Source organism: Streptomyces cyanogenus, assembly GCF_017526105.1.
GTDB lineage: Bacteria > Actinomycetota > Actinomycetes > Streptomycetales > Streptomycetaceae > Streptomyces > Streptomyces cyanogenus.
In genome coordinates this window covers 805,455-861,573 of record NZ_CP071839.1, presented here as the reverse complement: position 1 = coordinate 861,573, position 56,119 = coordinate 805,455, and the positions used below count along the sequence as shown (strand labels likewise).

Annotated in this window: 53 protein-coding genes (2 of these 53 only partly in view); 32 read left to right on the top strand and 21 right to left on the bottom strand. The window is 74.0% G+C overall.

All coding sequences use genetic code 11. The features are described from left to right. Positions 1–281 carry the 5' portion of a fibronectin type III domain-containing protein gene (locus S1361_RS03825; RefSeq protein WP_208030432.1) on the bottom strand. Its footprint begins 691 nt before the window's first position, so 281 of the gene's 972 nt are visible here — the first part of the coding sequence; its start codon is at positions 279–281; its stop codon lies off the left edge, out of view. Between the two features lie 446 nt (positions 282–727). Here S1361_RS03825 and S1361_RS03820 point away from each other — a divergent pair, with 446 nt between their 5' ends. After that, complete coding sequence (locus S1361_RS03820) at positions 728–1,429, top strand: glycoside hydrolase family 75 protein (protein WP_208030431.1); 702 nt, start codon at positions 728–730, stop codon at positions 1,427–1,429. 24 nt (positions 1,430–1,453) lie between these two features. On the opposite strand, the gene S1361_RS03815 is transcribed toward S1361_RS03820, so the two are convergent. The 3 genes from S1361_RS03815 to dhaK form a co-directional block, all read right to left on the bottom strand. Next, the gene (locus S1361_RS03815) at positions 1,454–1,864 is read right to left on the bottom strand and encodes a PTS sugar transporter subunit IIA domain-containing protein (protein ID WP_208030430.1); all 411 of its coding nucleotides are present in this window, start codon (positions 1,862–1,864) and stop codon (positions 1,454–1,456) included. Further along, entirely contained in the window at positions 1,857–2,465 is a 609-nt protein-coding gene (gene dhaL / locus S1361_RS03810) for a dihydroxyacetone kinase subunit DhaL (protein WP_208030429.1), read from the bottom strand. Before dhaL ends, S1361_RS03815 begins: the two co-directional genes overlap by 8 nt. Before the next feature lie 66 nt (positions 2,466–2,531). Next, complete coding sequence (gene dhaK / locus S1361_RS03805; protein ID WP_208030428.1) at positions 2,532–3,524, bottom strand: dihydroxyacetone kinase subunit DhaK; 993 nt, start codon at positions 3,522–3,524, stop codon at positions 2,532–2,534. Positions 3,525–4,051: 527 nt separating this feature from the next. Here dhaK and S1361_RS03800 point away from each other — a divergent pair. Beyond that, positions 4,052–4,366 (top strand): DUF3040 domain-containing protein, encoded by a 315-nt coding sequence (locus S1361_RS03800; protein WP_243769061.1) that lies wholly within the window; start codon positions 4,052–4,054, stop codon positions 4,364–4,366. A gap of 122 nt (positions 4,367–4,488) precedes the next feature. On the opposite strand, the gene S1361_RS03795 is transcribed toward S1361_RS03800, so the two are convergent. Further along, entirely contained in the window at positions 4,489–5,052 is a 564-nt protein-coding gene (locus S1361_RS03795) for a hemerythrin domain-containing protein (RefSeq protein ID WP_208030426.1), read from the bottom strand. Between the two features lie 316 nt (positions 5,053–5,368). Further along, a complete protein-coding gene (locus tag S1361_RS03785; protein ID WP_208030425.1) occupies positions 5,369–6,262 on the bottom strand; it encodes a polysaccharide pyruvyl transferase family protein in 894 nt (297 codons plus the stop codon). Positions 6,263–6,575: 313 nt separating this feature from the next. On the opposite strand from S1361_RS03785, the gene S1361_RS03780 reads away from it, so the two are divergent. From S1361_RS03780 to S1361_RS03705, 16 genes are all read left to right on the top strand, one after another. Continuing rightward, positions 6,576–7,583 carry an NAD-dependent epimerase/dehydratase family protein gene (locus S1361_RS03780; protein ID WP_208030424.1) on the top strand — a complete coding sequence of 336 codons (1,008 nt, stop codon included), beginning with the start codon at positions 6,576–6,578 and terminating at the stop codon, positions 7,581–7,583. A 32-nt stretch (positions 7,584–7,615) separates the two neighbouring features. Continuing rightward, the gene (locus S1361_RS03775) at positions 7,616–9,250 is read left to right on the top strand and encodes a carbamoyltransferase family protein (RefSeq protein WP_208030423.1); all 1,635 of its coding nucleotides are present in this window, start codon (positions 7,616–7,618) and stop codon (positions 9,248–9,250) included. Beyond that, entirely contained in the window at positions 9,247–10,242 is a 996-nt protein-coding gene (locus S1361_RS03770; protein WP_208030422.1) for a glycosyltransferase family 2 protein, read from the top strand. The genes S1361_RS03775 and S1361_RS03770 overlap by 4 nt, the downstream gene beginning before the upstream one ends. Continuing rightward, the gene (locus S1361_RS03765) at positions 10,239–10,964 is read left to right on the top strand and encodes a D-glycero-alpha-D-manno-heptose-1,7-bisphosphate 7-phosphatase (protein WP_208030421.1); all 726 of its coding nucleotides are present in this window, start codon (positions 10,239–10,241) and stop codon (positions 10,962–10,964) included. The genes S1361_RS03770 and S1361_RS03765 overlap by 4 nt, the downstream gene beginning before the upstream one ends. Then, on the top strand, positions 10,961–11,971 hold the full coding sequence (locus tag S1361_RS03760) for a glycosyltransferase family 9 protein (protein WP_208030420.1): 1,011 nt from the start codon (positions 10,961–10,963) through the stop codon (positions 11,969–11,971). The genes S1361_RS03765 and S1361_RS03760 overlap by 4 nt, the downstream gene beginning before the upstream one ends. Beyond that, positions 11,968–12,930 (top strand): glycosyltransferase, encoded by a 963-nt coding sequence (locus tag S1361_RS03755; RefSeq protein ID WP_208030419.1) that lies wholly within the window; start codon positions 11,968–11,970, stop codon positions 12,928–12,930. Before S1361_RS03760 ends, S1361_RS03755 begins: the two co-directional genes overlap by 4 nt. Further along, the gene (locus S1361_RS03750) at positions 12,927–14,159 is read left to right on the top strand and encodes a glycosyltransferase (protein WP_208030418.1); all 1,233 of its coding nucleotides are present in this window, start codon (positions 12,927–12,929) and stop codon (positions 14,157–14,159) included. Before S1361_RS03755 ends, S1361_RS03750 begins: the two co-directional genes overlap by 4 nt. Next, complete coding sequence (locus tag S1361_RS03745; protein ID WP_208030417.1) at positions 14,156–14,869, top strand: D-sedoheptulose-7-phosphate isomerase; 714 nt, start codon at positions 14,156–14,158, stop codon at positions 14,867–14,869. Before S1361_RS03750 ends, S1361_RS03745 begins: the two co-directional genes overlap by 4 nt. Beyond that, positions 14,866–16,287, top strand: a complete 1,422-nt coding sequence (locus S1361_RS03740; RefSeq protein ID WP_208030416.1) for a PfkB family carbohydrate kinase — start codon at positions 14,866–14,868, stop codon at positions 16,285–16,287. Before S1361_RS03745 ends, S1361_RS03740 begins: the two co-directional genes overlap by 4 nt. 206 nt (positions 16,288–16,493) lie before the next feature. Next, positions 16,494–17,498 (top strand): glycosyltransferase family 9 protein, encoded by a 1,005-nt coding sequence (locus S1361_RS03735; protein WP_208036430.1) that lies wholly within the window; start codon positions 16,494–16,496, stop codon positions 17,496–17,498. Then, on the top strand, positions 17,488–18,429 hold the full coding sequence (locus tag S1361_RS03730) for a glycosyltransferase family 2 protein (protein WP_208030415.1): 942 nt from the start codon (positions 17,488–17,490) through the stop codon (positions 18,427–18,429). The genes S1361_RS03735 and S1361_RS03730 overlap by 11 nt, the downstream gene beginning before the upstream one ends. Continuing rightward, entirely contained in the window at positions 18,426–19,358 is a 933-nt protein-coding gene (locus S1361_RS03725; protein WP_208030414.1) for a glycosyltransferase family 2 protein, read from the top strand. Before S1361_RS03730 ends, S1361_RS03725 begins: the two co-directional genes overlap by 4 nt. 218 nt (positions 19,359–19,576) lie before the next feature. Next, positions 19,577–20,065 (top strand): STAS domain-containing protein, encoded by a 489-nt coding sequence (locus tag S1361_RS03720; protein WP_243769060.1) that lies wholly within the window; start codon positions 19,577–19,579, stop codon positions 20,063–20,065. 85 nt (positions 20,066–20,150) lie between these two features. After that, positions 20,151–21,401 (top strand): ANTAR domain-containing protein, encoded by a 1,251-nt coding sequence (locus tag S1361_RS39825; protein WP_208030413.1) that lies wholly within the window; start codon positions 20,151–20,153, stop codon positions 21,399–21,401. A gap of 87 nt (positions 21,402–21,488) precedes the next feature. After that, the gene (locus S1361_RS03710; RefSeq protein WP_208030412.1) at positions 21,489–21,683 is read left to right on the top strand and encodes a hypothetical protein; all 195 of its coding nucleotides are present in this window, start codon (positions 21,489–21,491) and stop codon (positions 21,681–21,683) included. A gap of 82 nt (positions 21,684–21,765) precedes the next feature. Then, positions 21,766–22,221, top strand: coding sequence for an RpiB/LacA/LacB family sugar-phosphate isomerase (locus S1361_RS03705; RefSeq protein WP_208030411.1), 456 nt, complete (start codon positions 21,766–21,768; stop codon positions 22,219–22,221). 60 nt (positions 22,222–22,281) lie between these two features. Here S1361_RS03705 and S1361_RS03700 read toward each other — a convergent pair whose 3' ends face one another. After that, positions 22,282–22,647: a DUF6479 family protein gene (locus S1361_RS03700; protein WP_243769059.1), complete on the bottom strand. Its 366-nt coding sequence runs from the start codon at positions 22,645–22,647 to the stop codon at positions 22,282–22,284. 115 nt (positions 22,648–22,762) lie between these two features. On the opposite strand from S1361_RS03700, the gene S1361_RS03695 reads away from it, so the two are divergent. Both S1361_RS03695 and S1361_RS03690 read left to right on the top strand, forming a co-directional pair. Beyond that, on the top strand, positions 22,763–23,137 hold the full coding sequence (locus tag S1361_RS03695) for a four-helix bundle copper-binding protein (RefSeq protein WP_208030410.1): 375 nt from the start codon (positions 22,763–22,765) through the stop codon (positions 23,135–23,137). A 102-nt stretch (positions 23,138–23,239) separates the two neighbouring features. Next, a complete protein-coding gene (locus S1361_RS03690; RefSeq protein ID WP_208030409.1) occupies positions 23,240–24,418 on the top strand; it encodes an acyl-CoA dehydrogenase family protein in 1,179 nt (392 codons plus the stop codon). Between the two features lie 128 nt (positions 24,419–24,546). Here S1361_RS03690 and S1361_RS03685 read toward each other — a convergent pair whose 3' ends face one another. The 3 genes from S1361_RS03685 to S1361_RS03675 form a co-directional block, all read right to left on the bottom strand. Beyond that, complete coding sequence (locus S1361_RS03685) at positions 24,547–24,783, bottom strand: hypothetical protein (RefSeq protein ID WP_425086583.1); 237 nt, start codon at positions 24,781–24,783, stop codon at positions 24,547–24,549. A 46-nt stretch (positions 24,784–24,829) separates the two neighbouring features. After that, the gene (locus S1361_RS03680) at positions 24,830–25,702 is read right to left on the bottom strand and encodes a universal stress protein (RefSeq protein ID WP_208036427.1); all 873 of its coding nucleotides are present in this window, start codon (positions 25,700–25,702) and stop codon (positions 24,830–24,832) included. Between the two features lie 240 nt (positions 25,703–25,942). Continuing rightward, complete coding sequence (locus S1361_RS03675) at positions 25,943–26,848, bottom strand: pyridoxamine 5'-phosphate oxidase family protein (protein WP_208030408.1); 906 nt, start codon at positions 26,846–26,848, stop codon at positions 25,943–25,945. 515 nt (positions 26,849–27,363) lie between these two features. Between S1361_RS03675 and S1361_RS03670 the strand changes: the two genes are divergently transcribed. Next, entirely contained in the window at positions 27,364–28,392 is a 1,029-nt protein-coding gene (locus S1361_RS03670; RefSeq protein ID WP_208036426.1) for an alcohol dehydrogenase catalytic domain-containing protein, read from the top strand. 244 nt (positions 28,393–28,636) lie between these two features. Then, on the top strand, positions 28,637–29,080 hold the full coding sequence (locus tag S1361_RS03665) for a universal stress protein (protein WP_208030407.1): 444 nt from the start codon (positions 28,637–28,639) through the stop codon (positions 29,078–29,080). 106 nt (positions 29,081–29,186) lie between these two features. Here S1361_RS03665 and S1361_RS03660 read toward each other — a convergent pair whose 3' ends face one another. Beyond that, entirely contained in the window at positions 29,187–29,855 is a 669-nt protein-coding gene (locus S1361_RS03660) for a CBS domain-containing protein (RefSeq protein ID WP_208030406.1), read from the bottom strand. A gap of 216 nt (positions 29,856–30,071) precedes the next feature. Between S1361_RS03660 and S1361_RS03655 the strand changes: the two genes are divergently transcribed. Continuing rightward, positions 30,072–30,977, top strand: a complete 906-nt coding sequence (locus S1361_RS03655) for a universal stress protein (protein WP_208030405.1) — start codon at positions 30,072–30,074, stop codon at positions 30,975–30,977. A gap of 25 nt (positions 30,978–31,002) precedes the next feature. Further along, positions 31,003–31,908: a universal stress protein gene (locus S1361_RS03650; protein ID WP_208030404.1), complete on the top strand. Its 906-nt coding sequence runs from the start codon at positions 31,003–31,005 to the stop codon at positions 31,906–31,908. 86 nt (positions 31,909–31,994) lie between these two features. On the opposite strand, the gene S1361_RS03645 is transcribed toward S1361_RS03650, so the two are convergent. Then, entirely contained in the window at positions 31,995–32,567 is a 573-nt protein-coding gene (locus S1361_RS03645; protein ID WP_208030403.1) for an Rv1733c family protein, read from the bottom strand. Between the two features lie 333 nt (positions 32,568–32,900). On the opposite strand from S1361_RS03645, the gene S1361_RS03640 reads away from it, so the two are divergent. Beyond that, a complete protein-coding gene (locus S1361_RS03640) occupies positions 32,901–33,971 on the top strand; it encodes a zinc-dependent alcohol dehydrogenase family protein (RefSeq protein ID WP_208030402.1) in 1,071 nt (356 codons plus the stop codon). A 21-nt stretch (positions 33,972–33,992) separates the two neighbouring features. Continuing rightward, on the top strand, positions 33,993–34,667 hold the full coding sequence (locus S1361_RS03635) for a helix-turn-helix domain-containing protein (protein ID WP_208030401.1): 675 nt from the start codon (positions 33,993–33,995) through the stop codon (positions 34,665–34,667). Positions 34,668–34,700: 33 nt separating this feature from the next. Here the strand turns inward: S1361_RS03635 and S1361_RS03630 are convergent, their stop codons facing one another. Next, positions 34,701–35,159, bottom strand: a complete 459-nt coding sequence (locus tag S1361_RS03630) for a pyridoxamine 5'-phosphate oxidase family protein (protein WP_208030400.1) — start codon at positions 35,157–35,159, stop codon at positions 34,701–34,703. Between the two features lie 350 nt (positions 35,160–35,509). Here S1361_RS03630 and S1361_RS03625 point away from each other — a divergent pair, with 350 nt between their 5' ends. After that, the gene (locus tag S1361_RS03625; protein ID WP_208030399.1) at positions 35,510–37,228 is read left to right on the top strand and encodes a sensor histidine kinase; all 1,719 of its coding nucleotides are present in this window, start codon (positions 35,510–35,512) and stop codon (positions 37,226–37,228) included. Positions 37,229–37,474: 246 nt separating this feature from the next. Here S1361_RS03625 and S1361_RS03620 read toward each other — a convergent pair whose 3' ends face one another. Beyond that, positions 37,475–38,101 (bottom strand): CBS domain-containing protein, encoded by a 627-nt coding sequence (locus S1361_RS03620; RefSeq protein ID WP_208036425.1) that lies wholly within the window; start codon positions 38,099–38,101, stop codon positions 37,475–37,477. A gap of 77 nt (positions 38,102–38,178) precedes the next feature. Next, positions 38,179–38,637: a Crp/Fnr family transcriptional regulator gene (locus S1361_RS03615; protein WP_208030398.1), complete on the bottom strand. Its 459-nt coding sequence runs from the start codon at positions 38,635–38,637 to the stop codon at positions 38,179–38,181. Positions 38,638–38,960: 323 nt separating this feature from the next. Here S1361_RS03615 and S1361_RS03610 point away from each other — a divergent pair, with 323 nt between their 5' ends. Together S1361_RS03610 and S1361_RS03605 are read left to right on the top strand one after the other, a co-directional pair. Then, on the top strand, positions 38,961–39,758 hold the full coding sequence (locus tag S1361_RS03610; protein WP_243769491.1) for an oxygenase MpaB family protein: 798 nt from the start codon (positions 38,961–38,963) through the stop codon (positions 39,756–39,758). A 43-nt stretch (positions 39,759–39,801) separates the two neighbouring features. Further along, on the top strand, positions 39,802–41,364 hold the full coding sequence (locus S1361_RS03605) for a phytoene desaturase family protein (protein WP_208030396.1): 1,563 nt from the start codon (positions 39,802–39,804) through the stop codon (positions 41,362–41,364). Between the two features lie 62 nt (positions 41,365–41,426). Here S1361_RS03605 and S1361_RS03600 read toward each other — a convergent pair whose 3' ends face one another. Continuing rightward, positions 41,427–43,211, bottom strand: coding sequence for a serine hydrolase domain-containing protein (locus tag S1361_RS03600; RefSeq protein ID WP_208030395.1), 1,785 nt, complete (start codon positions 43,209–43,211; stop codon positions 41,427–41,429). Between the two features lie 164 nt (positions 43,212–43,375). Here S1361_RS03600 and S1361_RS03595 point away from each other — a divergent pair, with 164 nt between their 5' ends. Together S1361_RS03595 and S1361_RS03590 are read left to right on the top strand one after the other, a co-directional pair. Continuing rightward, complete coding sequence (locus tag S1361_RS03595; protein WP_208030394.1) at positions 43,376–44,488, top strand: nitronate monooxygenase; 1,113 nt, start codon at positions 43,376–43,378, stop codon at positions 44,486–44,488. Next, on the top strand, positions 44,485–46,047 hold the full coding sequence (locus S1361_RS03590) for an acyl-CoA synthetase (protein ID WP_208030393.1): 1,563 nt from the start codon (positions 44,485–44,487) through the stop codon (positions 46,045–46,047). The genes S1361_RS03595 and S1361_RS03590 overlap by 4 nt, the downstream gene beginning before the upstream one ends. Before the next feature lie 41 nt (positions 46,048–46,088). Here the strand turns inward: S1361_RS03590 and S1361_RS03585 are convergent, their stop codons facing one another. Then, the gene (locus S1361_RS03585; protein ID WP_208030392.1) at positions 46,089–48,506 is read right to left on the bottom strand and encodes a penicillin acylase family protein; all 2,418 of its coding nucleotides are present in this window, start codon (positions 48,504–48,506) and stop codon (positions 46,089–46,091) included. Positions 48,507–48,616: 110 nt separating this feature from the next. Between S1361_RS03585 and S1361_RS03580 the strand changes: the two genes are divergently transcribed. After that, the gene (locus S1361_RS03580; protein WP_208030391.1) at positions 48,617–50,113 is read left to right on the top strand and encodes an acyl-CoA synthetase; all 1,497 of its coding nucleotides are present in this window, start codon (positions 48,617–48,619) and stop codon (positions 50,111–50,113) included. Positions 50,114–50,282: 169 nt separating this feature from the next. Here S1361_RS03580 and S1361_RS40020 read toward each other — a convergent pair whose 3' ends face one another. From S1361_RS40020 to paaK, 4 genes are all read right to left on the bottom strand, one after another. After that, positions 50,283–50,411, bottom strand: coding sequence for a helix-turn-helix domain-containing protein (locus tag S1361_RS40020; protein WP_341829282.1), 129 nt, complete (start codon positions 50,409–50,411; stop codon positions 50,283–50,285). A gap of 166 nt (positions 50,412–50,577) precedes the next feature. Next, a complete protein-coding gene (locus tag S1361_RS39820; RefSeq protein WP_208030390.1) occupies positions 50,578–54,459 on the bottom strand; it encodes a tetratricopeptide repeat protein in 3,882 nt (1,293 codons plus the stop codon). 51 nt (positions 54,460–54,510) lie between these two features. Continuing rightward, on the bottom strand, positions 54,511–54,846 hold the full coding sequence (locus S1361_RS03565; RefSeq protein WP_208030389.1) for a trypco2 family protein: 336 nt from the start codon (positions 54,844–54,846) through the stop codon (positions 54,511–54,513). 421 nt (positions 54,847–55,267) lie between these two features. Then, on the bottom strand, positions 55,268–56,119 hold the 3' portion of the coding sequence (paaK, locus tag S1361_RS03560; RefSeq protein ID WP_208030388.1) for a phenylacetate--CoA ligase PaaK. Its footprint extends 459 nt past the window's final position; 852 of the gene's 1,311 nt are visible here — the last part of the coding sequence; the start codon falls outside the window, past its right edge; it ends in the stop codon at positions 55,268–55,270.

The window sequence follows — 56,119 nt, the reverse complement described above, 5'->3', positions numbered from 1 at the left end:
GACGGCCTGAGCCTGGTGACGTCCACCATGTGCTGCGAACCCGGCACTTCGGCCACCTCTGTGGTGCCGCGATACACCTCGTAGGTGCGGACCCCGGACGTCTCCGGCGCCGCGTTCCACATCACGTGCACGCTGGTGGCGCTGCCCGCCGCCGCGGTGACCCCGGCGGGAGCGCCGGGCACCCGGCCCTCGCCGCCGTCGTCGGCCCGGCTCCAGCCGCAGGACGCCACCAGCAGCAGCGACCCGCACAGCAGCACGAGCGGAACGGGAACGCGTCGCACGGCTCTGCCTCCCCGGACGGCCTCGGCATCACGTAAAGGTACGGACCAATATGGCCCGGCCGGTGCGGCCGCAGCAAGGGGGCCGTGCTGGTGACCGTCCCCGGGCGTTACGTATGCTGAGCCTCCCTACGGCTGAACGACCCCAGAGGGCAGGGGAGTTCATGCCTGTGGCGCGGACACGCTGTCGTCACCGATCCCGCGCCGACGCGGGTGGCCGGGGGGTCCGGGCAGTACGGGCCGGACCCCCCGGCCCCTGTTGCCCCCCTCCGCCCCCGTCTGGCCCCTCTCGCCCACGCTCTTGCCCCTCTCGCCCGCCCTGTCCCCTGACGGGGTGTCAGGACGTGCTCCATCCGGCCCTTTCGCGGCGGCCCCCGTGGCCGCGCGCCCGGACCCGCCGCACAGTGGGCTGGTTCTTCCCCATGCCCCCGACGAGAGGGTCCCCCATCGTGCGTTTCCCGTCGCTGACCCTGGCCGCGGCCGGTGCAGCCCTGCTCGCCCCGGCGGCGCTGCCCGCGCCGGCCGCCGCCGTCCCGCCCCGCGAGCGGCCCGTGGCCCGCGGTGAGGGGACGGTTGCCGCCGCCGACCTGCTGGCCCGGGCAGACACGTGCGCGGAGATCTCCGAGGGCCGCTACCGCACCGACGCCGACGGCCCCGCGACCGTTCCCGTGTGCGGCACCCGCGACGCCGTCTTCTGGAAGGCCGACCTGGACATCGACTGCGACGGCCGGCCCAGCACCCACTGCAACAGCAGCACCGACCCGATGTTCGCCGCCGCGACCGCCTTCCAGCAGTCCGACGGCCGCTACCTGAGCGCCGAGACCCTGCCCTACATCGTGGTCCCGGCGCCGAGCTTCCGCTGGGACTACCGCGCGCACGGCGTACAGGGCGGCTCCGTGGCCGCCGTCGTCCACGGCGACCGGGTGCAGTACGCGGTCGTCGGCGACACCGGCCCGAGCGACATCATCGGCGAGGCCTCCTACGCCACCGCGAGCGGCCTCGGCATCAACCCCGACCCGAGCGTGGGCGGGGTGCCCTCGGACGTGACCTACATCGTCTTCCGCGACTCCCGGATCAGCCCCATCGAGGACCACGCGGCGGCGGTGGCGGAGGGGGAACGGCTGGCCAGGCTCTTCGTCACGGACGACTGACCAGCCCGTCCGGTCCCGGACCCCTCACACCTTCCGGTAGCCGTACGCCTCCGTCGCCGCGGCCTCCACCGCGTCCAGGTCGGCACCCGCCGCGGCGGTGACCACGGCGGCCACCGCACCCTCCAGGAACGGCGCGTCCACCAGGCGCGTGCCGTCCGGCAGTTCGTCGCCCTCTGCGAGCAGCGCCTTCACCGTGAGCACCGCGCTGCCCAGGTCGGTGAGGACCGCCACCCCGGCCCCCCGGTCCACCGAGGCCGCCGCGGCGGAGACCAGCTCGGCGCTGGTGCCGAGTCCGCCGCCCTCCGTGCCGCCCGCCGGGGCCACCGGCACCGCGGCCGCCCCGCCCGCCAGGCCCTTCGCCAGCTCGGCGACCGCGGCGGCCACCCCCGCGCTGTGCGAGACCAGCACGATCCCGACCGGCTTCTCCTCACTCACCGTCCGCCTCCGCCGTGTCGGCCAGCGCGGCGATCAGCAGTGCCGACGAGGTCGCCCCCGGGTCCTGGTGGCCGATGCTGCGCTCGCCCAGGTAGCTGGCGCGGCCCTTGCGGGCCTGCAGCGGCGTGGTGGCCAGCGCGCCCTCCTCGGCGGCGGTCCGCGCGGCGGCGAACCCTGATCCGAGCGCGTCCACGGCCGGCACCAGCGCGTCGATCATGGTCTTGTCGCCGGGTGCCGCCCCGCCGAGCTTCATCACCCCGTCCACGCCTTCGCGCAGCGCCGCGGCCAGCTGCTCCTCGCCGACCTCCGCGGCATCGCCGAGCGCCTTGCCGGTCCGGCGCAGCAGGGTGCCGTACAGCGGTCCGGAGGCACCCCCGACCGTCGAGATCAACTGACGTCCGGCCAGGGTCAGGACGGCCCCCGGGGAGTCCGGCGCCTCCTTCTCCAGGGCGGCCGTCACGGCCGTGAACCCGCGCTGCAGATTGCTGCCGTGGTCGGCGTCCCCGATGGCCGAGTCGAGGGCGGTGAGCCGTTCCGCCTCGCGGTCGACGGACGCGGCGGCCGCCGTCATCCAGCGGCGGAAGAAATCGGCGTCGAGCACTGGAACTCCTTGCGTCATAGGGCTGTTGACCGTGCGGCCGGATCGACGGCCGCCTGCTCCGCCGTATCACATCCCCCAGCGCAGCGCCGGGGTGTTCACCGGCGCGTCCCACAGCCGCAGCAGCTCCTCGTCCGCCTGGCACAGCGTCACCGAGGCGCCCGCCATGTCCAGGGACGTGACGTAGTTGCCGACGAGGGTGCGGGCCACGGGGACACCGCGCTCCCGGAGCACCCGCTGCACCTCGGCGTTGAAGCCGTACAGCTCCAGCAGCGGGGTCGCGCCCATGCCGTTGACCAGGACCAGGACGGGGCTGCGCGGCGGCATGTCCTCCAGTACGGCGTTCACCGCGAAGTCGGCGATCTCCCCGGAGGTCATCATCGGCCGCCGTTCCCGGCCCGGCTCGCCGTGGATGCCGATGCCCAACTCCAGCTCGCCGTCCGGCAGATCGAAGGTCGGGCTGCCCTTCGCCGGGGTCGTGCAGGCGCTCAGGGCCACGCCGAAGCTGCGGGAGTTCTCGTTGACCTGGCGGCCGACGGCCTCCACGCGCTCCAGGGGCTGTCCCTCGGCCGCGGCGGCGCCCGCGATCTTCTCCACGAACAGCGTCGCGCCGGTACCGCGCCGGCCGGCCGTGTACAGGCTGTCGGTGACCGCGACGTCGTCGTTGACGAGCACCTTGGCGACCTGGATGCCCTCGTCCTCGGCCAGCTCGGCCGCCATGTCGAAGTTCAGCACGTCACCTGTGTAGTTCTTCACGATGAACAGCACGCCCGCCCCGCTGTCCACGGCGGCCGCGGCACGCGCCATCTGGTCCGGCACGGGCGAGGTGAAGACCTCCCCGGGACAGGCGGCGGAGAGCATGCCCGGGCCGACGAACCCGCCGTGCAGCGGCTCGTGCCCGGAGCCGCCGCCCGAGATCAGCGCGACCTGCCCGGCCACGGGGGCGTCGCGGCGGACGATCACCCGGTTGTCCACGTCCACGTTCAGCTCGGGATGCGCGTCCGCCAAGCCGCGCAGCGCGTCCGCCACCACGGTCTCCGGCACGTTGATCAGCATCCGCATGGGTGTCTCCTCGTGAGCTAGCACTTGCCCGCGTGGCCCGCTTCGTCACAGGTCACCGGCATGAAGAGCAGTTATTGACCGTGCCGGCGGCCACCTGATGCGGGTGTCCGCCCATTGCGTCTACTTGGAAGTATCGACCTTGCGGCAGGGAAGGACACCTGTAACCGCACGACCTCACGGTCCGTACTGGATCTCATGCGGAGGGTGGCAGCTGGCAGCGGTCGAGGGGCCTCCGGTCGTCGGCGTTCACGGTGGCGACCAGCGAGGGCAGCGCCGGGGCGCGCCGCCTGGGTGCAGTGCAGCACGGGGGTCCGGAGGCGCTCGACTCCTGGGCGGTGAACGGCTCTTGTACCCGCCGAAGGCTTCGGGCGGCTGTCTCCCCGGGCACCGGCCGGCCCGGCTCGTGCCGGCCGCCACGGCTCCGCATCGGCCGGGCCGACCGGGGAACTCGGTGGTGCGGGACTGACCTGGGGCCGCCGGTCGGCGGAGGAGGTGCCGTTGCCGTGGACGACTGGGAGAGGTGGGACATGCACGACGAGGTAGGGCTGTCATCGCGCGAGCGGCTCGCGCTGTTGCAGATCGAGGCGAACCTCCGGCAGGACCGGCGGTTCGCGCGCCGCATGGGCGCTGTCCGGGACCGGACGTGGCTGCCGGTGTCGGTACTGCTGCTGGCGGGCGCTTCGGCATTCGTCGCCGTCATGGGGATCCGCACCTCGCAGCCCGCCCTGCTGTGGTGCTTCGCGGTGCTCTGGCCGCTGACCCTCTTCCAGGCGTTCCGGCTGCTGTGCCGGGCGTCCCGCCCCCGGGCCCGCTCCGGTACCCGGCCCACCCCGTGGCTGTGAAGCGCGCGGCTGTGAGGCCCTTGGCTGTGGAACTCTCCGCCGTGCGCCGCCCCGGCCGGCACTGAACGGCCGCACGGAACGGGGGCCGGGCGCGCGCCCGGCCCCCGTGGGGGAGCACCCCGTCAGCTCTCCTTGCCACGCCCCGACAGCGCGTCGCGCAACCGGTCGACCAGACCGGCTCCCGGCGCCAGCAACTTGTTGGCCGGGGGAGTGTCCGGTGCCGAGGGGTGCGGACGGGTGGGGGCCATCTTCTTCGCCCGGCGGACCTTGTCGCCGAGGTCCATCAGCGCGTCCGGCGGACAGGCCGCCTCCAGACGCGGGAAGAGGTTCTGCTCCTCGTCCGCCACATGCGACCGGATCTCGGTCATCAGCTCGGTCATGAGCGTGTCGAAGCGGGGATCGTCCGCCTTGCAACGCTCCAGGTCCTTCATGAGCTGCTCGGCCTTGGCGTGGTCCTGGAGTTCCTTGTCGGCCAGGGAGTCCCCGTTGGCCACGTGCTCGCGCACCGCCGGGTACAGGTAGGACTCCTCCGCGACGGAGTGCCGGACCAGCTCCATCGTGGCCTGGTCGCAGAGGGTCTTGCGTTCCGCGGAGCCGGGCGGCAGCGCTTCGATGCGGCCGAAGATCTCCTCGACCTCGCGGTGGTCGGTGGTCAGCTCCTGGATGACGTTTCCGCCGTGACCCATGGTCGTTACCTCCTGCGTCAGACGCGGCGGCCCGTGAGCGGCCGGCCGTCGCCGCGCCGAGTGCCCCGGTCACGGCGCGCTACACGGCCGGCCGGACCCGGTCAGCGCATCGAGTGGCAGGCGGCGGCCGTCCGGCCCGCTCCGGACAGCGCCCACTGCCACCAGTGGTCCAGGGTGTCCGGGGTCAGCGCGTCCGCCGCCACCAGTGCCGGCCAGCTCAGGGCGCGGGCCTGGGCACTCGGCGCCGCCCGCGACCGGGTCGACGGCGGCGTCGAGTGCCCCGGTCACGGCGCGCTACACGGCCGGCCGGACCCGGTCAGCGCATCGAGTGGCAGGCGGCGGCCGTCCGGCCCGCTCCGGACAGCGCCCACTGCCACCAGTGGTCCAGGGTGTCCGGGGTCAGCGCGTCCGCCGCCACCAGTGCCGGCCAGCCCAGGGCACGGGCCTGGGCACTGACCTTGGCGCCGCCCGCGACCGGGTCGACGGCGATCACCGGGGTGCCGGTGCGCAGCGCCAGCACCAGGCCGTGCAGCCGGGTGGTGACGACCAGGTCGAAGCGGCGGAGGAGGGCGAGGAACTGCTCGGCGGTGGCGCACATCCGCCAGTCGTCGGTGGCCAGCCGGGTGTCGGCGGGCACCCGCGCGCAGTCCTTGCCGGCCAGCCAGCCGGTGATCCGCTCGGTCACCTCCGCGTGCCGCCGGCGCTCCCCGTACTCGCCCTGTCCGTGGGAGAGCACCACCCCGGCCACGGGCGGCAGCGGGCCCGCGGGAGCGTCGGCCGCGAGATCCGGCAGGGCCGGGGCGCCGGTGCCGTCGCGGGGCACGACCGTATGGAAACCGGTGACCGCCGGGTCCGCCGGATCGACCACCGAGACTCCGGCCGCGAGTCGCCTCAAGGTTCCGAACCGTGCATGCAGGGCGGCCACTTGGGGCCCGTGCAGCGGACCGCAGACGAAGAGCAGCGTGTCGTACGCCCGTGGGTCCGCCGTCTCCAGCGACAGCCGGCCGGGCCGGAAACCGGGGCTCCACGCCGTGTCGTGGCGGATGCCCGCTCTGGTCAGGGCCGCGGCCATGTGCTGCTGGGCGAGCACGTCCCCGGCGGTCGCCTCACCGTCCCGGAAGCTGAACCAGCCGGTGAGCAGCAGCCGCTGCACGGGACGGCCGGGACCGTGCAGCGCACGCAGCACCGCCGTCGTGACGTCGTGGTGCATGAGCGTCTCCCCTGTGGTAATCGGGGCGCCTGAGTCGCGCGAGTACCCCTGGTTCCGGAGAATAAGAATCCAACGTGTGAAACCAACTGGCAGGGGAACCCAGCTGCCAGTGCCGTCCAGCCAGCGGCGGCCGACCAGGGTGGTCCCGCGCGATCGGCGCGACCTGAGCCCTGTCCCATCCCTCCCCAACGGGCGACGACGTCGACCCGGCGACGCGGCACGCGCACAAAGCCCGCGGCGCGCCTTTCGGGGTGCGCGGACGATCCGTCCGGTACGCGGACGCGTGACGCAGGACGACGAAGGAAGAGCCCCCATGACTGGTGACAAACCGTTCTCCTGGCGGCGCGCCCTCGTGACCGGCGGCGCCGGCTTCCTCGGCTCCCACCTGTGCGAACGGCTGCTGGATTCAGGCGTCGAAGTCGACTGTGCCGACAACCTCGCCTGCGGGCGGCGCGAGAACGTCGCCCAGCTGGAGGACCGGCCCGGCTTCCGCTACGTGCACTGCGACGTCTCCGCCGCCGACTGCGCCGAGCGGCTGGCGGGCCCGTACGACGTGGTCCTCCACTTCGCCTGCCCGGCCTCGCCCGCCGACTACCTGCGCATGCCCCTGGAGACCCTGGACGTCGGCAGCCTCGGCACCCGCAACGCCCTCGCGATCGCCCAACGCGACGGCGCCCGTTTCCTGCTCGCCTCCACCTCGGAGGTGTACGGCGACCCGCTGGTGCACCCGCAGCACGAGGGCTACTGGGGCAACGTGAACCCGGTCGGGCCGCGCAGCGTGTACGACGAGTCCAAGCGGTTCGCCGAGGCCCTGGTGACCGCGCACGCCGGCACCCACGGCACGGACGCCGGGATAGTGCGGCTGTTCAACACCTACGGCCCGCGGATGCGGGCCCACGACGGCCGCGCGGTGCCCACTTTCATCTGCCAGGCCCTCGCCGGCGAGCCGCTGACGGTGACCGGCGACGGCAGCCAGACCCGCTCGCTGTGCTACGTCGACGACACGGTCGACGGCATCCTCCGGGTGGCGGCCAGCAGGGCGGTGCGGCCCGTCAACATCGGCGGCAGCGACGAGATCACCATGGCCGACCTGGCCCGCCGGGTGGTCGCCCTGACCGGCTCCCGGTCCCCGATCGCCTTCATAGACCGGCCCGTCGACGACCCCGGCCGGCGCCGCCCCGACACCACCCTCGCACGTGAACTGCTCGGCTGGTCGCCGCAGGTGCCCTGGGAGGAGGGCCTGAAGCAGACCATCGCCTACTTCGCGGCCCAACCCCCCCAGCCGGCGCCGCACCCGGAGGAATCGGCCCCGCAGTCCTGACCCCCGACCCTCCCCGGCCCTGGAGACAGCGCATGCACGTCCTCGGAATCAACGCACTCTTCCACGACCCCGCCGCCGCCCTCCTCACCGACGGCCGGATCGTGGCGGCGGCGGAGGAGGAGCGGTTCTCCCGCCGCAAGCACGGCAAGCGGCCCGTTCCCTTCTCCGCCTGGGAGCTGCCCGAGCAGTCGGCCCGCTGGTGCCTGGAGCAGGCCGGCCTGACCCCGTCCGACCTGGACGCCGTCGCCTACTCCTACGACCCCGCACTCGCCCGCCCCGCCGACGAGATGGGCCTGCACGACCCCTGGGACCACCTGCGCCAGCAGTACGCCCGCCAGGCACCCGACTTCCTCGCCGAGGCCCTGCCCGGACTCGATCCGGCGAAAGTGAGGTTCGTCCCGCACCACGTGGCGCACGCGGCCTCCGCGGGTCCCGTGTCGCCGTACCCGGACTGCGCCGTCCTCGTCCTGGACGGCCGCGGCGAGTGCGGCTCGCACCTGGCCGGCCGCTACACCAACCGCGAACTGACCGTCCTCGGCACCCAGCGGCTGCCCGACTCCCTCGGCCTGTTCTACGAGGACCTCACCCAGCACCTCGGATTCCTGCGCAGCAGCGACGAGTTCAAGGTCATGGCGCTCGCCTCCTACGGCACCCCGCGCTTCGCCGGCCGGCTGCGCGAGTACGTCCACGCCGCCGACGACGGCGGTTTCCGGGCCCGCCCGGTGCCCTGGGCCGAACTCGTCCCGCCCCGCCCGGCCGGCGGCGCCTGGAACCAGGACCACGCCGACCTCGCGGCCAGCGCCCAGCTCTGCCTGGAGGAGGCCATGCTCGGCATCGCCCGGTGGCTGCGCGAGCGCACCGGCGAGGAGGCGCTCACCATGGCCGGCGGGGTGGCCCTCAACTGCGTGGCCAACACCCGGCTGTGGCGGGAGAGCGGCTTCCGGCACGTGTGGGTGCAGCCCGCCGCCGGCGACGCCGGTACCGCCCTCGGCGCGGCGGCGCATGTCGCCGGGCAGAAGGACACCCTGGAGCCGATGCCGACGGCCGCCCTGGGCCGCGGCTGGAGCGACGCCGAACTGCGCGCGTGGCTGGAGCGTGCGGCCGTACCGTACGAGGAGCCCTCCGACATCGCCGAGACAGCGGCTCAGACGCTGGCCGCCGACGGGATCGTGGCGTGGTTCCAGGGGCGCAGCGAGTACGGGCCACGCGCGCTCGGGCACCGGTCGCTGCTCGCCCACCCCGGCAGGGCGGAGAACCTGGAGCGGCTCAACGCGGTCAAGGGACGCGAGGAGTTCCGGCCGGTCGCGCCCATGGTGCTCGCCGAACGCGCCGGGGAGATCTTCGACGGGCCGCTGCCCAGCCCGCACATGCTGTTCGTGCACGGGGTGGCCGCCGACTGGAAGGCCCGCATCCCGGCCGTGGTGCACGTCGACGGCACGGCCCGCATCCAGACCGTCGACCGCGCGCAGGAGCCGCTGGTGGCCCGGATGATCGAGGGCTTCGAACGGCGCACCGGGCTGCCGGTGGTGGTCAACACCAGCCTGAACACCGCCGGGCGGCCCATGGTCGACGACCCCCGGGACGCCCTGGAGTGCTTCGGCTCGGCACCCGTGGACCTGCTGGTGCTCGGCCCGTTCGCGATCCGCCGCGGGAAGGCGTTCGCATGACCGGCGCGCCCGCCTACACCGTCGTCGTCCCGACGATCGGCCGGCCCTGCCTCGCGGAGTGCCTGCGCGCGCTCGCCGCGGCCGACGGCCATGCGCCGCACGAGGTGGTCGTCGTGGACGACCGGCCCGAGCCCGACGGCGACCTGCCCCTGGAAACGGCCGGGCAACTGCTCGACCGGGTGCGCACCCTGCGCACCGGCGGCAGGGGGCCGGCCGCCGCCCGCAACGCCGGCTGGCAGACCGTCCGTACGCCCTGGACGGTGTTCCTGGACGACGACGTCCAGGTGCTGCCGGACTGGTCCCGGCGGCTCGCCGACGACCTGCGGGCGGCCGGTCCCGAGGTCGGTGGCGTCCAGGGGCGGTTGCGTGTCCCGCTGCCCCTGGACCGCCGGCCCACCGACTGGGAACGCACCACCAAGGGCCTGGAGAACGCCGCCTGGGCCACCGCCGACATGGCGTACCGCACCGAGGCGCTCAAGCGGACCGGCGGCTTCGACGAACGCTTCCCGCGCGCCTTCCGCGAGGACGCCGACCTGGCCCTGCGGGTGCAGCGGGCGGGCTGGGAGCTGGTGCGGGGCGCCCGCGTCACCCGGCACCCGGTCCGTCCGGCGCACTGGTGGGCCTCGCTGCCGGCGCAGCGCGGCAACGCCGACGACGCCCTGATGAACCGGCTGCACGGGCGTGACTGGTGGGACCGCGCGCAGGCGCCCCGCGGCCGGCTGCCCCGGCATCTGGCGGTCACCGGCGCGGCCCTCGCCGCAGCCGGCTGCGCGCTGGCCGGGCGGCGCCGGGCCGCGAGCGCCTGCGCGGTCCTGTGGACGCTGGGCACGGCCGAGTTCGCGCTCGCCCGGATCCTGCCCGGCCCGCGCACCGCCCGCGAGATCGCCGGGATGCTCGGCACCAGCGTGCTCATCCCGCCGCTCGCCGTCCGGCACTGGCTGCGCGGTGTCGTCCGCCACCGGCACGCCGAGCCGCTGGGAGGTGCCGAGTGAGCAGGCTGTCCGCCGTTCTGTTCGACCGCGACGGCACCCTCGTGGTGGACGTGCCGTACAACGGCGACCCCGACCGGGTCCGGCTGCTGCCGGGCGCCGCCGCGGCCGTCGCGCTGGCCCGCGCCCACGGCCTGGCCACCGGCGTGGTGAGCAACCAGTCCGGCATCGGCCGCGGGCTGCTTACCACCGAGCAGGTGCTCCGCGTCAACGAACGCGCCGACGAGCTGCTGGGCGGCCTGGACACCTGGGTGTTCTGCCCGCACGCCCCGGACGCCGGCTGCGCCTGCCGCAAGCCCCGCCCCGGCCTCGTCCGCATGGCCGCCGAACGGCTGGGCGTGCCGCCCGCCGAATGCCTGGTGATCGGCGACATCGCCGCCGACGTCCTGGCCGCCCGCGCGGCCGGCGCCCGGGGCGTCCTGGTCCCGAACGCGGCCACCGCCCCGGCGGAGGTGGAACGTTTCGCCACGGAGAGTGCCCCCGATCTCCTCACCGCCGTCCGCGCGGCCCTGACCGAGGCGGGCGTCTCCCCGGCGGGCAGGCGCGCCTCCGGTCCGCGCACGGAGTCTCCCGCCCGGCCACGGCAGACCCCGACGCGATCGGCTCCGGCGGACGCCGGGGCTCCGCATCGGGCGCCGTCCGCCACCCCCGGCGCCGTGGCCCACGAGCGGGCGCCGTGCGCCGTGCCGGACGCCGCCGGACCGGTGGGGAGGTGGCCGGCGTGAAATCACTCGTCGTCCGGCTCGACAGTTTCGGTGACGTGCTGCTCGCCGGTCCCGCCGTGCGTGCCGTCGCCGCGCGTTCCTCGCACGTCACCCTGCTCTGCGGTCCCCGGGGCGCGGACGCCGCCCGCCTGCTGCCGGGGGTCGACGAGGTGCTGGTGTGGGAGGCGCCGTGGGAGGGCTTCGACCCGCCTCCGGTCCGTCCGGCGGACATCGACGGGCTGGTGGGGCGGCTGCGCGCCGGGGCCTACGACACCGCGCTCGTCCTGACGTCGTTCCACCAGAGCCCGCTGCCCACGGCCCTGCTGCTCCGGCTCGCCGGGGTCGGCCGGATCGGGGCCGACAGCGTCGACCATCCCGGCCGGCTGCTCGACGTACGCCACCGGCGGCTGGCGGGCCGGCACGAGGCCGAGGCGGCCCTGGACACCGCCGCCGCCCTGGGCTTCCCGGCTCCGCCCGGGGACGACGGCCGGCTGCGCGTGCTGCCGCCCCCGGACACCGGCAGCCTCACCGGCAACGGCCCCTACGTCGTCCTGCACCCCGGCGCCAGCGCCCCCGCCCGCGCCTGGAGCCCGCACCGCTGCGCCGAGGCGGTCGCACTGCTCACCGACGCCGGGCACCGCGTCGTCGTCACCGGCGGCCCTGAGGAGACCGGCCTCACCCGCGAGGTCAGCGGCGGCCTGGCCGTGGACCTCGGCGGCCGGACATCCCCCCGCACCCTCGCCGGAGTACTGCGCATGGCCGACGTCGTGATCAGCGCCAACACCGGCCCCGCCCACCTCGCCGCCGCCGTCGGCACCCCGGTCGTCTCGCTGTTCGCCCCCGTCGTACCGGCCGAGCGCTGGGCCCCGTACGGCGTCCCCGTCATCCTGCTCGGCGACCAGTCGGCGCCGTGCGCGGACACCCGGGCCCTCACCTGCCCGGTGCCCGGCCACCCCTGCCTGGACGAGGTCACCGGACAGGACGTGGTGCGCGCGGTGCACAAGCTCATACAGGAGCGACAGCCATGAACATCCTCGTCTGGCACGTGCACGGATCCTGGCTCACCGCCTTCGTGCAGGGCCCCCACACCTACCTGGTCCCGGTCACCGACGACCGCGGACCCGACGGCCTCGGCCGAGCCGTGACCTGGGACTGGCCCGAGTCCGTGCAGGAACGCACCCCCAAGGAGCTGTGGGACTGCGACATCGACCTGATGGTGCTGCAACGCCCGCACGAACTCGACCTCGCCCTGCGCTGGACCGGCCGCCGGCCCGGCGTGGACGTGCCCGCCGTGTACGTCGAGCACAACAGCCCCGACGAGTCGCCCGAGCGGCAACTCCACCCGCTGGCCCGGCAGTCCGGGATCCCCGTCGTGCACGTCACCCACTTCAACCGGCTGATGTGGGACAACGGCCAGGCCCCGACCGAGGTCGTCGAGCACGGCATCATCGACCCCGGCGCGCTCTACACCGGCACCGAGCGGCGCGCGGCCGTCGTGGTCAACGAGCCCGTGCGCAGGGGCCGTACCACCGGCACCGACCTGCTGCCCCGGTTCGCCCGGTCCGCGCCCCTGGACGTCTTCGGGATGCGCACCGAAGGTCTCGCCGAGCACCTCGGCCTGCCCCCCGAGCGGTGCCGCACCCGGGACCTGCCGCAGCACGAACTGCACCGGGAGATGGCCCGCTGCCGCGTCTACGTGCACCCCGTGCGCTGGACCTCGCTCGGGCTGTCCTTGCTGGAGGCCATGTTCCTGGGCATGCCCGTGGTCGCCCTGGACACCACGGAGGTCCGGGAGGCGATACCCGACGGCGCCGGGGTGGTCTCGAACCGCCTCGACGTCCTGGAGGACGCCGTACGGGCCTTCCTCGCCGAACCCGAGCGGGCCCGCCGCGCCGGCGCGGCGGCCCGGGCCGCGGCCCAGGCCCGCTACGGAGAGCGGCGCTTCCTCGACGACTGGGAGCGCCTGATCAAGGAGGTCACCCGATGAGCCGCATTCCGCACACGGCCGGGCGCGTCGCCATGGTCTCCGAGCACGCCAGCCCGCTGGCCGCGCTCGGCGGACCGGACGCGGGCGGCCAGAACGTGTACGTGGCGCAGGTCGCCCGGCAGCTCGCCAGGAAGGGATACCGGGTCACGGTGTACACCCGGCGGGACTCGGCGGGCCTGCCGGACCGGGTGACCCTCATCGACGGCGTACAGGTGGTGCACGTGCCCGCCGGACCGCCCGCGCCCGTCCCCAAGGACGAACTCCTTCCCCACATGACCGAGTTCGGGCACTTCCTGGCCCGGCAGTGGGCCGAGAGCCCACCCGACGTGGTGCACGCCCACTTCTGGATGTCGGGCCTGGCCGCCCTGGCCGGCGCGCGCGACCTCGGCATCCCCGTCGTGCAGACCTACCACGCGCTGGGCACGGTGAAGAAGCGCTACCAGGGCGACGCCGACACCAGCCCGCCGCAGCGCCTCGCCATCGAGGAGGCCATCGGCCACGAGTGCGCCCGGATCATCGCCACCTGCAGCGACGAGGTCGCCGAACTGAAGGCCATGGGGCTGCCCGAGGACCGGATCAGCGTCGTCCCCTGCGGCGTCGACCCCGACCAGTTCACCCCGGGCGCCCGCACCCGACCGCCCGGCGCCCGCAGGCGGCTGCTGGCCGTCGGCCGGCTCGTGCCCCGCAAGGGCTTCGACCGCGCCATCCGCGCCCTGGCCGGCGTCCCCGACGCCGAACTCCTCGTCGCCGGCGGCCCCGAGGCCGACCTGCTCGGCACCGAGCCCGAGGCCGCACGCCTCTACGGCATCGCCGGCGAGTACGGCGTCTCGGACCGGGTCACCCTGCTCGGCGGGGTCAGCCGGGCCCGGATGCCGCGGCTGATGTCCAGCGCCGACCTGGTGCTGTCGCTGCCCCGGTACGAGCCCTTCGGCATCGTCCCGCTGGAGGCCATGGCCTGCGCCACGCCGGTCGTCGCCACCGCCGTCGGTGGCCAGCTCGACACAGTCGTGGACGGCACCACGGGTGTCCTGGTCCCGGCCGACGACGACCACGACCTCGGCGCGGTCGTCCGCGCCCTCCTCGCCGACCCCGACCGGCTCGCCCGGTACGGAGCCGCCGGCCGCTCCCGGGTGCTCAGCCACTACACCTGGGACCGGGTGGCCGACGGCGTGGCCGGGGTGTACGGCGCCGTGTCCTCGATCCACTCGCTCTCGGGAGTCGTCCGATGAACACCGTCACCGACACCACGCACTGCGACGACCTCGCCAAGGCCCTGGAGGCGTTCCGCGAGCACGGTCCGCTCATCGAGCGCTGGGGCACCGAACTCGCCCGGCGGCTGGGCTCCGGCGCCCGGCTGCTCGTCGCCGGCAACGGCGGCAGCGCCGCCCAGGCGCAGCACCTCACCGCCGAACTCGTCGGCCGCTACCGCGACGACCGACCGCCGTTCTCCGCGGTCGCCCTGCACGCCGACACCTCCTCCACCACCGCGATCGCCAACGACTACGGCGTCCAGGAGGTGTTCGCCCGGCAGACCGCCGCCCACGGCCGCCCCGGAGACGTGCTCCTGCTGCTGTCCACCAGCGGCGCAAGCGCCAACCTGCTGTCCGCCGCCGACCGCGCGCACCGCCTCGGCATGACGGTGTGGGCGCTGACCGGCCGGGCCCCCAACCCGCTGCAGCTCGGCGCGGACGAGGCGCTGTGCGTCGACGCCCCCGTCACCGCCACCGTGCAGGAACTCCACCTGGTCGCCGTGCACATGCTCTGCGAGGCCTTCGACCAGGCGGTCGAGCGCGGCGAGGCCGGCCACCGGGCCGACGAGGGCGGCAAGCCGGGTGCCGACGGCAAGCCGGGCGTCGTCGGGCGGCTCGTCGGCCGGGCCCGCACGGTCGGCCGTACCGCGACCGGCGCGCCCGTGGCCCCGAGGAAGGGACACGCATGACCACCGCACCGACGCCCCTGGTCGTCGTGGGCGACGCCCTGCTCGACCACGACCTGTGCGGCCGGGCCGAGCGGCTCGCCCCGGACGCGCCCGTTCCCGTCGTCCACGGCACCCGGCGCAGCTCCCGCCCCGGCGGTGCCGCCCTCGCCGCCTGCCTCGCGGCCGCCGACGGACGGCCCGTCACCCTGGTCACCGCCCTGGGCTCCGACGCCGCCAGCGACACCCTGCGGGAGCTGCTGGCCGACCGGGTCGGCCTGGTCGAGGTGCCGCTGGAGGGCAGCCTGAGCAGCAAGACCCGGGTGCTGGCCGGGGACCGGCCGCTGCTCCGCCTCGACGACGGCGAGGGCCGCGCCCGCGAGGCGACCCAGGAGGCGGTGTCCACGATCGCGGCGGCCGACGGCATCCTCGTCGCCGACTACGGCCGCGGCACCGCCGACGTCCTGCGGGACGCCCTGACCCACGCGACGGCACCCGTCGTCTGGGACCCGCACGTGCGCGGCCGGCCCCCCGTCCCCGGCGTCCGCCTGGCCACCCCCTCCGCCCAGGAGGCCCGCGCCTTCGCCCGGCAGCTGTCCGACGGCGACTCAGGTGACGCGGCCGGCCTGCGCACCGCCGCCCGGGACGCCCGCGCCCTCGTCGCGGCCTGGCGGGCCCAGGCCGTCGCGGTGACCCTCGGCGAACGCGGCGCCCTGCTCTCGCACGGCGAGACACCGCTGCTCGTGCCCACCCCGGCCGCCGCCACCGGCGACCCCTGCGGCGCGGGCGACCGGTTCGCCGCTGCCGCCGCCGGCCTGATCGCCGACGGGGCCCTCACCGAGGCCGCCGTACAGGCCGCCGTGCACGCCGCCACCCGGTACGTCGCCGAAGGCGGCGCCCGCGCGGTCGCCGTCGCCGACGAGCCGGAGACCGTCGCGCAGCCGCCGGCCGACGGCGACACCACCGCCGACGCCGTGCGCACCGCCGCCCGGGTCCGGGCCGCCGGCGGCACCGTCGTCGCCGCGGGCGGCTGCTTCGACCTGCTGCACGCCGGGCACGTCGCCCTGCTCCAGGCCGCCCGCCGGGCCGGCGACTGCCTCGTCGTGTGCGTCAACTCCGACGACTCGGTACGCCGCCGCAAGGGCGACGGCCGTCCCCTCGTCCCGGCCGCCGACCGGGTACGGGTACTGCGCGCCCTCGAATGCGTCGACGCCGTCGCCGTGTTCGACGAGGACACACCCGAACGCATCCTGGGCGAACTCCGCCCGCACATCTGGGCCAAGGGCGGCGACTACGCCCGGACCGAGCTGCCCGAACAGCCCCTGGTGGAGAGCTGGGGCGGCCAGGTCCTGCTGCTGCCCTACCTGGACGGCCGCTCCACCACCGGCCTCGCCCGGCGAGCGGCCCTGGCCCCCACCCCGACCGGAGGACGCACGAGGTGACCTCCCGCGACGGCGCGACGCAGGAGGTGGTCCCTCGCGACCGCGTGACAGATGAGGTGACCTCCCGCGACGGCACGACAGATGAGCCGACCTCCAGTGACCAAGCGGCGCAGGAGGTGGCCTCTCGCGGCCGCGCGGCGCAGGAGGTGGCCTCTCGTGACGGCGCGGCACATGAGACCACCCCCCGCGGCCGCGCGACGCGCGAGGTGACCACCGCCGACCAGCGGACCGAGCACGCTCCGCGGGTCCTGGTCCTGCGTGCGCTGGGTCTCGGCGATCTGCTGGCCGGCGTGCCCGCGCTGCGCGGTGTCCGCCGGGCCTTCCCCGGTCACCAGGTCGTGCTCGCCCAGCCGCCGGGCCTCGCCGAACTCGCCCTGTCCACCGGGGCCGTCGACACCGTGTTCCCGGCCGAGGCGCCGGACCGCGCGGTGCCCGACCTCGCCCACTGGCCGGGGCCGCCCCCCGACGTGGCGATCGACCTGCACGGCAACGGCCCCGAGAGCCGCGACGCCCTCGCCGCCCTGCACCCGCGCCGGCTGCTCGCCCACGCCTGCCCGGACGGCCCGCCGTGGCGGGGACAGCTCAACGAACGCGACCGCTGGTGCGCCTTCCTGCACGACCACGGCATCCCCGCCGACCCTCTGGACCTGAGGCTTCCCCCGCCCGTCACCCCGTCCCCGGCCCCCGGCGCGGTCGTGGTGCACCCCGGCGCGGCCTCGGGCTCCCGCCGCTGGCCGACGGAGCGGTTCGCCGCCGTCGTACGGTGTCTGCGCGCCGCCGGGCACCGGGTGGTCCTCACCGGTGGCCCCGGCGAGGACGCCCTGGTCCGCTTGGTCGCCGAACGCAGCGGCCGGCGCGGCGGTGACGTGCTGACCGGCGGGCTGCCGTTCGGGCAGCTGTCCGCGCTGGTCGCCGAGGCGTCCCTGGTGCTGAGCGGCGACACCGGCCTCGCCCATCTCGCGGTGGCCCACGGCACCCGCTCCGTCACCCTGTTCGGACCGGTCTCCCCGCGCCTGTGGGGCCCGCCGCCGAGCCCCGACCACCTCGCCCTGTGGAAACCCGGCCCGCCCGGCGACCCGCACGGCCGCACCCCCGACGCCCGGCTGCTGCGCATCCGCACCGGCGAGGTCGCCGCGGCCTGCCTGATGCTCCTGCGGGACGACCGCGACCGGCCGCGGCCGAGCGGACCGGAGGTGGCGCATGTCCACTGAGCACGCCCCCGGCCGCGTCCGCCGGCCCTCCGCCCCGGGCGATCCCCGCGTCACCGTCGCCGTCATCACCCGCGACCGCAGCGAAAGCCTGCTGCGCACCCTGGACGCGCTGGCCGCGCTGCCCGAGCGGCCGCCGGTCATCGTGGTCGACAACTCCCGCGACGACACCACCTGCCGGGCCGTCGCCGGCCACCCGGCGATCACCCGGCTGCTGCGGGCCGCCGCCAACACCGGCGCCCTCGGCCGCAACCTGGCCGTCCAGCACGCCCGCACCCCCTACGTCGCCTTCAGCGACGACGACTCCTGGTGGGAACCCGGCAGCCTCGCCCGGGCCGCCGACCTCCTCGACCGGCACCCCCGGCTGGGCCTGCTCGCCGCCCGCACCCTGGTCGGCGAGGAAGCCGCCGAGGACCCCCTCAACGCCGTACTCGCCGCCTCCCCGCTGCGGCCCGAGCCGGACCTGCCCGGCCGCCCGGTGCTCGGCTTCCTCGGCTGCGCCTGCGTGGTCCGCCGGGAGGCCTTCCTGAGCGCCGGCGGCTACCACCCGCTGCTCTTCTTCGGCGGCGAGGAGACCCTGCTCGCCTACGACCTCGCCGCCGCCGGCTGGGGCGTCGCCTACGAGCCCGCCCTGCGCGCCCGCCACCACCCCGAGGACCACGGCCGCACCGGCCGCTCCTTCCTCGTCCGGCGCAACCACGTGCTCACCACCTGCCTGCGCCGCCCCTGGCCGGTCGTCCTGCGCGCCTTCGCCGACCTCGCGCTGGCCGCCGCGGCCGGCCGGCCCGGCGCGCGCCGCGCCCTCAAGGAGAGCCTCGCCCGGTTCCCGGCCGCCCTCGCCCGCCGCCGGACCCTGCCCCCGCACGTCGAGGACGCCGCCCGGCTGCTCGACCGGGAGGCGTCCGGACGCCCGGAGGGGGGCGCCGCCCGATGACCAGGCCCGCCCCCGGGATCCGTACCCGGACCGGCTCCGACGACCGGACGACCGTCGTCCTGATCACCCACAACCGCCGCGCCGAACTGCTGCGCACCCTCGCCCTGCTGCGCCGGCTGCCCGAACACCCGCCCGTGATCGTCACCGACAACGCCTCCACCGACGGCACCGCCGAGGCCGTCGCCCGGCACTTCCCCGAAATGACCCTGCTGCGCCCCGGCCGCAACCTCGGCGCGATCGGCCGCAACCTGGCCGTCCAGCGGGTGCGCACGCCCTACGTCGCCTTCTGCGACGACGACACCTGGTGGGAGCCCGGCAGCCTGCGCCGGGCCGCCGACCTGCTGGACGCCCGGCCCCGGCTCGCGGCCGTCACCGCGCGGATCCTCGTGGAACCGGAGGGCACCGAGGACCCGGTCGTGCGTGAGCTGCGCGAGTCCCCGCTGTCCGGCCCCGACTGGCTCCCCGGACCCGCTCTCGGGTCCTTCCTCGCCGCCGCCACCGTGCTGCGTACCGAGGCCTTCCGCGCGGGCGGCGGCTTCCACCCCGGTCTGTGGCTCGGGGGCGAGGAGGAACTGCTCGCCTGCGACCTGCTGCGCCAGGGCTGGTGGCTCGCCTACGCCGAGGAACTCACCGTCCACCACCACGCGTCCCGGCTGCGCGACAGCACGGCCCGCCGGATCCTCGGGCTGCGCAACACCCTGTGGTTCACCTGGCTGCGCCGCCCGCTGCTGCCGGCGCTGCGCCGCACCGGGCACCTCATCCGTACCGTGCCCCGGGACGCGGCCTCCGCCCGCGCGTTCGCCCACGCCACCGCCGGCCTGCCGTGGGTGCTGCGCCAGCGCGACCCCGTACCGCCGGAGCTGGAACGCCGGCTCGCCACGCTGGAGCGGGCCCGCAGGGACTCACCCGCGCGGCGGTACATCGGCTGACCGGGAGGGCGCCACGCTCACCCGCCCGGCGGTACGTCCGCTGACCGGGAGGGCGCCACGGCTCACCCGCCCGGCGGAACGCCGGCCGACCGCGAGGACGCCACGACACGCCCAGGAGACGTCGTTGCATCCGGGATCCGGGCGGGGGCACAGTGAGGTCCCGGTCAAGAAGCGGCCGGCCGAGCTCCTTCCTCCCCGCCCAGGAAGCGCGTGCCCCCATGGAATCCGGTCCGCCGTCCCCTGCCCGTGTCCGCCCCGGCGGCCCGGCCCCACTGCTCCTGCAGACCGTCCACGAGCACCGCACCGGGCTCGGCGGCATCAGCGTCCTGAAGGCCCGGGGCACGGTCGACGCCGCCAACGCCCGGCGGTTCTGCGAGGCCCTCGCCGAGCACATCGCCCTCGCCGACCAGGCCGCGGAGCACCCCCTGCTGGACCTGAGCGAGGTGTACCTCGCCTGCGCCGACGCGGTGCGCTCCCTGGACCGGGCGACCGGGCCCCTCGCCCGCTCCGGCCGCGCCCTGTCCGTCGTACAGCCCCGGCCGCACGTGCGGGAGGCGCTGGCCTCGGCCGGTCTGCCGGGGATCCGGGTGCACGCGTCCCTGGCCTGCGCGCTGGACGCCCTGACGGCCGGCGAACCGGCCGGCGGTCCGGGACAGCGGCCGTGGCGGCCCGCCGCCCCCGTCCGGCGCGGTGCACGGCGCGGTTGAGGGCCGGGAACCTGCCGTGCAAGGTGGTGCCACGGTCGGGAAGAGGCCGATCGGCAACTGTGGCACGTCCAGTCTGGGTGATGCGATGAAACCTTCTTCCGGCCGCCCGGCCGCCCCGGCTCCCCTCGTCATCGAGTCCTCCGTCGTCGAGGGACTGCCCGCCGAAGGCGCCCTGCTGCTGCGCATGTCGGGAACCCTCGACGCCCAGGGCGCCGAGGCCTGGTCGGAGGAACTGCGCGGCCACCTGGAACAGGCGGACAGCGCCGGACTGCGCCCCGTGCTCGACATGGCGCACGTCCAGCTCGGCGGCGCCGCCGTGCTCCGCACGCTCAGCGAGACCACCCGGGCCCGCACCGGACGCCCGGACCTGATCATCGTCCGCGCCCGGCCCGGCGTCCGCGAGGCCGTGCACCTGGCCCGCCTCGACGGCGTCCGGCTCTACGCCACCCTCGACGAGGCGGTGCGCGAGCTGGCCCGCGCCGCCTCCCGGGTGGAGGAGCTGCCCGCCTGGCACTCCCAGATGGCGGACCCGCTGCGGCCCTCGTACGAGGACCTGTACAAGGAGGTCCGCGCCCTGCGGGCCCGGGTGCGTACGGCGCCGGTGATCGGCATGGCGCAGGGCACGCTCATGGTCCGCTACGGCCTGCCGGACTCCGGCAGTGCCTTCCGGGCGCTGCGCGAAGCCTCGCAGCGGTTCAACGTGCCGCTGCGCGTCCTGGTCTCGGCCGTGGTGGCGGCCCGGCCCCCGGACGGCGAGGTGTGGTTCCCGGGCCGCCGCTCGCTGCCGGTGCCGCAGCTGCGGATCCTGGGCCGGAACGGCCGGGACCCCCGCAACCGGCGGCAGATGATCGACGCCGTGCTGCACGAGGCACTGGCCGTCGGCCGGGCACCCGCCGGATACGTGCAGTTCGTGGACCCGGCCGTGCACACCCTGATGCTGGAGACCCACCACGGCTGTGCGGAAACGTTCCTCGACCACCTCGTGCGCGGCCGGGGCGACGGCACGGCCGACGCGGCGGCCCGCGCCCGGGGCCGTCAGGTGAGCGTGCCCGACGTCGCCGCCGACCCGCAGCTCTCCGACGACTGCCGGCACGCCCTGCTGGCCACCGGCACCCACGCCGTGCAGAGCGTCCCGGTGCTCTCCTCCGCCGGCTCGTGCACCGGCGTGATCACCCTGCACTGGCCAGCCGCCGGCCACCGGCCGACCGCGGCGCAGGCCGAGGCGTTCGCCCTGCTGGCCGCGGACACCTCGGCCTGGCTGAGCTGGTACCACCGCTCGGTGCTCCTCGACGCCCTGGAACACCTCCACCGGGCGCTGACCCGCCCCGTGTCCTGAGCCGTCCGCGGACGGCGTGCGTCACCCGCGCGGCCCTGGGAACCCGGACCCCGCACGGAACACGCACCACCGGAGGGAGTCCGGCGCATGAGCAATCCGCAGCAGCCCGAACAGCGGCGCAGTGACAAGGGCGGCGCCACCCCGCAGGACAGCGGCGAGCTGAAGGCCCGCCAGCAGGGCGGCCGTGACGCGGGCGCGCGCCCGCACGGCACGGACAAGGGCGCCAAGGGCGGGGGAGAGGGCGGCGGGGTGCCGCCGGCGCAGCAGCCCGACCACCCCTGACCCCGTACGGTCCGCACGGTTGAACGGCCCCCAGCGGGCCGTTCGGCACGTCCGGGCACGGGCAGGCGTTACGCTCCGGGGTATGCGGATCTCCGTCTCCTCCGACATGGACGAGCCCGTGGCCCGGCTCCTGGTCGCGGAGCTGCGCCGGCGGGGCCACGACGTCCGGGAGCACGGCGCGCTGCGGCCCGGCGCCGACGCGCAGTGGGCGGCCTGTTCCGAGGCCGCCGCGCGGGAGGTGGCCGACGGCACGGCCGACCAGGCGGTGGTGTGCTGCTGGACCGGCACCGGCGCGTCCATCGCGGCCAACAAGGTGCCGGGCGTGCGCGCCGCCCTGTGCACGGACGCCGCCACGGCCGACGGCGCGCGCCGCTGGAACGACGCCAACGTCCTCGCGCTCAGCCTCCGGCTGACCTCCGAGCCCGTGCTCAGGGAGATCCTCGACGCCTGGTTCCGGGCCGAGCCCAGCCAGGATCCGGAGGACCGGCAGAACGTGGCCCGCGTCGGCCGCCTGGACGCCGCCCGGACGACTGCCTGAGTCCGGGGCGTCCGGCGGGCCGGCGCGGGCCGGGTGCCGGAGGCGGTGGGGCCGGGGCCTTCAGTGGGCGCCGAGTCCGCCGCCGCCGAAGGAACCGCTGGAGCCCTTGCTCCAGCGCGGACGCTCCTGCGACTCGCTCGGCTTGCTGTCCATGTTGCTCAGCTCGTACGGGGTGAGCGGGCGGTCGCCCTTGGCGATCCGGGGAATCTCCGCGGACTCCCTGTTCTGCCGGATCTCGCGCACCGGGCCGTCCGGTGGCAGCTTGGGCTGTTCCTCGGGGCGCGGGCGCGGGGACTCGTTGGACCTGACGCGGGAGGTCATCCAGAAGCCGCCGGCGAGCAGCGCGAGCACGCCTACGGCCACGATGAACAGGAAGAGGCTCATCAGGCCGCTCGCGGCGGCCAGCTGCATCGATGCGGTGTCCATAGAACATGGATACCCCTCCCAGAACGGGACCAACCAGGACACTGTGGGTCATGGTGGGGGCAGGGGTGGCCGCGTCACCGTGTTTGCCGCCGCCCGCCACGGCTACCCGCAGGGTGTGACATCGCGGACTTCGCAGCAGCAGCTCTACCGGTTCCTGGAGGACCGTTTCACCTGTGCCCAGGCGTGCACCGAGTGCGCCCGGGCCTGCGCCGTGCGTGCGAGCCTCGTCGACCCGGACGGCACCGAGCACCAGGAGCGGGTGCGCCGGCTGGGCATCATGTGTGCCGAGGTGTGCGACGCGACCTGCCGGGTGCTGTGCGAGGAGGGCCGGCAGGACGAGGAGGCGATCCGGGTCAGGGTCGACTGGTGCCGCTCGGTGTGCCTGGAGTGCGCCCGCGCCTTCGACGAGCATCCCGGCGCCGAATCGGCCGCGGACTCCTGCCGGGCCTGCGCCGCCGCCTGCGCCGACTTCCTGGAGACGCTCGGCTGAGGACCCGTACCCGAATTGACCCGGGCCCCGGCATTCCCAATTTCTGAAACACGTTCTACGGTGTGCGCCGTCAGGACCGCCCTTGGGGAGCCTGGAGGCGCCGTGCACCTCGACCACACGCCCGAGCAGCAGCGGCTGCGCACCGAGCTGCGCGCCTACTTCGCCGAGCTGGTTCCGGACAACGCCTACGCCCGGTACGCCGACCCGGCCGCGCAGAAGCGGTTCTACCGCGAGACCATCCGCCGCCTCGGCACGGACGGCTGGCTCGGCGTCGGCTGGCCCGAGGAGTACGGCGGGCGCGGGATGACGGCGATGGAGCAGTTCATCTTCTTCGACGAGGCCGCGCAGGCCGGCGTACCCCTGCCGCTGATGGCGCTGAACACGGTCGGGCCGACGATCATGCGGTACGGCACCGACGAGCAGAAGGCGTACTTCCTGCCCCGCATCCTCTCCGGCGAGATCGACTTGGCGATCGGCTACAGCGAGCCCGGCGCCGGCACCGACCTCGCCGCGCTCAGGACCCGCGCCGTACGCGACGGCGACACGTACGTCGTCGACGGGCAGAAGATCTGGACCACCAACGGCGACACCGCGGACTGGGTGTGGCTGGCCGTGCGGACCGACCCCGCGGCCCCGCCGCACAAGGGCATCACCATGCTGCTGGTGCCGACCTCCGACCCCGGCTACTCCTGCACCCTGATCCGCACCCTCGCCTCCCACGACACCACCGCGAGCTACTACGAGAACGTCCGCGTCCCCGTGTCCCGGCGCGTCGGCGCGGAGAACGAGGGCTGGCGGCTGATCACCAACCAGCTCAACCACGAGCGCGTCACCCTCGCCGCCCACGGCACCATGGCGATCCGTGCCCTGCACGACGTGCAGCGCTGGGCGATGGAGACCAAGCTGGCCGACGGCCGGCGGGTCGCCGACCTGCCCTGGGTACGGCGGCTGCTGGCCCGCACGCACACCCGGCTCGACGCGCTCAAGCTCCTCAACTGGCAGATGGTCTCGGCCGTGCAGGACGGCACGCTCACCCCGCAGGACGCCTCCGCGGTCAAGGTCTACGGCTCCGAGGCCCGCCGGGACGCCTACGCCTGGCTCATGGAGATCGTCGCCGCGGCCGGCCCACTGAAGGAGGGCTCGGCGAGCGCCGTCCTGCACGGCGAACTCGAGCGCGGCTACCGCTCGGCGGTCATCTTCACCTTCGGCGGCGGCAACAACGAGATCCAGCGCGAGATCATCTCCTGGATCGGCCTGGGGATGCCCCGGGTACGGCGCTAGGGTCGCGCGCCCACCGTGCCGTCCGAGTCCGGCATCGCGAGCGAACGCGTCGGCCCCGGCGCGATGACCACCGCTCGGTCGGCGAGCACGACGCGGAGCGGTGACTCGCCGGAGTCCGGGACGGACCTTTACTCGGAGATCGCGGGAAGAGGCTGGCGGGAGGACCGGATGAGTGTGCCGCGGCGCAGACGGTTCCTCGGCGCGCCGCAGACGGAACCGGACGAGCAGCCAGTCGGGCAGTTTGACCATGTCCTCGTGAGCGCGTCGCGCGTTGCGAAGTAGCCGTTGCCCAGGGTGCACTGGGTTTCACGCAGCCGCTCGGCGGCGGGATCGCAGCCCGTCCACTCCCGGATCCACTCCGACATCCGCCCCCCTGCCTCTCCTGCGGACCCTCCGACGGCCCGGGGGCCCTCAGAGCCGCTGCGGGACGACCGCAACCGGGCATGCCGCATGGTGCAGCAGGGTGTGGGCGACCCTGCCGAGCTGCAGACCGAAGTGGCCGTGGCGCCGGGCGCCCACCACGATCAGGTCGGCTCCCGCCGCGGCGTCGAGGAGGACACGGTGGGCGGGGCCTTCGGCCGCCCGACGGTCGACGTCGACCCGGGGATGCTCCCGTACGGCCTCCCGCAGCGCGTCGTCGAGGTCGGTGGCGGCCCGCTGCTCCCGTGACCGAGCGGCGTCGCCGCCGGCCCTTGGGTGGTCCACGGGTTCCCGGGCCCGGGTGCGCCAGGCACGTACGGCCGTCAGGGCGCAGCCACGGACCCCGGCCTCCCGGACGGCGAACCGTACGGCCCCCGCACCGCCGGTCACGCCCCCGACCCCCACCACGACCCTGCCCAACTCCCCCCGACGGTTGGGTTCCGCGCCCCTGACCACGAAGACCGGGCAGACGGCGCGAGCGGCGACCGCGAGGCTGACGGACCCCAGCAGCATCCCGGCGACCTGGCCCCGCCCGCGCGAGCCCGTGACCAGAGCGAACGCCTCGGGCCCCGTGCGCAGCAACGCCGACACGGCGTCCTCGGCCAGGACCCTGCCCGACACGTCGACCTCGGGGTCGAGACGCCGGGCCCGATCCACGCAGGAAGCCACGATGTGCTCGGCCACGAGTTCCTCGGCGGGCCGGTCGGTGCCGAAGGACGGCTGAGTCCCCTCGTAGATCTCCCACAGGGAGGCATGGACCAGACGCAGGGGCACCCCGTGCCGGGCGGCCTCGTCCACCGCCCAGTCGACCGCCGTCAGACTGGGGTCCGATCCGTCGACGCCCACGACCAGCGGGTGGGTCATCGCGGTCACCGCCTTCGTCGTCCGGCCGGCGCGAACCCCTGCGACCACCGTCGCACCGCCTGTCCGGGACCGCGACACGCGACCGGCCCGGACCGGGAGCCGGGCAGCCGGTTCGCGGTGCCCCTGCACCCGGTGAGCGAGGTGATGACCGCGCCCGCGGTCGCCGTCGGGCGGGACGCGAGGTCCCCGGGCACCCCGCGGTCGGGCGAGGACATCGGCCGTCCGGAGGACATCGGCCGTCTACCGGTCGGCCGGAGTGATCCGGCGGCCCGTGAGACTCGTGGGCCGGATCGACACCCACATGTCGCGCTGCCCGCCGGCCCAGGGCGTCGTGTGCGCGTGCCGACTGAGGCTGCGCACGGCCTCCGGCTCCGTGACCACGCTCGCCGGTCCGACGGCCAGCACGCTCCAGCCCTGGCTCATGGCCTCGTCCAGGTGGTCCACCTCGAAGGCGACCTCCGTCTCCGCGGCTGTGGCGGTCACGGAGTCGGGCGCGGTCCGGAAGACGATGGTGTCCTCGACCACCTCGTAGTTGACCGGGACGACCAGCGGGCGGCCGTCGGGCGTCGACACCGCCAGGCGGCCCACGCCGTGTGTGGAGAGCAGGGTGCGGCACTCGTCCGGGCTCAGGTCCCGCAGTCGAGGGTGGAGCAGCGCGTGGCCCTGGCCGGGTGGAAGATCCATGCCGCCGCCCCGCAGCGCGGCGACCGTGGTGCCGAGTGCGTCGGCCAGCCTGAGGAGAGTCGCCGGAGTCGGCTCGGCAGGGCTTTCCTCGAGATACGCGAGATAGTCCGGTGACATCCGGGCGCGGCTCGCTGCTTCCACTCGGCTGAGCCCACGCCTGCGGCGCTCGACCGCCACGCGCCGGCCGATGTCGCCGGGGTTGCCCACCTCGGCCGGAGGCGCCGCGGTGATGCCCGCTCCCAGCCGCCTTTCGTCCACCGGCGCCGGTTGCTCGTGTTCCGGATGGCGGATGTGGGCATCGGGCCCGGGAAACACGAGCGTCACTTCGTCCGTGTCCGACCAGCGCACGTCGTAGGGGGGTGTGCCGTCTTCGTGGCGGAGTCCGATGATCTCGCCGTCGCGCCTGGCGGCGCCGGTCGTCGGGCTCTCGATGACGAGTTGGTCGCCGAGGTGAGCTCGCATGATCGCCGCCCTCTCCGCGGAGTGGTGCTGTATCCAACCTGCCACGCGGGCCACACGGCCGCACGGGCGTCAGCGCTGCCACCGGGGGTTCCGCGGTCGGACGGCAGAGGGCCGGGCACGGAGCCCGGGGATGCGGCGGCCGTGAGATGCGGACTGCCGGTCCTCTCGCTTCGTGACGGCGGGCTGACCGAGCCCGGCGGCATGCCGGCGAGGTCTCCCGGACTCCACGTGCCCGCCGCGTACCGCGGCCCGTCCGCATGCGTCGCGGCGAGGACCGGAGGATCCTCGAAGAGAGCAACCCGTCGCGACCGCCTGCAGGCGACGTCCGGACCATCCCCTTGGCCGGACTCGTTCACCGCCCCTCCAGGTTCTTTCGAGAGGGAGGCCGCCGCCATGCCACCCGTCGCCCCCGGCGGCAAGCCGTCGTACGCGTGGCCGAACGCACCAGCGCCGACCCGGTGGCCCCGCACCGCCGGGTGCCCGACACCGTTTCCGCGGCCCAGGGAGTGAGTTCGGTGCGAGCGCTCGTCTACCACGGCCCGGCGCACACCTCCTGGGACACCGTCCCCGACCCCGTGATCGAGGAGGCGACCGACGCGGTCGTGCGGGTCGACGCGACCACGGTCTGCGGCACCGACCTGCACATCCGCCGCGGAGACTTCCCCGAGGTGAACCCGGGGAGGGTGCTCGGCCACGAGGCGGCCGGAGAGGTGGTGGAGACCGGGGCGCAGGTGCACCGCCTGCGCCCCGGCGACCAGGTGATCGTGTCGTCCGTCTCGGCCTGCGGCGAGTGCAGGGAGTGCCACGACGCCAGGTACGGGCAGTGCCGGGGCGGCGGCGGATGGCTCCTGGGCAATCTGATCGACGGCACCCAGGCCGAGCTGGTGCGCGTGCCGTTCGCCGACCACTCCACCACCCGGCGGCCCGCCGACCTCCCTCTCGACGAAGCCGTGCTGCTCGCCGAAGTCCTCCCCACCGCCTACGAGGTCGGGGTCCGCAACGGACACGTCGGCCCCGGAGACACCGTCGTCGTGGTCGGCGCCGGTCCCGTCGGCCTCGCCTCGGTCGTCGTGGCCCGGCTGTACTCGCCCCGCCGGATCATGGTCGTGGACCTGGCCGGTGCCCGGCTGGAGACCGCCGCCCGGCTGGGGGCGGATGCCGCCGAATCGCCGGGGGAGATGATCGCCGACCTGTCCGAGGGGCCGGGCGCGGACGTGGTCATCGAGGCGTCCGGGGACCCGGACGGCTTCGTGCTGTGCACGCGCGCCGTCCGCACGGGAGGGCACATCGCCAACATCGGGACCCACGGCAGGCCGGTGACCCTGCATCTGGAGTCCCTCTGGTGCAAGAACCTCACCATCAGCACGGGCCAGGTCGACACGTCCTCCACCCCCTGGCTGCTCGAACTGATGCAGTTCGGCCGGCTGCCGGTCTCCCCGTTGGTCACCCACACCCTCGCTCTCGACCGGATGGAGGACGCCTACGAGGTGTTCGAGCAGGGCACCAGCACGGGCGCCCTCAAAGTCGTGCTGCACCGTGAATGACCGCAGAACCCAGGGGACCGAAGACCCCCGCGACCGCAGCCGAAACACCCTCGCCACCACGGCCACGGGGTGACGCGGGACGGCACACGGCGCCGACGGTCCGGAGCACCGGACGCCGACGGCACGATCGACGTCATGCCGCCGGATGCGTATCTCTGGCGGTGCGGCGACGGGTCCCGCAGCGTGGACAGCAGTGGCGGACCGGCCCGCCGGGCACGGACACCGAAGGACAGAGGTGGGACGCATGGACAAGGATGCCTCCGAGCGCCGCGTGGTGATCGGCGTCGACGGGTCGCAGTCCTCCTACGAGGCCCTGCGCTGGGGCGTGCGCTATGCCGGCCTGGTCGGCGGCACCGTGGAGGCCGTCGCGGTGTGGGAGCTGCCGGGCCTGTACGGCTGGTCGGCGCCCGCCGTCGACATGGACGTCGACGAGGACGAGACCCGGCAGAAAATGGACCAGGAGCTGGTCGACGTGCTCGGCACGGACGCGGCCGGCTCGGTCCGGACCCGTGTGGTGCACGGCAATCCCGCGGACGTTCTGCTGCGGGCCGCCGAGGGAGCCGAGGTGCTGGTCGTCGGCAGCCGGGGCAGGGGCGGGTTCGCGCGTGCCCTGCTCGGCTCCGTGAGCCAGCACGTGTCGCAGCACGCGCGCTGTCCGGTCGTCATCGTTCGTTGCGAGAAGGAGTGACACGCGGCCGCCCGGACCCGCCGCCACACGGGAGGCCGTCCAAGGCCGATCATCGACTGCCCGTGCCGGTCGCGCCGGGGCCGGCCGGCCCCGGCGGCCGGCGCGATCAGCCCTCCCGCCCCTGCGGACCGCCCTCGTGAGCCAGGTCGAACTCCACGTCCACGACCCCTTCGACGGACCTGACCAGGCGCGCGGTGGTGGGAACGAGGGCCGTGTCGTGGATCCGGCCGGTGAGCGTCACCACGCCGTCCTCCACCTTCACCTGCACGGCCGACGACGACGGAGGGAAGAGGTGCGAGGCGATCTCGCGCCGGACCTCCTCGGCGATCTCCGCGTCCCCGCGCAGGAAGATCTTGAGCAGGTCGGTACGGCTGACGATGCCCGCCAGCAGGCCGGCGTCGTCCACGACCGGCAGCCTCTTGATTCCCTGGCGCGCCATGATGCGCGCGGCTTCGGCGAGCGTGGCGCTCGCCCGGACCGTGACGGCGGGGGACGTCATCAGCTCTCCGGCGGTGAGGGCACCGGCCTTCGCCACGTCGACCGGCCGACGGACCTGCAGGCAGCTCACGTCGGGGTCGTCCCGGAGTTCCTCCTTGGGCAGCAGGTCGGCCTCCGAGACGACGCCGACCACCCTGCCCTCGCCCTCGATGACGGGCAGGGCGCTGATCTGCCAGTCCTGCATCAGCTGCACGATCTCTTTGAAGGGAGCCCGTGGGCCGACGGCGGCGACCGTCTGGGTCATGACATCGCTGACCGTGCGCGGGGTGCCGTACATGGTGACTCCGTAGGGCCTTGCCGGGACATCGGGCTCCTCCCAGCGTGTGTCGTCCGGGCGGTGGCGGGCCAGGGCCGTCCGGCCCCGGGCACGGGCCCTCCGGCAACGCCTCGCGGAGGGTCGGTCGGTCCGCGACCGGGCCGTATGGCCCCTGCTCCCCAAGGCGCCGGGCGGCCACCCTGATACCAGGAACTACGCACCGGGGAGGTGCAGAGCATGTCCCGGACCGTCACCGTGGGCCTCGACGACTCACCCGAGAGCCGGGCCGCAGCCGAGTGGGCGGCGCGCGAAGCGCTGCTCCGCGGTCTGCCCCTGAAGATCGTGCACGTGCAGGAGCCGATGCCCCGCTACGTGGCCCGGACCCCGCTGCTGGACCTCGACGACTACCGGCTGTGGGCCGAGCGGTCGGCGCGCGAGGCCGCGGACGGCATCCGGCTTCGCCACCCGGGCATCGAGGTGACGACAGAGCAGCTCACCGGGACCGCGGCCGACGTCCTGTGCGAGGCGGCGGGCCTCGCCGAGCTGCTCGTACTGGGTTCGCGGGGCCTCGGCGGGCTCAGCGGCTTCATGGTGGGCTCGGTCAGCCTGGGCGTCGTGGCCCGCGCCGAGCGCCCGGTGGTGCTGGTGCGTGCGGGCGAGCAGGCTGCTGACGAGCACCGGATGGACCCGGCGGGGGTGCCCTCCGCTGCGGCGCCCTTCCGTCCCGTCGTGCTCGGCCTCGACATCGATCAACCGGACGACACACTGCTGGAGTTCGCCTTCGACGCCGCCGCTCGCCGTAGCGCCGCCCTGCGGGCCGTTCACGCCTGGCCGGCGCCACCGGCCTCCTTCCACGGCTTCACAGCGGACCCGGCACTTCACGATGTGCTCGCCCGAGGGCAGGCCTCGCTCCTCGGCAAGGTGCTGCGACCCTGGCGGGAGAAGTTCCCGGACGTCGAGGTGATCGAGGCCGTCCGATGCGGCGGCGCCGCGCAGGTCCTCGTCGACGGTTCCCGCGACGCCTCCCTCGTGGTCGTCGGCCGTCGCATCCGCACCGGCCCGTTCGGGGCCCGCATCGGCCACGTCACCCACTCGGCGCTTCACCACATCGCCGCGCCCGTCGCGGTGGTCGCGCACAGCTGAGCAGTCACCCCCGAGGAGACAACCCATGAACGCATCACCCCCACGGGCCTTCGGCGCGCTCGTGGACCTCCCGATCGTCGTGGGCGTCGACGGCTCGGAGCCGAGCCTGAGAGCCGTGGAGTGGGCCGCCGACGAGGCAGCACTGCGCGGGGCATCGCTCCGGCTGGTCTACGCCTCGCTCTGGGAGCGCTACGAAGGCACGTCCATCGCCCAGGACCTCGGCATGCCCTCGGAGGAAGTGATGGCCGAGGACGTCGTCGAGACCGCGGAGCGGCGCGCCCGGCTCCGGCAGCCAGGCGTGAAGGTCACCACCGACGTCCTCCCCGAGGAAGCCGAGTACGGCCTGATCCGGGAGAGCCGCAGTGCTCTCGCCCTGGTCCTCGGCTGCCGTGGCCGCAGCGGTGTGACCGAGGCACTGCTCGGCTCCGTGAGCCGCACGGTGGCCGGGCACGCGCACTGCCCGGTGATCGTGCTGCGCGGAAGCCACGACCACCGGGTCTCGCAGGCGCACGGTCGCATCGTCCTGGGCGTGGCCGGGAAGCCGGCCGGCTCGGCCGCCGTACGCTTCGCGGTCGAGGAGGCCCTGCTGCGCCGAGCGACGCTGGAGGCCGTACGGGCCTGGCGCCGCCCGGTGCACGAACCCCGGGCACACCCGCTGATCACCGGCGAACCGGCCCACATCCAGGAGGCGCAGGCCGCGGAACTGGTCGAGGAGGCGCTGGCGACCGCTCCGGCCGGCCTGCACGTGGAGCGCCGTACGATCGAGGGTTTCGCCCGGGACGCCCTGCTGGCCGTCTCCCGTGAGGCCGACCTGCTCGTCGTCGGCGCCCGGCGCCGCGACGGCCACTTCGGGCTCCAACTCGGCCGCGTCGCCCACGGGGTGCTCCACCACGCGGCCTGCCCGGTGGCCGTCGTACCGGAACCCGCGTGAGGCCGCACGGCGACTCGTTCAGTGACTCGTCCCTGAACGTCGCCCGGTTTCGGCCGGGACCTGCTCAGCCCCTCCTCGGAACCCGCTCAGCCGGTCCTCGGGCCCCACTGCGGTCCCACGAGGTCCCACTCCTGATCCCAGTGGGCCAGGCGGCGCCGGTCGAGCCACGCCCGGGTGGCGGCGCCCGCCCCGAAGACCGGAACGGCGACGGCGAGGGCCGCTGCCGCACCGAAGAGAGCGGCTTCGACGTGCCCTTCGGCCCGGCCGGTCGGCGGTGACAGCACGAGACGGCCCCGGTCGTCCTGCCAGACGGTCACCCGGGCTCCGGCCCGCAGACCACCGGCGACCAGCGTGTGCCCGGTACGGGAGGCGCCGTCGGGAGCCGTCCAGCGCACCGGCCCCTGGACGCGGCCGTCCGGCGACCAGTCCGCCGTGACGCCGTGCGGCGCGTCGGCGAGGAGGACCGCTCGGACGGCGTGCCGGTGGGTGCGCTGCTCCGTGTACTGGTCCTCGGCCGCGCCGGCCGTCACCAGTCCGGCGAGGGCCCCGCCGACGAGGGCGAGTGTCCAGACGACCAGGACCATCCAGGCCTCGACGACGTCCTCGCGCCGCCGCAGCGGATTGCTCCGCCACCGCCACAGCCGCTGTGTGGTGCCCATAGCGGAACACCTCCTCGTCGTGGTGACTACTACGACGGTGGACCCCGGCCGGCCCGCGACCACAGGGGCCGACAGACCCCTCCGGTGGCCGTCCCGGGCCCGGTTTCCCGGCCGGAGGGGGGCCATAGGTCCCGGCAGAGCCCCGTCGGGAGCCGACCGGGGACCCTTGCGGGCCGGGCACAAGGGCCGGACGGCCCAAGCGGAGCCTGCCGCGCACCGCGCAGCCTGGGAGTGCGGGGCTTTTCCGGCACCGTGCCGGGGCCCGGCCCGCGTTCCCGTCGTACGCGCCGGATCGCCGGTCCCGCAGCAGACCGAAACTGGGTGAACAGTGCGATGAAAGGCTTCGTCTTCCACGGTCCCGGTCAGGCCTCCTGGCAGGACGTCGCGGACCCCGGCATCAAGGAACCGACCGACGCGATCGTCAAGGTCGACGCGGTGACGATCTGCGGAACGGACCTGCACATCCTCAAGGGCGACGTGCCCGAGGTGCGTCCCGGCACGGTGCTGGGCCACGAGGCGGTCGGCGAGATCGTCGAGGTGGCCGGTGACGTGCGCACCGTACGTCCCGGCGACCGGGTGCTGGTCTCCTGCATCACCTCCTGCGGGCGGTGCCGGTTCTGCCGGGACGGCAGTTACGGCCAGTGCCGGGGCGGCGGAGGCTGGATCCTCGGCCACCTCGTCGACGGCACCCAGGCCGAGTACGTCCGTGTCCCCTGCGCCGACCTCTCCGTCCACCCGCTGCCCGCCGCCGTGCGCAGCGAGGACGCCGTGCTGCTCGCGGACATCTTCCCGACCGCCTACGAGGTCGGCGTCCTCAACGGACACGTGCGTCCGGGCGACACCGTCGCCATCGTCGGCGCCGGCCCCATCGGGCTCGCGGCCGTCGTCACGGCCCGGATGTTCTCCCCGCAGCGGATCATCGCCGTGGATCTGGCCCCGGCCAGGCTGGAGGCCGCTCACCGGCTCGGCGCCGACGCGGTCGCGGACGCCCACGAGGCTCCCGGAGAACTGGTCGCCGATCTGACGGACGGGCTCGGCGCGGACGTGGTCATCGAGGCGGTCGGCGTGCCGGAGAGCTTCGAGCTGTGCACCCGCATGGTCCGGCCCGGAGGCCGTGTCGCCAACGTCGGCGTGCACGGCAGGCCCGCCACGCTGCACCTCGAAGACCTGTGGATCAAGAACGTGACCATCACGACGGGCCTGGTGGACACCCACTCCACGCCGACCCTGCTGCGGATGGCCGCCGCCGGCCGGCTGCCCACCGGGCAGCTGGTCACCCACACCTTCCCGCTGGACCACATGGAAGAGGCCTACGACGTCTTCTCCAAGGCCGGCGAGACCGGTGCGCTGAAGGTGGTACTCGGCGAGAAACAGCACGCCGAAGTGGCCGTTCCCGCGGCCTGAACGACAAGGAGCGTGACGGCCATGACCGAACCGACGAGCGCACCCGCGCCGGCGGAGGCGCCACTGGGCGACCTGGGCCGCCGGCTGGCCGCCCAGCGGGCCCGACTCGGCCTGACGCGGCGGCAGACGGCCGCCCGAGCCGACATGGCCGTCGGCTACCTGCGGTACCTGGAGGAGCAGCCCGGCGCCGCGCCCCGCCCTGCCGTCCTGCACCGGCTGGCCCAGGTGCTGGAAACCACCGTCAACGAACTGACCGGTGGCGCCGCCGACGGCCCGCCCGGGCCCGGGCGCGCCGCGCGCGATCCCCACTTCACCGAGTTGACCGCTCTCGAGTGCCAGGTCCTGCTGGGGTCGCACGGAGTCGGGCGGCTGGCGGTGGCCACCAGTGCGGGGCCGGAGATCGTGCCGGTCAACTACAGCCTCGTGGACGGGGCGATCGTCTTCCGGACCGCGCCCGGCGCCACACCGGCCCTGGCGGACGGCCACCCGGTGGCCTTCGAGGTCGACCGGATCGACGACACGTTCAGCCGGGGGTGGAGCGTCGTGGTGCGGGGCATCGCCCGGGCGGTGACGGACCCCGAGCAGCGGCGCCGGTACGCCGGGAAGGCACACAGCGAGCCATGGGCGGGCGGCGACCGCGAGTTGTGGCTGCGGATCGAACCGGGCATGGTCACGGGACGCCGGATCACTGTGTGAGCCCACCGTGCGGGCGAGGCGCCCGGGAGCGCGTCAGTCAGTGGTTCCCCCCGGGCCGCCCGCCTCCGTGAGCAGGACACCGGTGACCAGCTCGGGGTGGATGCGCACCGCCTGATCCCTGCCCTCCATCGGCGCCCACGGCTGCAACAGCGCACGGACCCCCGCCAGTTCCAGCGGATCACTCACCGGCCGGGCGTATCCGGTGACGACGACGCTCCAGCCGAGGTGGGTGTCCGGATCGATGGCGTCGGCCTCGTACGCGACGACGACTCCCGTGCCGTCGGACTGCTGGGCGTGCGAGGCCAGAGCGGTGCCCTCGTGGGTCAGGATGACGATGTCACCGCGGTCCAGGACGTGGTTGACCGGGCGGACGGCGGGCAGGGCCTGCCGGGTGAAGACGATCCTTCCCAGTGACACGCTGCCCAGCAACCGCAGCGCCTCGGCGTGGTCGAGGTCGATGCGCCGGCGTGCGCGCACCTCACTGCCTGCCATGACGCGCCCTCCTTCCGCCGCAAGTCGGCCGTGTACGGACGAACCGGCCCCGCACTCCGCTCACGTGTCACCTGCCGTCACTCGTGTCGCGCCCCTGACGCCGGGCAGGCCGGCCGGGTCGCGGTCGCCGTCCTGGACGTCGTACACACGGCGGACCATGGGGCACCTCCTCGGCTGTGCGCACTCCGTACCCTCCCAGCCTGGGACGGAGCCACGCCCCGGGGCAGGTGCGGTCGGCCCCCAGGGGGTGGGCCGACCGGCCCTGTGCTGCCCTTCCCGCTGAGGATGATTACCGTGGGCCGTGACCGCGACCGTCCGGACTCGCGTACGAGGGGACATGGAGGAGCGTCGTGGCGGACCCGGAAGAGCCTCGTGTACGACTGCCGGAGCTGAAGCTCGACGAGCTGCTGGAGGAGCTGCAGGCCCGGATCGACGCGGCCCGTGGCACCCGGGACAGGGTGCACAGTCTGCTGGAGGCGGTGCTCTCCGTCGGCCGGGAACTGGAGCTCGAACACGCGCTGCGCTCCATCGTGGAGGCCGCCGCCGTACTGGTCGACGCGGAATACGCCGCCCTGGGGGTCATCGGTCCCGGCGGCACGACCCTGGCGGCCTTCCACACCGTCGGGGTCACCGAGGAGCAGATCGCCGAGATCGGTCCCTTCCCGGAGGGGCACGGCATCCTCGGCGAGGTCATCCGGCACCCGGAGCCGCTGCGGCTGGAGAAGATCTCCCAGCACCCGGCCTCGTACGGCTTCCCGGCCCACCACCCCCCGATGAACACCTTCGTCGGCGTCCCGATCAGGGTGCGTGGCCAGGTCTTCGGCAACCTCTATCTGACCGAGAAGCGTGGCGGTGTGCAGTTCGACGAGGAGGACGAGGCGGTGCTGTCCACGCTGGCCGTGGCGGCGGGCGTGGCGATCGACAACGCCCGCCTGTACGAGGAGTCCCGGCTGCGGGAGCGGTGGCTGCGGGCGAATGCCGAGATCACGCACTGCCTGATGTCCGGCAGCGAACGCGCCGAGGCCCTGAGGCTCATCGCGGAACGGGCCCGAGAGATCATGGGGTCGGCATCGGCGGCGGTGGCGCTGCCGGTGGGGGGCACCGACTCCCTCACGGTGGAGATCGCCGTGGGGGTGGACGCGCAGGTGCACCAGGGATTGGTGCTGCCCCTCCCGGGGACGCTGATGGGCCTCGCCTTCTCCGCTGCCGCTCCGGTCATCAGCGACGATGTGCATCAGGACCGGCGGATCTGCCCTGAGCCTCCGCGCTTCCACGGGCTCGGCCCCGCCGTGGCGGTCCCGATCGGCACCGGGGAGGGAGGCGTACGAGGCGCCGTGCTGGTGGCCCGCGCAGCCGGCGGGGCGGTGTTCTCGGGGCAGGAGGCCGAGATGCTGGGGGGATTCGCCGCACAGGCCGCCATAGCGATGGAACTGGCCGAGCGCCGCAAGGACGCCGAGCGGATCGCGGTGCTCCAGGACCGCGACCGGATCGCCCGGGACCTGCACGACCTGGCCATCCAGCGGCTCTTCGCCACCGGCATGACCCTGCAGAGCGCCGGCCGGTTCATCGAGCACCCGGAGGCCGCCGAACGCGTGCTGCGGGCCGTGGACGATCTGGACGAGACCATCCGCATCATCCGCTCTGCCATCTTCGGGCTGCGAGCGCGTGCGGGCACAGCCGACGCCGGCCTGCGAGCCCGCGTGGTGCGTATGGTCGGCGAGGAGAGCGCGGTGCTGGGATTCGCGCCCAGCGTGCGTATGGAAGGCCTCGTCGACACGGAGGTGCCGCAGGAGATCGCCGACCAGGTCGTGGCCGTCCTCTCCGAGGCTCTCACCGACATCGCCCGGCATGCTCGCGCCGACCGGGCACAGGTCGTCCTGACGACCGACGGCCGCGACGTCTCCCTGACGGTCTCGGACAACGGTGCGGGCATCCCGCCCGACGTCCGGCGCGGCGGTCTGCGCACGATGGCGGAACGGGCGGAACAGCTGGGAGGGCACCTCGATGTGTCCACCCCCGACGGCGGCGGGGCCCTGTTGCGCTGGCGAGTGCCGCTTCCCCGTGCATAGGAGTGGGAGCGGGTCGGGCCCGAGTGGCGGAAGTGGAGCGGGGGAGGCGGTGATCGGGGCGCCGGTGGTGAGCGCCGAACGTGGCGGGCATCGTGAGCGCCGACGGCGAAGGGCATCGTGAGCGCCGAGCGGAGCCCGCGGTGCGACGGCGCGAAGACGGACTCGGTGCGGCTCGGTCCGGAACGGCGGGCCTGCTCGGTCGTCGGGTTGGGCACGGGCTGTGCCGGACCGGATGCGCTGACGGCGTCACCCGGCCTCGGAGCCGGCGGCGGTGAGCCGGCAGTCCACGCCCACGATCCCCTCCACACCCCGGACCAGGCGCGCGGCCAGTGGAATCCGTGCGGCATCCGCGACGCGTCCCGTCAGGGTCGCGACACCGTCGCTGACGATGATGTGCACGGGTTCGACCGGGGCCGGGAAGAGGACGTCGACGATGTCACGCCGGATCTCGTCCGCCAGGTCGTTGTCCGGCCGCAGGAACACCTTCAGCAGGTCGCCGCGACTGACCACCCCTTCGAGGACGCCCTCGTCGTTCACCACGGGCAGTCGTTTGACGTTCCGCAAGGCCATGATCCGTGCCGCCTCGGCGAGCGTGGTGTCCCCGTGGACGGTGACCGCCGGGGTGCTCATCAGGTCCTCGGCGGACACCGCCCCGGCCTTCGCCAGGTCGGACAGCCGGCGCAGCTGGGTGAACCGGTCCGGGTCGCTGTCCCGGAACTCCTCCTTGGGCAGCAGATCGGCCTCGGAGACCACCCCGACCACCCGCCCGTCGTCCTCCAGCACGGGCAGGGCGCTGACCTTCCACTCCACCATCCGTTCGACGACGTCCTTGAACAGGGCGCTGCGGCCCACGGCGACGACGGCCCGGGTCATCACGTCGCCCACCCGGTGGGGGCTGCTGCCCGTGCCGTCCTCCCCAGGCCGTTCGGCCGGACGGATCGGCCGCGCGGTCACCACCGGTCACCGCTGCCGTAGGGGGCGTACAGGTCGAGCAGCCGGACCCGGGTGGCGTGCAGCCGTTCGGCGACCACACGTCCCACCCACACGGCTATGGCCCGTCCGAAGGCGGGGTCCGCGGCGCACGCCGCCCGCACGGTCTCGGCGTCGAACTCGGAGGCCCGCACCGGGGTCATCGCCTCGGCGCCCAGCTGCCAGAGGTAGGGCGGGAAGTGCCAGGACCAGCCGACGAGTTCGCCGTGCCCGAGTGACTCGACGACGGCCGAGCGGCGGCCGGGCACATGCAGATCGAGGGCGACGGTTCCGGTCCGGACGATCCAGAAGCGGTCGGCGTGCCGGCCCTCCTCGAACAAGCGGGTCCCGGCCTCGAAGGAGACGTCCCGGGCCAGGCTCATCAGCCGTTCGCGGTGCACGGGCTCCAGCGCCGTGCTCATGGTGGTTGCGGAGGTCATCGCACCGGCTCCCTTCCTGGGCTGTCGTTCCCAGCGTGCGCGCCCTCGGCAGCCGGCGCCACGGGCCACCCGGACCCGACGGGTGGGCCCTTCGGCTCATGCCTCCCCGTGGGGCACTCCACCGAGGAGGCGGGCCGACGGCCGGACCGGGCGACGCGCGGCTCCCCGCCGGTGCGGCTCGGCGGGCGGAATGATCCGGGCGGGCCTGGGCAGGGATGCTTCACAGACCGTGTGGCGACAAGAGGTGGCGTCCAGTGGCTGTGGTCCTGCCCGCGGACCGGGGCGACCCCGGGCTGTTCACCCCCGCGTCCGTGACCTGGCAGATGCACGGCGACCCCATGATGTGGGTCGCCGGCATCCGCGCGCTCTACCTCCAGGCCCTGCATCCGCGCGCGGTCCGCGGCGTCACGCAGAACTCCGACTTCCGGCAGGACGCCTGGGGCCGGCTGATGCGCACCGCGAACTTCGTCGGTACGACGACCTACGGCACGACCGAGGCCGCCGAACGGGCCGGCGCCCGTGTGCGGAAGATCCACAGCATGCTCACCGCGACCGACCCCGGCACCGGTGAGCGGTACGGCGTCGACGAGCCCGAGCTGCTGCTGTGGGTGCACTGTGCGGAGATCGACTCCTATCTGCACGTCCTGCGCCGCTCCGGCTTCCCGCTCACCGACGCCCAGGCCGACCGGTACATAGCCGAACACCGGGTCAGCGCCCGGCTGGTGGGGCTCGATCCGGAGGCCGTACCGGCCGGCCGGGCGGAGCTGGCCGCGTACTTCGACAGGGTTCGCCCGCAGCTGGCCGCCGGATCCGAGGCGCACGAGGTGGACGACTTCCTGCTCCGCCCGCCGGTGCACCCCCTCCTCGTCCCGGCGCGCGGCCTGCTGTGGCGGCGGGTGGCGCTGCTGGCGTACGCCGCGCTGCCGCCGTACGCCCACGAGCTGTACGGCAGACCGGCTCCCGGGCCCGACGCCGTCACCCGCCGGCTGCGCGCCACCGGCGCCCTGCTGCGCCGCGTTCCGGAGCGGCTGCGCTGGCAGCTGCCGCCGAAGCACATCCTGCGCGCCATGGCGCGCCTGGGCCCGGACGCGCGTCCGGCACCGGCGAGACCACGCCCCTGACCGGCCTCTGGCCGTCGTGGATCAGCGCGTGCTACGAAGGACCATGTCCGCGAACGAGACACCCCGCGCGTACGACGCCGTCATCGTCGGCGCCGGCCACAACGGCCTGGTCGCCGCCGCCTACCTGGCCCGGGCCGGCCGCTCCGTGCTCGTGCTGGAACGGCTGGACCACACCGGCGGCGCGGCCGTCTCCACCCGCCCGTTCGCCGGGATCGACGCCCGGCTGTCCCGCTACTCCTACCTGGTCAGCCTGCTGCCCGGGAAGATCGTGCGCGACCTCGGGCTGGACTTCCGCGTCCGCGCCCGCACCATCTCCTCGTACACCCCCGTGGAGCGGGCGGGACGGCCCACGGGCCTCCTCGTCGGCGGGGGCGAGCAGCGCACCCGGGAGGCGTTCGCCCGGCTGACCGGCAGCGACCGCGAGTACGAGGCCTGGCAGCGTTTCTACGGCATGACGAGCCATGTCGCCCAGCGCGTCTTCCCGACCCTCACCGAACCGCTGCCCACCCGCGACGCACTGCGCCGCCGCATCGACGACGACACCGCCTGGCGGGCCCTGTTCGAGCAGCCGGTCGGCGTGGCCGTCGAGGAGACCTTCGCCGACGACCTGGTGCGGGGCATCGTCCTCACCGACGCGCTCATCGGCACCTTCGCCGACGCCCACGACCCCTCCCTCGTCCAGAACCGCTGCTTCCTCTACCACGTCATCGGCGGTGGAACCGGCGCCTGGGACGTGCCCGTCGGCGGCATGGGCGCCCTCACCGACGCGCTGGCCGCGGCGGCGCGCACGGCAGGGGCGCGCATCGCCACCGGGCACGAGGCGGTCCGGATCGACACCGACGGGCACACCGCCGAGGTCGCCTACCGCACCGCCGACGGCGAGGGCGTCGCCGTCGCCCGGCACGTCCTGGTGAACGCCTCCCCGCACGAACTGGCCGCCCTCACCGGCGATGCGGCGCCCGAACCCGCCGAGGGCGCCCAGCTCAAGGTCAACATGCTGCTCCAGCGGCTGCCCCGGCTGCGCGACCCCGACGCCGACCCACGGGAGGCGTTCGCCGGCACCTTCCACATCGCCGAGGGCTACACGCAACTGGCCACCGCCCACGCCCAGGCCGCCGCCGGCGAACTCCCGACCGCGCCGCCGTCCGAGATCTACTGCCACTCCCTGACCGACCCCACCATCCTCGGCGCCGATCTCGCCGAGCGCGGCTACCACACACTCACCCTGTTCGGCCTGCACACCCCGGCCCGGCTCTTCGACCGGGACAACGACGCCGTACGCGAGGAACTGCTCCGGTCCACCCTCGCCCAGCTCGACGCCCACCTCGCCGAACCCCTCGCCGACTGCCTGGCCACCGACGCCGACGGCCGTCCCTGCATCGAGGCGAAGACCCCGCTCGACCTCGAACGGGACCTGCGGCTGCCCGGCGGGAACATCTTCCACCGGGCCCTGTCCTGGCCCTACGCCCAGGAGGACAGCGGGCGTTGGGGCGTGGAGACGCGGCACGCGAACGTCCTGCTGTGCGGGGCGGGCGCGGTGCGCGGAGGCGGGGTGAGCGGAGTGCCGGGGCACAACGCGGCGATGGCGGTGCTGGAGCGGCACTGACCGGGCCCCGGCTCCCGGCCGCCGCGGTGGGCCGAGCGCAACCGACTCCCGTACCGGCCGCCTCAGTCGGCCGAGACCTGCCAGCCCGCCGGCGTGATCCGGGCCGCGTCCGCCGGGCGTGCCCCGTCGAACAGCACCGCCCCGCCCGCCTCGACCCGCAGCGCGTCGACGTACACGCCCCGGCCGACGTACAGCCGGTCGGTGGTGTACCGCCAGCGCAGCGCCAGCCGGGGGTCGGCCGGCAGGGCGGCGGTCACCCGGTGCCAGACCCGGCCCGACCACCCGGTGGCCGTGCCCGCCGGATGGTCCTCGGGGTCCCTTCCTCGCCGGGTGGTGAAGGGCACCGGCTGCCAGGTGGCGCCGCCGTCCGTCGTGGACTCCAGAGCCACCGTGTCGGCACGGGGCTCGGTGTCCCACCACAGGGCGCAGCGCAGGCGGGCCGGGGCGGCGGAGGTGTCCAGCGCGGGCAGGGTGAGGGTCGCGGCCGTGGCGTTGGCCATGCCCGAGAACCAGGCTGTACGGCCGCGCGCCGGGCGGACCGGCACCGCGCGGGCGAGCCGGTTGCCGGCGGCGACCCGGGGTGCGGAACCGGACCGCCAGGTGCGCACCGGGTGCACGGAGTTGCCGAGGACCACCAGGAACGAGTCGGTCGTGGGATCGAGCACGAGTGAGGTGCCGGTGAAGCCGGTGTGGCCGGCCGTGCGCGGGGTGGCCATCGCCCCCATGTACCAGTGCTGGTACAGCTCGAAGCCGAGCCCGTGCTCGTCGCCGGGGAAAGACGTGTTGAAGTCGGTGAACATCAGCTCCACCGACTCCGGCCGCAGGATGCGCGCCCGGCCGTAGCGGCCGCCGTTGAGCAGCGTCCGGCCGAGCACCGCGAGGTCCCACGCGCTCGCGAAGACGCCCGCGTGCCCGGCCGCACCGCCCAGGCTGTAGGCGTTCTCGTCGTGCACCTCGCCCCACACCAGCCCCCGGTCCAGCCCGGACCACGGTCTGCGCGCGTCCTCGGTGGCCGCGATCCGCGGCCGCCAGGAGGCGGGCGGGTTGTAGCGGGTGCTGTCCAGGCCGAGCGGACCGGTGATCTCCTCGCGCAGCAGCGCCTCCAGGGCGCGGCCGGTGATCCGCTCCAGGACGAGCTGCAGGGAGATCAGGTTCAGATCGGAGTAGAGGTAGGCCGTGCCCGGCGGGTGGAGGGGCGCCTGGTTCCAGATGAGCTGGAGCTTCTCCTCGTACGTGGGCGCGTCGTACAGCGGGATCCAGGCACGGAAACCCGAGGTGTGCGTCAGGAGCTGGCGCACCGTCATGTCCTGCTTGCCCGCGCGCCCGAAATCGGGAAGGTAGGAGGCGACCTTGCCCTCCAGCTCCAGCGCGCCCCGCTCGATCTGCTGGACGGCGAGGATCGAGGTGAACAGCTTCGAGACGGAGGCCAGGTCGAACACGGTGTCCCGGGTCATGGGGAGCTGTCGTTCGGGCGGCAGTTCGATGCCGGTGTCGGTCTTCTCGTCGTAACCGGCGTAGCGCACCGCCATGCCGATCGGCTCGTGCAGCGCCACGGTGCCGCCGCGCCCGGCGAGCAGGACGGCGCCCGCGTACCAGGGGTGCCGGGGGGAGGGGGCGAGGAACGCCTCGGCGTCGGTGACGAGTTGCCGCAGGTGCGCGGGGAGCAGTCCGGCGCGTTCCGGCGAGCCGTGGCGCAGGGTGGGGTGGCGGCCGGCGCTGGGTGCGGCGGCGGCCGGGCCCGCCGGGAGCGCGCCGAGGGCCAGCGCGCCGCCCGCGGCCAAGGACCCCATGACGAGCCGCCGGCGGCTCGGCCCGTCCGCTCGTCCGCCTGCCACGTCGTCCGTCATGCTGCGGCCTCCCGCCTGAAAGTATCTTTCCGGGCCTGCCCTGCATCGTGAAACTTTCCTGTCAGGTGGTGAGTGTGTCAACGGGGCGCGAGGCCTTCCGAAGAATCTGACGGAGCATCAGAAAAGGTCTTCCGTCGTCCGGCCCGCTGCGGCATCCTGCGCCCATGCAGACGGAGCTGAGCAGGAAACTGGGCATCGAGCACGCCGTCTTCGGCTTCACGCCGTTCCCGGCCGTCGCCGCGGCCATCAGCCGGGCCGGCGGCTTCGGCGTGCTCGGCGCGGTCCGTTACACCGCCCCCGGCGACCTCAAACGCGATCTCGACTGGCTCGACGCACACGCCGGCGGCCGGCCCTACGGGCTGGACGTGGTCATGCCCGCCAGGAAGGTCGAAGGCGTCACCGAGGCGGACGTCGAGGCGATGATCCCCGAGGAGCACCGGCGGTTCGTGCGGGACACCCTCGCCGCGCACGGGGTCCCGGAACTGGCCGAGGGCGAGACCTCCGGGTGGCGCATCACCGGCTGGATGGAACAGGTCGCCCGCACCCAGCTCGACGTCGCCTTCGACTACCCGATCCGGCTGCTGGCCAACGCCCTCGGTTCCCCGCCCGCCGACGTCGTCACGCGCGCCCACGACCGGGACGTCCTCGTCGCCGCCCTCGCCGGCAGCGCCCGCCACGCCCGCAAGCACCAGGAGGCCGGCATCGACGTCGTCGTGGCCCAGGGCTACGAAGCCGGCGGCCACACCGGCGAGATCGCCACCATGGTGCTCACCCCCGAGATCGTGGACGCCGTCGACCCACTGCCCGTCCTGGCCGCAGGCGGCATCGGCAGCGGCCGGCAGGTGGCGGCCGCGCTCGCTCTCGGCGCCCAAGGTGTATGGCTGGGCTCCATATGGCTGACCACCACAGAAGCGGATCTCCACTCGCCCGCCCTCACCCGCAAGCTGCTCGCCGCCGGCTCCGGGGACACCGTCCGCTCCCGCGCCCTGACCGGGAAGCCCGCCCGCCAGCTCCGTACCGCGTGGACCGACGCCTGGGACGACCCGACCGGCCCCGGCACCCTCCCCATGCCGCTGCAGGGACTGCTCGTCGCCGAGGCCGTCTCCCGCATCCAGAAGTACGAGGTCGAGCCGCTGCTCGGCACCCCCGTCGGGCAGATCGTCGGCCGGATGACCGCCGAACGCGGCGTCCAGGAGGTCTTCGACGACCTCACCCGCGGCTTCGAGAAGGCCGTGGACCGCATCAACCGCATCGCCGGAAGGAGCGGCCAGTCGTGAGCGCGCCCGCGAACACACCCCCCGCCGGTTTCTGGGCCCAGGCCGCCCAGGACCCCGGCCGAACGGTCCTGATCGCACCGGACGGCGAGGAGTGGACGGCCGGACGGCTGCACGCCGCCGCCAACCGCCTCGTCCACGGCCTGCGCGCCGCCGGCCTCGGGCGCGGGGACGCCTTCGCGGTCGTCCTGCCCAATGGCGCCGAGTTCGTCACCGCCTACCTCGCCGCCAGCCAGGCCGGCCTCTACCTCGTTCCGGTCAACCACCACTTCGTGGGCCCGGAGATCGCCTGGATCGTCGCCGACTCCGGCGCCAAGGTGCTCGTCACCCACGAACGGTTCGCCGGGCCGGCCCGCGCGGCGGCCGACGAGGCCGGGCTGCCGGCGAGCCACCGGTACGCCGTCGGCACGGCCGAGGGCTTCCGGCCGTACGCCGAACTCCTCGACGGCCAACCCGAGTCACCGCCCGAGGACCGGGAGCTGGGCTGGGTCATGAACTACACCTCGGGCACGACCGGCCGCCCGCGCGGCATCCGCCGCCCGCTGCCCGGCAAGCGCCCCGAGGAGGCCTACCTCGGCGGCTTCCTCGGCATTTTCGGCATCAAGCCGTACGACGACAACGTGCACCTCGTCTGCTCGCCGCTGTACCACACCGCCGTGCTCCAGTTCGCGGGCGCCTCCCTGCACATCGGGCACCGCCTGGTGCTGATGGACAAGTGGACGCCCGAGGACATGCTCCGTGTCATCGACGCACACAAGTGCACACACACCCATATGGTCCCCACCCAGTTCCACCGGCTGCTCGCGCTGCCGGAGGAGACACGGCGGTCGTACGACGTCTCGTCCATGCGGCACGCCATCCACGGGGCCGCGCCCTGCCCCGACCATGTGAAACGCGCGATGATCGACTGGTGGGGCGACTGTGTGGAGGAGTACTACGCCGCCAGCGAGGGCGGCGGCGCCTTCGCCACCGCCGAGGACTGGCTGAAGAAGCCCGGCACCGTCGGCAAGGCCTGGCCCATCAGCGAACTCGCGGTCTTCGACGAGGACGGCAGGCGGCTGCCACCCGGTGAACTCGGTACCGTCTACATGAAGATGAACACCGGCGGCTTCTCGTACCACAAGGACGAGGCCAAGACGCGGAAGAACCGCATCGGCGACTTCTTCACCGTCGGCGACCTCGGCTACCTGGACGAGGACGGCTACCTCTTCCTCCGCGACCGCAAGATCGACATGATCATCTCCGGCGGGGTGAACATCTACCCGGCCGAGATCGAGTCCGTCCTGCTCGCCCATCCCGCCGTCGCCGACGCCGCCGTCTTCGGCATCCCGCACGAAGACTGGGGCGAAGAGGTCAAGGCCGTCGTCGAACCGGCGCCCGGCCGGGAGCCCGGCCCCGAACTGGCCGCCGCGCTCCTGGACCACTGCGCCGGGCGGCTCGCCGGCTACAAACGGCCCAGGAGCGTCGACTTCATCACCGAGATGCCCCGCGACCCCAACGGCAAGCTCTACAAGCGGCGCCTGCGGGACCCGTACTGGGAGGGACGTACACGTCCGGTGTGAGACGAGTGTGGTCCCGCCCCACGGGGGACGGGACCACACCCTCAGCGTTCGCGCACGTGGACGACCTTGAGCGCGGGAGAGGACAGGATGTCCTTCTCGCAGAAGCGCGGGGTCACCCACCGCTGGCGGGAGAACAACCGGGTCTGGTCGCTGTAGTGCGGCGAGTGGGGGTTCGAGGACTGGGAGTAGGTCAGCAGCGTCCGCGCCACCGGGCAGCCGCTGCCGTTCCAGCCGACCGCCTGGATGTGGCTGGACCCCATCACCACCTCCGTGTACCCGCCGTGCGCCGGGTCCCACAGCGGCTGGACCTTGTTCCACACGCCCAGCGCCTCCGTGCCGCCCGGAACCGGCATCCGCCGGCCGTTCCGCACGACGAACTGGTGCTCACCGAGCGGGGAGTCGAGCGGGATGGCGGCCGTCCGCAACTCGGTCACCGCGTCCGCGAGGGCCGTGGCGAAGCCCGGCGCACCGGTGTCGAGCGTGTTCGGGGTGTGCACCGGGTCCGCCGCCGAGAACGGCACCTTCCACCCCCGGGCGTTCGGCACCAGCGCGCCGATCCGCCGCCAGAAGCGGTCGAAGAGCAGCGCTCCCCGGCTGCCGGTGCCGACGGTGCGGTCCCACGCCGCGAGCACCGGGCACGCCGCGGAGACGTCGACCTCCTTGCCGTCCTTGTTCCTGGCGACACCGCCGGGCAGCGCGGCGCAGGCCCGTGCCGTGTCCTCGGCCGCCAGAGCGCCCACGGTCACCCGGTTCGCGAACTGCTGCCGCTGCAGGTCCCGTACGGTCAGACCGCCCCGCTGCGCCATCGCCGCCACGGCGTCGAGCGCGCCCCGGGTGCGCGGCGAGCGCGGGGTGCCGACGGCGCCGAAGATCCGTTCGTACCCGGTGAGCGGCCGGTCGGCATTGGCCAGCCAGGCGCTGTCGTTGGAGTTCTCCGCGTACGGCGCGTCCTTCAGCGTCGGCATGCGGGCGGGCCCGAACACGCCCGGCTGCACGGCGTCGGCGTCGCGGCCGAGGGCGCAGGAACCGCGGGAGCCGTCGAGGACCGCGAGCCCCGCCGCCGGGTAGGTGTCCCTGCCGAGATCCGTGGAGCAGCGCCCCGCCAGGTCGTCGGTGATCCGGGGCAGCACCTGCGACTGGGTGAACAGCGAGTGCCCGGCGGAGTCCGCGGCGATCGTGTTCACCCAGGGCAGGCCCTGGTGCCGGGTGAGGGAATCCAGGACGCCCGCCGTGTCGCGTGCCTTTCCGAAGGCGAGCGAGGTGTCGGCGAACCGCATGTTCGCGGCGTTGGGGTCGTTCAGCGCGAACGCCGTCGTGGCGGTCCACGGCAGTGGGAGGTCGCCGTCGCCGGAGGCGACGACCGGGCCGTACCGGGTCCACCACTGGGTGCGGGTCACCGGCGGGCCGTCCTTGACCGCGACGGTCACGGTCCGCCGCGTCATCCGCACCGGCCGGCCGTCGACCAGGTAGACGGTCGGGTCGGCCGGATCCAGCGTCAGCTGCGTCAGGTTGAACGGCACACCGGTGGAGACGGTGTGGCTCCACGCCACCCGTGCGTTGTAGCCGATGGCGACGGTGGGCTCGCCGAGCAGCGCGGCGCCGGCGACGTCCAGCTCGCCCGGGATGGTCTGCTGCACCTGCCAGAACCGGCGTCCGCCCTGCCATGGGTAGTGCGGGTTGCCCAGCAGCAGGCCGCGGCCGTCGGCCGTGGTGCCGCCGGCGAAGGCGACCGCGTTCGACCCCATGTCCGCGCCGGCGGCCCGCTTCCGCAGAGCCCGTATCAGAGCCTGGGCGTCCGGCGCGGGCCCGGCGCCGCGGGCCCGGGTGGTGGCGGCGGTGGGCGGCTGGGCCCCCGTGATGCCGTCCACGGCGTCGCCCTGGCCGCCGATCACGGCGAGCGCGTAGAAGCGGGCGGCCACGTCCACGGTGCCGACCGGGCGCACCCAGGCGGCGCCCTTGCAGGCCGGGTCGGTGGTGCGGTGCTGCCGCAGCCAGGCGTCGTACCCCGCCGCGTAGCCCCGCATCAGGTCCTTGATCTGCCGGCTCGGGCCCAGCGGAGCCGGCTCGGCGAGCAGCTTCTCCACGGTGCCCGCCTCCCGGACGCCCCGGAAGTACAGATCGCTGGAGAGGTTGTCGCCCGCCGAGGACAGCGAGCCGTCGGGCGCCGCGTGCGGGCCGAAGAACCGCGAGCGTTCGCCGCGCACGGTCACGAAGCCGTCGGCGAGGACGCACACCTGGTCGGCGGCCTGCGCCCAGCCGGTGCCGAAACCGAGGTCGGCGTAGCTCCTGGCGCGGATGTGCGGAATGCCGTACTCGGTGTAGCGGATGACGGCCGACAGACCGCCGTCCGAGGGATGTTCCTGGCGGCTCGGCCGCTCGGTCGCGGCGGCCGGCAGCGCGGCCGAGGCGGTGAGCAGGGCGACGGCCGCGACGGCCAGTCGTCTGAAGCGGATGCGCAAGTCGTGCCTCCCAACTTCATTGAGGGAAGGAGCGGTTGAGTAACAACCGATGTGTGTCGAGGCTCCCGGGTGCTTGACCTGCCCCGGTGACGGACCGAGGATCATGAGTCATGACGCAGGGACAGGGCAGCACGGTTGACGGGGTGCTGCGGCGCAGCGCCCGGCGCACCCCGGCGCGGACCGCGGTCGAGTACGGCGAACGCGCCTGGACGTACGAGGAACTGGACGAGGCCGTCTCCCGCGCGGCGAGCGTCCTGCTGGGCCAGGGCCTCACCGTCGGCGACCGGGTCGCCTCCTACGGCCACAACTCGGACGCCTATCTGATCGGCTTCCTGGCGTGCGCCCGTGCCGGCCTCGTGCACGTGCCGGTCAACCAGAACCTGACCGGCGACGACCTCGCGTACGTCGTCGGCCAGTCCGGCAGCTCCCTGGTCCTCGCCGACCCCGCCCTCGCGGACCGGCTCCCCGAGGGAGTCCGCACGCTGCCGCTGCGCGACGCCGAGGACTCGCTGCTGGCCCGGCTCGCGACGGCACCCGCGTACGACGGTCCCGAACCGCGCACCGAGGACCTGGTGCAGCTGCTCTACACCTCGGGCACCACAGCGCTCCCCAAGGGCGCGATGATGACGCACCGCGCCCTGGTGCACGAGTACCTCAGCGCGATCACCGCCCTCGATCTGAGCGCCGGCGACCGCCCCGCACACTCCCTGCCGCTGTACCACTCGGCGCAGCTGCACGTGTTCCTGCTGCCCTACCTGGCGGTCGGCGCCACCAACCTCATCCTCGACGGGCCCGACGGCGACCGGCTCCTCGACCTGATCGAGGCCGGGCGCGTGGACAGCCTGTTCGCTCCGCCGACGGTCTGGATCGGCCTGGCGGGCCGCCCCGACTTCGCGACCCGGGACCTGTCCGGGCTGCGCAAGGCCTACTACGGCGCCTCGGTCATGCCGGTGCCGGTCCTGGAGCGCCTGCGCGAGCGGCTGCCGCGGCTCGGCTTCTACAACTGTTTCGGGCAGAGCGAGATCGGCCCGCTGGCCACCGTCCTGGCACCCGACGAGCACGAGGGCCGGATGGACTCCTGCGGGCGACCCGTGCTGTTCGTCGACGCCCGGGTGGTCGACGAGGACGGCAAGGAGGTCCCCGCCGGCACGCCCGGCGAGATCGTCTACCGCTCACCGCAGTTGTGCGAGGGTTACTGGGACAAGCCCGAAGAGACCGCCGAGGCCTTCCGCGACGGCTGGTTCCGCTCCGGGGACCTGGCCGTGCGGGACGCCGAGGGCTACTTCACCATCGTGGACCGGGTGAAGGACGTCATCAACTCCGGTGGGGTACTGGTGGCTTCACGCCAGGTCGAGGACGCCCTGTACACCCATGAGGCGGTCGCGGAGGCCGCGGTGATCGGCCTGCCCGACGAGCGGTGGATCGAGGCCGTCACCGCGGTCGTCGTCCCGCGCGGCGAGGTGACGGAGGATCAGCTCATCGCGCACGTGAAGGAGCGGCTCGCGCCGTTCAAGGCACCCAAACGGGTGCTGTTCGTGAGCGAGTTGCCCCGCAACGCCAGCGGCAAGATTCTCAAGCGCGAGCTGCGCGACCGGTTCGGCGGCTAGCACTCGCCGCCCAACCGGACCGACGCCCACCGCCGCAGCTCCGCGAGCCCGACTGCACGGCCGGTCCATGCTGCGCCCGCCCGCCGGCGACCGTCTCGAACGGCGGCCGGTGCCGTTCTTTCCGCGGCGGGCGGCGTCCGCCCGAGGGCCGAGTTCTTCCGACGCCGCCCTAAAACGTCTGTCCAAGTTCCGCGACGAGGGCGGCGATGCGCTGCTCGTCCCGCTTGTAGTGGGTCCACTTGCCGGCCCGGGTCGCGCGGACCAGGCCGGCGCGCTGGAGTTCCGCCATGTAGGCCATACACGGTCGACTGCGCCGGCCTGGCCCTCGCCTGAATGTGGCTCACGGACACACCCACCTCGGCCGGGTCGGCGATGGCGGCCTCCATCGGGCCCACCGGCCTTGGGGGACAACGGAACCGTGGTTAGCGGTAGCGGCGACTCCGGTTCTGATCTCTCTCGAACGGTCAACTGTGAGAATCGCGTGGGAGTGGATTGTCCCTGATCCAGCGGCGTACTTGCTCCGCCTCCCCTTGACGCCCGAGTCCCTCAAGCACATCCGCCTGCAGGCCCAGCACGGCGTGAACTTGCGGAAGCACGGAGGGCATCGTTCCAATGTGACTGCGGTATAGATCCACAGCCTCCCCAGTCAAGCGTAGGGCCGCGGGAAGATCACCTCCCTCTGCCAGAAGGATGGCAAGGACAGAAAGCGAGGTGGCGAGTTCGGGTTCGTAGGCGGGCGGGTTGTCGGCCGCGAGCCGACGCCGGATCTCCACAGCATTCTGCTCGGCGGTGAGGGCCTCGCTCCGTCTGCCCGCCTCCGCCAGCTGGATCCCGAGGTTGGACAGCGAGGTGGCGAGGTCGGGTTCGTAGGCGGCCGGGTTGTCGGCTGCGAGCCGACGCCGGATCTCCACCGCATCCTCAGTGGCAGTCAGTGCCTCACTCCGTCTGCCCGCCGTAGCCAGCCGGTTGCCGAGGTTGGACAGCGAGGTGGCGAGGTCGGGTTCGTAGGCGGCCGGGTTGTCGGCTGCGAGCCGACGCCGGATCTCCACCGCATTCTGCTCAGCGGTGAGGGCCTCGCTCCGTCTGCCCGCCTCCGCCAGCCGGTTGCCGAGGTTGGACAGCGAGGTGGCGAGGTCGGGTTCGTAGGCGGCCGGGTTGTCGGCCGCGAGCCGACGCCGGATCTCCACCGCATCCTCAGTGGCAGTCAGTGCCTCACTCCGTCTGCCCGCCGTAGCCAGCCGGATGCCGAGGTTGGACAGCGAGGCGGCGAGGACGGGCTCGTAGGCGGCCGGGTTGTCGGCCGCGAGCCGACGGTAGACCTCCACCGCATCCTCAGTGGCAGTCAGTGCCTCACTCCGTCTGCCCGCCGTAGCCAGCCGGATGCCGAGGTTGGACAGCGAGGCGGCGAGGACGGGCTCGTAGGCGGCCGGGTTGTCGGCCGCGAGCCGACGGTAGACCTCCACCGCATCCTGCTCAGCGGTGAGGGCCTCACTCCGTCTGCCCGCCTCCGCCAGCCGGATGCCGAGGTTGGACAGCGAGGCGGCGAGGTCGGGTTCGTAGGCGGCCGGGTTGTCGGCCGCGAGCCGACGGTAGATCTGCACCGCATCCTCGGCGGCGGTGAGGGCCTCGCTCCGTCTGCCCGCCTCCGCCAGCCGGTTGCCGAGGTTGGACAGCGAGGTGGCGAGGTCGGGTTCGTAGGCGGCCGGGTTGTCGGCCGCGAGCCGACGGTAGATCTGCACCGCATCCTCGGCGGCGGTGAGGGCCTCGCTCCGTCTGCCCGCCTCCGCCAGCTGGATGCCGAGGTTGGTCAGTGAGGCGGCGAGGTCGGGTTCGTAGGCGGGCGGGTTGTCGGCCGCGAGCCGACGGTAGATCTGCACCGCATCCTCGGCGGCGGTGAGGGCCTCGCTCCGTCTGCCCGCCTCCGCCAGCTGGATGCCGAGGTTGGACAGTGAGGCGGCGAGGTCGGGTTCGTAGGCGGCCGGGTTGTCGGCCGCGAGCCGACGCCGGATCTCCACGGCATTCTGCTCGGCGGTGAGGGCCTCGCTCCGTCTGCCCGCCGTAGCCAGCCGGTTGCCGAGGTTGGACAGTGAGGCGGCGAGGTCGGGTTCGTAGGCGGGCGGGTTGTCGGCCGCGAGCCGACGCCGGATCTCCACCGCATCCTCGGCGGCGGTCAGTGCCTCACTCCGCCTGCCCACCTCCGCCAGCCGGATGCTGAGATTGGACAGCGAGCGAGCGAGTTCGGGTTCGTAGGCGGCCGGATTGTCTTGTGCCAGTCGATGGTTGGCCTGGGCGAGGGCGCCGGCCAGCCGCAGGGCGAGGGGGGCGAGGATGCGGGATGGGTAGGGAAGTGCGGCGGTGGCGGACCGGACGGCTTGGTAGGCGAGGACCGTGGTGTCCAGGGCTGTGTCCAGGGTGTGCAGGACGCGTTCGCTGTCGGTGGTGCGGTTGGCGTTGTAGTGGGCGATAACTGCGCGGGCCAGGACGGTGACGAGCTGTGCTTGCTGTTCGGGTGTGGCTGCGGCGAGCAGGGCAGGTAGCTGGATGCGGTCGTGGGTGAGGGTTTGTGAGGCGTGGTATTCGGCGATGCGGTCGGGTTGAAGGGAGCCCCAGTAGCGGTCGGGATCGGCCGGGTACAGGCTCGCCAGCCAGGCCGCGGTGCGAGGCGCTTTGTCGGCGGGAAAGTCAGGGAGCGTGCCGAGGGCGTGGGTGGCCGCGTCGACGGTGGTGGCTCCGCACAGAGCGGCGACGGCGACCGTGGCGGCAAGCGTGGTGGTGGGCAGGTTCAGTTTGAAGGCAGGGGCTTCGGCGCTGTCCTCCCAGAATCGTCCTTCGTGCTCCAACAGGATTTCCTCGGCCGGGGTGCCGGGGGGTGTGTCGGCGGGTCTGGGGCCGTGCTGCAGGAGGGTGACCAGGGCGGTCAGTTGCAGGGTGAGGGTGTTGTCGTAGCGGGGATGGCTCAGGTCCTCGGGAGGCTGGAGGGCCGCGGCCAGGGCTGCCCAGTCGTGTGCGGGGACGCTGGGGACACGGGGCAGCAGGCGGGCGAGGTCGCGGGCCGCGCGGGTGAAGGCGGTGTGGCGGTCTGTGGCGGGCCGGCTGCGGGGGATGAGCGGGTTGAGCCCGGTGACGGGTGCCGCGGCGAGCAGTCTGCGCACGGCGGGGGCGGCGCTGAGCGGATCGGTGCGCCATTCGCCGTCGGCGCGGGCGAGCAGCAGCAGCCGCACGCGGTGGCGGGAGCGGTGCAGGTGGGTGATCAGGCGACGCAGCAGGCGGGGGCGGGTCTCGGCGTAGTCGACGACGAGCAGGAGGGGCAGGGCGGTGTTCAGGGGGGTGAAGTCGGGTGGCGTGTCGTAGTCGGTGAGGTCCGGGCGCAGGTGTCCGGTGACCCAGCCCTGGTGGCTGAAAAGGTCGGTGAGGCGGCGGGCGAGGCGGGTCTTGCCCTGTCCGCCGGGCCCGGTGATGACACGGATCGCGAGGGCGTCGGGTTGGGTTTCGCACCAGGCGCGCAGGTCGTCGAGTTCATGCGCGCGGCCGTGGAAGGCGACGGCCTCGGCGTCCGCGCGCAGCAGTGCGGCGGGGGAGTCCAGGTCGCGGTCGAAGGCCGCTGGAGTGAGCAGGCCGGCTGCTTCCACCGGTTCCAGGACCGGCTCCCACCCGGTGTGTTCGGTCAGCAGCGCGCGGAAGGCGTCGTCGGCCAGGAGGTGGGACGCGCAGGTGGCGGTCAGGCGGCTGCCGCCGCTGGCCTGCCGGTCACGACGCACCACGCCGCACAGCAGGTCCCCGCCGAGACCGTCGTCGGCCAGGACGGCGGCCCCCGAGATGCCCGACCAGGCGCTGCCTGCCCCCATGGCGGCGGCGAGGGTGGGTCCGGTGCTGGTGATCTCATAACGGCCGGCGAGGGCGCCGGTGCCGGGGGCGATGTGGCCGCTCAGCTGCTCGTCCAGACGCCGGCCGTCCTCGGCGTCCTTCTGCGAGCGGGGGAAACCGGTCGCGGTGACCGGGTGCGGCCGATTCCCGATGAGCAGACCGTACCGCTGGGGCGGCCGGGCCAGCAGATCACCGAGGGACTGCGGCACCTGCCAGCCCTGGCCGTCGGTGACCTCGATCAGCGCGGCGTCGACGACCGGGTCCTTGCGCTGCCAGCGCACGGTCGCACAGAACTGCTCCTCGCCGGCATCAGGCGGGCATACCCGTACCGGATCCACGGCCGTGGGATCGATGTCGTCCAGGACGTGGGCGGCGGTCAGCACCAGACGCGGCGCGACCAGGTACCCCGTTCCGAAGCCCGTGCTCTTCCTGCCGTCCTTCAGGCGCTCCACCCGGATCTGCACCCGGCGGTCGAACTCCACAGCAGCCCCCCACTACTTGCTCTGTGACGTGCGTGCGCAGGCCGCCCGGGCCTACTCCTCGTCGCTGACGTCGATGTCGCCCCCACCGGGCCTGTGCGGGGTCAGTTTCACCGTCACCGTGTGTGTGGCCTTGTGGCCGGTCTCTTTCTTGCCGCCCAGGCTGATCACGCTCCAGCGCAGCCCGCCGTTGACACCCTTGGTGCCGGTCAGCTCCAGACCGAGATCCAGCGTGATCTCCCCCAGCGTGAACAGCACCCCCTTGTCGCCGTCCCCCGTCGGGGCGGCGATCCGGTCCTGGGCCTCGGCGATCTGATCCCGCAGCAAGGTGATCGCGTCCGCCAGGTCCATCCATTCCTCGTCCGAACTGCTTGCGCCGCCCATGACCATCCCCCTCCACCTCAAGGCCCCCTACCGTGTGGAAGGGGACGAATCTGGCTCCTTCTCCCGAAGCAAACCAGCGGAAACCACACCGCGGCCGGTGCGCTCCGGCGAACCAGCCGCGCCCCTGCATGTCGGCCTCCGCATCCTCCTCAGCGGCTGCAGGGGCCGCAACATCCCGCGGCCGGGCAGTGTGGGACGGAAGCTGTATGGGGAAACTCCACTGGTACCTGGCGACGGTATCCACGCGCCGAGCCACTCATACGATCTTCCGCCGAAAGGCCGCGAACCCCGGGGCAACTGTGCTAGGCGACCAAGATCAAGCGCTTAGCGCCAACGGCTGCTCCGTGGTTCCCCGAGACCGTTGACCAGGTCGGGGTCCGGGACGGTGGCGGCGTCCGCCCGGGACGGCACTGCTCCGGCGCGGGAGCTATCCCTGTCCGGCGTCCCGCGGCCGCAGGTCCACGATGCGGCGGATCTTGCCCACCGACCGCTCCAGCGACTCCGGTTCCACGATCTCCACGTCGACCGACACGCCGATGCCGTCCTTGACGGCCGCGACGATGGCCCGGGCCGCCGCCTCCCGCACCTCCGGCGGCGCGTCGGGGCGGGCCTCGGCCCGGACGGTCAGGGCGTCCAGGCGGCCCTCCCGGGTGAGCCGCAGCTGGAAGTGCGGAGCCACCCCCGGCGTGCGCAGGACGATCTCCTCGATCTGGGTGGGGAACAGATTGACCCCGCGCAGGATCACCATGTCGTCACTGCGCCCGGTGACCTTCTCCATCCTCCGGAACGCCCGGGCCGTCCCGGGCAGCAGCCGGGTCAGGTCCCGCGTGCGGTACCGCACGATCGGCATGGCCTCCTTGGTCAGCGAGGTGAACACCAGCTCGCCCCGCTCGCCCTCCGGCAGCACCTCGCCCGTCAGGGGATCCACGACCTCCGGATAGAAGTGGTCCTCCCACACGTGCAGGCCGTCCTTGGTCTCCGCGTACTCCTGGGCGACACCGGGCCCGATCACCTCGGACAGCCCGTAGATGTCGACGGCGTCGATCGCGAACCGCTCCTCGATCTCCCGCCGCATCTGCTCGGTCCAGGGCTCGGCCCCGAAGACGCCGACCCGCAGCGAGGTGCCGCGCGGGTCCACGCCCTGCCGCTCGAACTCGTCCAGCAGGGTGAGCATGTAGGAGGGGGTCACCATGATGACGGACGGTTCCAGGTCCTGGATGAGCTGCACCTGGCGGGCCGTCATGCCGCCGGACGCGGGGACGACCGTACAGCCGAGGCG

Bases quoted from the DNA above. Each gene is read 5' to 3' on its own strand.
- dhaK (WP_208030428.1), bottom strand. From the start codon at position 3,524: ATGCGGATGCTGATCAACGTGCCGGAGACCGTGGTGGCGGACGCGCTG.
- S1361_RS03800 (WP_243769061.1), top strand. From the start codon at position 4,052: ATGCACGACGAGGTAGGGCTGTCATCGCGCGAGCGGCTCGCGCTGTTG.
- S1361_RS03795 (WP_208030426.1), bottom strand. From the start codon at position 5,052: ATGGGTCACGGCGGAAACGTCATCCAGGAGCTGACCACCGACCACCGC.
- S1361_RS03785 (WP_208030425.1), bottom strand. From the start codon at position 6,262: ATGCACCACGACGTCACGACGGCGGTGCTGCGTGCGCTGCACGGTCCC.
- S1361_RS03780 (WP_208030424.1), top strand. From the start codon at position 6,576: ATGACTGGTGACAAACCGTTCTCCTGGCGGCGCGCCCTCGTGACCGGC.
- S1361_RS03775 (WP_208030423.1), top strand. From the start codon at position 7,616: ATGCACGTCCTCGGAATCAACGCACTCTTCCACGACCCCGCCGCCGCC.
- S1361_RS03770 (WP_208030422.1), top strand. From the start codon at position 9,247: ATGACCGGCGCGCCCGCCTACACCGTCGTCGTCCCGACGATCGGCCGG.
- S1361_RS03755 (WP_208030419.1), top strand. From the start codon at position 11,968: ATGAACATCCTCGTCTGGCACGTGCACGGATCCTGGCTCACCGCCTTC.
- S1361_RS03750 (WP_208030418.1), top strand. From the start codon at position 12,927: ATGAGCCGCATTCCGCACACGGCCGGGCGCGTCGCCATGGTCTCCGAG.
- S1361_RS03745 (WP_208030417.1), top strand. From the start codon at position 14,156: ATGAACACCGTCACCGACACCACGCACTGCGACGACCTCGCCAAGGCC.
- S1361_RS03740 (WP_208030416.1), top strand. From the start codon at position 14,866: ATGACCACCGCACCGACGCCCCTGGTCGTCGTGGGCGACGCCCTGCTC.
- S1361_RS03730 (WP_208030415.1), top strand. From the start codon at position 17,488: ATGTCCACTGAGCACGCCCCCGGCCGCGTCCGCCGGCCCTCCGCCCCG.
- S1361_RS03725 (WP_208030414.1), top strand. From the start codon at position 18,426: ATGACCAGGCCCGCCCCCGGGATCCGTACCCGGACCGGCTCCGACGAC.
- S1361_RS03720 (WP_243769060.1), top strand. From the start codon at position 19,577: ATGGAATCCGGTCCGCCGTCCCCTGCCCGTGTCCGCCCCGGCGGCCCG.
- S1361_RS39825 (WP_208030413.1), top strand. From the start codon at position 20,151: ATGAAACCTTCTTCCGGCCGCCCGGCCGCCCCGGCTCCCCTCGTCATC.
- S1361_RS03710 (WP_208030412.1), top strand. From the start codon at position 21,489: ATGAGCAATCCGCAGCAGCCCGAACAGCGGCGCAGTGACAAGGGCGGC.
- S1361_RS03705 (WP_208030411.1), top strand. From the start codon at position 21,766: ATGCGGATCTCCGTCTCCTCCGACATGGACGAGCCCGTGGCCCGGCTC.
- S1361_RS03700 (WP_243769059.1), bottom strand. From the start codon at position 22,647: ATGGACACCGCATCGATGCAGCTGGCCGCCGCGAGCGGCCTGATGAGC.
- S1361_RS03685 (WP_425086583.1), bottom strand. From the start codon at position 24,783: ATGTCGGAGTGGATCCGGGAGTGGACGGGCTGCGATCCCGCCGCCGAG.
- S1361_RS03680 (WP_208036427.1), bottom strand. From the start codon at position 25,702: ATGACCCACCCGCTGGTCGTGGGCGTCGACGGATCGGACCCCAGTCTG.
- S1361_RS03675 (WP_208030408.1), bottom strand. From the start codon at position 26,848: ATGCGAGCTCACCTCGGCGACCAACTCGTCATCGAGAGCCCGACGACC.
- S1361_RS03665 (WP_208030407.1), top strand. From the start codon at position 28,637: ATGGACAAGGATGCCTCCGAGCGCCGCGTGGTGATCGGCGTCGACGGG.
- S1361_RS03660 (WP_208030406.1), bottom strand. From the start codon at position 29,855: ATGTACGGCACCCCGCGCACGGTCAGCGATGTCATGACCCAGACGGTC.
- S1361_RS03655 (WP_208030405.1), top strand. From the start codon at position 30,072: ATGTCCCGGACCGTCACCGTGGGCCTCGACGACTCACCCGAGAGCCGG.
- S1361_RS03650 (WP_208030404.1), top strand. From the start codon at position 31,003: ATGAACGCATCACCCCCACGGGCCTTCGGCGCGCTCGTGGACCTCCCG.
- S1361_RS03645 (WP_208030403.1), bottom strand. From the start codon at position 32,567: ATGGGCACCACACAGCGGCTGTGGCGGTGGCGGAGCAATCCGCTGCGG.
- S1361_RS03640 (WP_208030402.1), top strand. From the start codon at position 32,901: ATGAAAGGCTTCGTCTTCCACGGTCCCGGTCAGGCCTCCTGGCAGGAC.
- S1361_RS03635 (WP_208030401.1), top strand. From the start codon at position 33,993: ATGACCGAACCGACGAGCGCACCCGCGCCGGCGGAGGCGCCACTGGGC.
- S1361_RS03630 (WP_208030400.1), bottom strand. From the start codon at position 35,159: ATGGCAGGCAGTGAGGTGCGCGCACGCCGGCGCATCGACCTCGACCAC.
- S1361_RS03620 (WP_208036425.1), bottom strand. From the start codon at position 38,101: ATGACCCGGGCCGTCGTCGCCGTGGGCCGCAGCGCCCTGTTCAAGGAC.
- S1361_RS03615 (WP_208030398.1), bottom strand. From the start codon at position 38,637: ATGACCTCCGCAACCACCATGAGCACGGCGCTGGAGCCCGTGCACCGC.
- S1361_RS03610 (WP_243769491.1), top strand. From the start codon at position 38,961: ATGCACGGCGACCCCATGATGTGGGTCGCCGGCATCCGCGCGCTCTAC.
- S1361_RS03605 (WP_208030396.1), top strand. From the start codon at position 39,802: ATGTCCGCGAACGAGACACCCCGCGCGTACGACGCCGTCATCGTCGGC.
- S1361_RS03600 (WP_208030395.1), bottom strand. From the start codon at position 43,211: ATGACGGACGACGTGGCAGGCGGACGAGCGGACGGGCCGAGCCGCCGG.
- S1361_RS03595 (WP_208030394.1), top strand. From the start codon at position 43,376: ATGCAGACGGAGCTGAGCAGGAAACTGGGCATCGAGCACGCCGTCTTC.
- S1361_RS03580 (WP_208030391.1), top strand. From the start codon at position 48,617: ATGACGCAGGGACAGGGCAGCACGGTTGACGGGGTGCTGCGGCGCAGC.
- S1361_RS40020 (WP_341829282.1), bottom strand. From the start codon at position 50,411: ATGGCCTACATGGCGGAACTCCAGCGCGCCGGCCTGGTCCGCGCGACC.
- S1361_RS03565 (WP_208030389.1), bottom strand. From the start codon at position 54,846: ATGGTCATGGGCGGCGCAAGCAGTTCGGACGAGGAATGGATGGACCTG.